Source organism: Streptomyces sp. NBC_01317 (genome assembly GCF_035961655.1).
In the GTDB taxonomy this organism is placed as follows: Bacteria; Actinomycetota; Actinomycetes; order Streptomycetales; family Streptomycetaceae; genus Streptomyces.
In genome coordinates this window covers 4223298-4280968 of sequence record NZ_CP108393.1, presented here as the reverse complement: position 1 = coordinate 4280968, position 57671 = coordinate 4223298, and the positions used below count along the sequence as shown (strand labels likewise).

54 protein-coding genes (2 of these 54 cut by a window edge) are annotated in these 57671 nt (G+C 69.5%); 31 read left to right on the top strand and 23 right to left on the bottom strand.

Going from position 1 to position 57671, the window contains the following annotated elements:
* From OG349_RS18335 to OG349_RS18320, 4 genes are all read left to right on the top strand, one after another.
* Positions 1-279 carry the 3' portion of a low molecular weight protein-tyrosine-phosphatase gene (locus OG349_RS18335; protein WP_327235642.1) on the top strand. It extends 222 nt beyond the left edge of the window, so the window shows 279 of its 501 coding nt (coding positions 223-501); its start codon lies off the left edge, out of view; the stop codon is at positions 277-279.
* Positions 276-1478, top strand: coding sequence for a cystathionine gamma-lyase (locus tag OG349_RS18330; protein WP_327235641.1), 1203 nt, complete (start codon positions 276-278; stop codon positions 1476-1478). The genes OG349_RS18335 and OG349_RS18330 overlap by 4 nt, the downstream gene beginning before the upstream one ends.
* Positions 1479-1812: 334 nt before the next feature.
* Complete coding sequence (locus OG349_RS18325; RefSeq protein ID WP_327235640.1) at positions 1813-2706, top strand: LysR family transcriptional regulator; 894 nt, start codon at positions 1813-1815, stop codon at positions 2704-2706.
* Positions 2707-2778: 72 nt separating this feature from the next.
* Positions 2779-3258 carry an NUDIX hydrolase gene (locus tag OG349_RS18320; RefSeq protein ID WP_327235639.1) on the top strand — a complete coding sequence of 160 codons (480 nt, stop codon included), beginning with the start codon at positions 2779-2781 and terminating at the stop codon, positions 3256-3258.
* A gap of 34 nt (positions 3259-3292) precedes the next feature.
* On the opposite strand, the gene OG349_RS18315 is transcribed toward OG349_RS18320, so the two are convergent.
* A complete protein-coding gene (locus OG349_RS18315; RefSeq protein ID WP_327235638.1) occupies positions 3293-5068 on the bottom strand; it encodes a globin domain-containing protein in 1776 nt (591 codons plus the stop codon).
* 850 nt (positions 5069-5918) lie between these two features.
* On the bottom strand, positions 5919-6560 hold the full coding sequence (locus OG349_RS18310) for an HAD family hydrolase (RefSeq protein ID WP_327235637.1): 642 nt from the start codon (positions 6558-6560) through the stop codon (positions 5919-5921).
* A 76-nt stretch (positions 6561-6636) separates the two neighbouring features.
* On the opposite strand from OG349_RS18310, the gene OG349_RS18305 reads away from it, so the two are divergent.
* From OG349_RS18305 to OG349_RS18290, 4 genes are all read left to right on the top strand, one after another.
* Positions 6637-7173 (top strand): DUF2269 family protein, encoded by a 537-nt coding sequence (locus OG349_RS18305; RefSeq protein ID WP_327235636.1) that lies wholly within the window; start codon positions 6637-6639, stop codon positions 7171-7173.
* 5 nt (positions 7174-7178) lie between these two features.
* Complete coding sequence (locus OG349_RS18300; protein ID WP_327235635.1) at positions 7179-8045, top strand: GNAT family N-acetyltransferase; 867 nt, start codon at positions 7179-7181, stop codon at positions 8043-8045.
* Positions 8046-8173: 128 nt separating this feature from the next.
* Complete coding sequence (locus OG349_RS18295) at positions 8174-8626, top strand: GNAT family N-acetyltransferase (RefSeq protein WP_327235634.1); 453 nt, start codon at positions 8174-8176, stop codon at positions 8624-8626.
* 117 nt (positions 8627-8743) lie between these two features.
* Positions 8744-9799, top strand: a complete 1056-nt coding sequence (locus OG349_RS18290; RefSeq protein WP_327235633.1) for a restriction endonuclease — start codon at positions 8744-8746, stop codon at positions 9797-9799.
* A gap of 172 nt (positions 9800-9971) precedes the next feature.
* Here the strand turns inward: OG349_RS18290 and OG349_RS18285 are convergent, their stop codons facing one another.
* Together OG349_RS18285 and OG349_RS18280 are read right to left on the bottom strand one after the other, a co-directional pair.
* Positions 9972-11369: a serine hydrolase domain-containing protein gene (locus OG349_RS18285; RefSeq protein ID WP_327235632.1), complete on the bottom strand. Its 1398-nt coding sequence runs from the start codon at positions 11367-11369 to the stop codon at positions 9972-9974.
* A 66-nt stretch (positions 11370-11435) separates the two neighbouring features.
* The gene (locus OG349_RS18280) at positions 11436-12056 is read right to left on the bottom strand and encodes a TetR/AcrR family transcriptional regulator (RefSeq protein WP_442806270.1); all 621 of its coding nucleotides are present in this window, start codon (positions 12054-12056) and stop codon (positions 11436-11438) included.
* Between the two features lie 93 nt (positions 12057-12149).
* On the opposite strand from OG349_RS18280, the gene OG349_RS18275 reads away from it, so the two are divergent.
* Both OG349_RS18275 and OG349_RS18270 read left to right on the top strand, forming a co-directional pair.
* Entirely contained in the window at positions 12150-13055 is a 906-nt protein-coding gene (locus OG349_RS18275; RefSeq protein WP_327235631.1) for an NAD(P)-dependent oxidoreductase, read from the top strand.
* 46 nt (positions 13056-13101) lie between these two features.
* Positions 13102-13479 (top strand): VOC family protein, encoded by a 378-nt coding sequence (locus OG349_RS18270; protein ID WP_327235630.1) that lies wholly within the window; start codon positions 13102-13104, stop codon positions 13477-13479.
* Here OG349_RS18270 and OG349_RS18265 read toward each other — a convergent pair.
* Positions 13476-14507, bottom strand: a complete 1032-nt coding sequence (locus OG349_RS18265; protein WP_327235629.1) for a helix-turn-helix transcriptional regulator — start codon at positions 14505-14507, stop codon at positions 13476-13478. The genes OG349_RS18270 and OG349_RS18265 overlap by 4 nt on opposite strands.
* Before the next feature lie 132 nt (positions 14508-14639).
* Between OG349_RS18265 and OG349_RS18260 the strand changes: the two genes are divergently transcribed.
* The gene (locus tag OG349_RS18260; RefSeq protein ID WP_327235628.1) at positions 14640-15065 is read left to right on the top strand and encodes a VOC family protein; all 426 of its coding nucleotides are present in this window, start codon (positions 14640-14642) and stop codon (positions 15063-15065) included.
* Positions 15066-15237: 172 nt separating this feature from the next.
* Entirely contained in the window at positions 15238-15801 is a 564-nt protein-coding gene (locus OG349_RS18255) for a dihydrofolate reductase family protein (protein WP_327235627.1), read from the top strand.
* A gap of 98 nt (positions 15802-15899) precedes the next feature.
* Here OG349_RS18255 and OG349_RS18250 read toward each other — a convergent pair whose 3' ends face one another.
* Positions 15900-16532 (bottom strand): DUF2461 family protein, encoded by a 633-nt coding sequence (locus tag OG349_RS18250; protein ID WP_327235626.1) that lies wholly within the window; start codon positions 16530-16532, stop codon positions 15900-15902.
* A 24-nt stretch (positions 16533-16556) separates the two neighbouring features.
* Positions 16557-18035 (bottom strand): replicative DNA helicase, encoded by a 1479-nt coding sequence (gene dnaB / locus OG349_RS18245; protein WP_327235625.1) that lies wholly within the window; start codon positions 18033-18035, stop codon positions 16557-16559.
* Positions 18036-18457: 422 nt separating this feature from the next.
* Between dnaB and OG349_RS18240 the strand changes: the two genes are divergently transcribed.
* On the top strand, positions 18458-19795 hold the full coding sequence (locus OG349_RS18240; protein ID WP_327235624.1) for an MATE family efflux transporter: 1338 nt from the start codon (positions 18458-18460) through the stop codon (positions 19793-19795).
* Positions 19796-19891: 96 nt separating this feature from the next.
* On the opposite strand, the gene rplI is transcribed toward OG349_RS18240, so the two are convergent.
* The 4 genes from rplI to rpsF form a co-directional block, all read right to left on the bottom strand.
* Positions 19892-20338 carry a 50S ribosomal protein L9 gene (gene rplI / locus OG349_RS18235; RefSeq protein ID WP_161310987.1) on the bottom strand — a complete coding sequence of 149 codons (447 nt, stop codon included), beginning with the start codon at positions 20336-20338 and terminating at the stop codon, positions 19892-19894.
* An 18-nt stretch (positions 20339-20356) separates the two neighbouring features.
* A complete protein-coding gene (gene rpsR, locus OG349_RS18230; protein WP_003967857.1) occupies positions 20357-20593 on the bottom strand; it encodes a 30S ribosomal protein S18 in 237 nt (78 codons plus the stop codon).
* Positions 20594-20637: 44 nt separating this feature from the next.
* Complete coding sequence (locus OG349_RS18225) at positions 20638-21249, bottom strand: single-stranded DNA-binding protein (RefSeq protein WP_327235623.1); 612 nt, start codon at positions 21247-21249, stop codon at positions 20638-20640.
* 77 nt (positions 21250-21326) lie between these two features.
* Positions 21327-21617 carry a 30S ribosomal protein S6 gene (gene rpsF / locus OG349_RS18220; RefSeq protein WP_073787253.1) on the bottom strand — a complete coding sequence of 97 codons (291 nt, stop codon included), beginning with the start codon at positions 21615-21617 and terminating at the stop codon, positions 21327-21329.
* Positions 21618-21887: 270 nt separating this feature from the next.
* Between rpsF and OG349_RS18215 the strand changes: the two genes are divergently transcribed.
* The 3 genes from OG349_RS18215 (at position 21888) to OG349_RS18205 (ending at position 24595) form a co-directional block, all read left to right on the top strand.
* A complete protein-coding gene (locus tag OG349_RS18215) occupies positions 21888-22202 on the top strand; it encodes a hypothetical protein (RefSeq protein WP_327235622.1) in 315 nt (104 codons plus the stop codon).
* A gap of 135 nt (positions 22203-22337) precedes the next feature.
* Positions 22338-23456 carry a lipid II:glycine glycyltransferase FemX gene (locus OG349_RS18210; RefSeq protein ID WP_161308632.1) on the top strand — a complete coding sequence of 373 codons (1119 nt, stop codon included), beginning with the start codon at positions 22338-22340 and terminating at the stop codon, positions 23454-23456.
* A gap of 107 nt (positions 23457-23563) precedes the next feature.
* Positions 23564-24595, top strand: coding sequence for an alanine racemase (locus OG349_RS18205; RefSeq protein WP_327235621.1), 1032 nt, complete (start codon positions 23564-23566; stop codon positions 24593-24595).
* A 117-nt stretch (positions 24596-24712) separates the two neighbouring features.
* On the opposite strand, the gene OG349_RS18200 is transcribed toward OG349_RS18205, so the two are convergent.
* Both OG349_RS18200 and OG349_RS18195 read right to left on the bottom strand, forming a co-directional pair.
* On the bottom strand, positions 24713-26230 hold the full coding sequence (locus tag OG349_RS18200; RefSeq protein WP_327235620.1) for a glycosyltransferase family 87 protein: 1518 nt from the start codon (positions 26228-26230) through the stop codon (positions 24713-24715).
* 146 nt (positions 26231-26376) lie between these two features.
* On the bottom strand, positions 26377-29043 hold the full coding sequence (locus tag OG349_RS18195; protein WP_327235619.1) for a transglycosylase domain-containing protein: 2667 nt from the start codon (positions 29041-29043) through the stop codon (positions 26377-26379).
* A gap of 370 nt (positions 29044-29413) precedes the next feature.
* Here OG349_RS18195 and OG349_RS18190 point away from each other — a divergent pair, with 370 nt between their 5' ends.
* From OG349_RS18190 to OG349_RS18180, 3 genes are all read left to right on the top strand, one after another.
* Positions 29414-30130 (top strand): PadR family transcriptional regulator, encoded by a 717-nt coding sequence (locus tag OG349_RS18190; RefSeq protein WP_327235618.1) that lies wholly within the window; start codon positions 29414-29416, stop codon positions 30128-30130.
* Between the two features lie 56 nt (positions 30131-30186).
* On the top strand, positions 30187-31269 hold the full coding sequence (locus OG349_RS18185) for an inositol-3-phosphate synthase (protein WP_327235617.1): 1083 nt from the start codon (positions 30187-30189) through the stop codon (positions 31267-31269).
* Positions 31270-31424: 155 nt separating this feature from the next.
* Complete coding sequence (locus tag OG349_RS18180; protein ID WP_327235616.1) at positions 31425-32738, top strand: MFS transporter; 1314 nt, start codon at positions 31425-31427, stop codon at positions 32736-32738.
* Between the two features lie 11 nt (positions 32739-32749).
* Here the strand turns inward: OG349_RS18180 and OG349_RS18175 are convergent, their stop codons facing one another.
* The gene (locus OG349_RS18175) at positions 32750-34192 is read right to left on the bottom strand and encodes a CCA tRNA nucleotidyltransferase (protein WP_327235615.1); all 1443 of its coding nucleotides are present in this window, start codon (positions 34190-34192) and stop codon (positions 32750-32752) included.
* A gap of 212 nt (positions 34193-34404) precedes the next feature.
* On the opposite strand from OG349_RS18175, the gene OG349_RS18170 reads away from it, so the two are divergent.
* From OG349_RS18170 to trxA, 7 genes are all read left to right on the top strand, one after another.
* On the top strand, positions 34405-36717 hold the full coding sequence (locus OG349_RS18170) for a DUF6049 family protein (RefSeq protein ID WP_327235614.1): 2313 nt from the start codon (positions 34405-34407) through the stop codon (positions 36715-36717).
* A 45-nt stretch (positions 36718-36762) separates the two neighbouring features.
* Positions 36763-38946 carry a murein biosynthesis integral membrane protein MurJ gene (murJ, locus tag OG349_RS18165; RefSeq protein ID WP_327235613.1) on the top strand — a complete coding sequence of 728 codons (2184 nt, stop codon included), beginning with the start codon at positions 36763-36765 and terminating at the stop codon, positions 38944-38946.
* A gap of 119 nt (positions 38947-39065) precedes the next feature.
* On the top strand, positions 39066-40784 hold the full coding sequence (locus tag OG349_RS18160; RefSeq protein ID WP_327235612.1) for a protein kinase family protein: 1719 nt from the start codon (positions 39066-39068) through the stop codon (positions 40782-40784).
* Between the two features lie 38 nt (positions 40785-40822).
* Positions 40823-41524 (top strand): RNA polymerase sigma factor SigM, encoded by a 702-nt coding sequence (sigM, locus tag OG349_RS18155; protein WP_327235611.1) that lies wholly within the window; start codon positions 40823-40825, stop codon positions 41522-41524.
* On the top strand, positions 41521-42540 hold the full coding sequence (locus tag OG349_RS18150) for a hypothetical protein (protein ID WP_327235610.1): 1020 nt from the start codon (positions 41521-41523) through the stop codon (positions 42538-42540). Before sigM ends, OG349_RS18150 begins: the two co-directional genes overlap by 4 nt.
* A gap of 124 nt (positions 42541-42664) precedes the next feature.
* Positions 42665-43645 (top strand): thioredoxin-disulfide reductase, encoded by a 981-nt coding sequence (gene trxB, locus OG349_RS18145; RefSeq protein WP_327235609.1) that lies wholly within the window; start codon positions 42665-42667, stop codon positions 43643-43645.
* A gap of 52 nt (positions 43646-43697) precedes the next feature.
* The gene (gene trxA / locus OG349_RS18140; RefSeq protein WP_327235608.1) at positions 43698-44045 is read left to right on the top strand and encodes a thioredoxin; all 348 of its coding nucleotides are present in this window, start codon (positions 43698-43700) and stop codon (positions 44043-44045) included.
* A gap of 82 nt (positions 44046-44127) precedes the next feature.
* Here the strand turns inward: trxA and OG349_RS18135 are convergent, their stop codons facing one another.
* From OG349_RS18135 to rpmH, 9 genes are all read right to left on the bottom strand, one after another.
* Positions 44128-44745, bottom strand: a complete 618-nt coding sequence (locus OG349_RS18135; protein WP_327235607.1) for a GNAT family N-acetyltransferase — start codon at positions 44743-44745, stop codon at positions 44128-44130.
* A gap of 167 nt (positions 44746-44912) precedes the next feature.
* Positions 44913-46013 carry a ParB/RepB/Spo0J family partition protein gene (locus tag OG349_RS18130; RefSeq protein WP_327235606.1) on the bottom strand — a complete coding sequence of 367 codons (1101 nt, stop codon included), beginning with the start codon at positions 46011-46013 and terminating at the stop codon, positions 44913-44915.
* Entirely contained in the window at positions 46010-47083 is a 1074-nt protein-coding gene (locus OG349_RS18125; protein WP_161311684.1) for a ParA family protein, read from the bottom strand. Before OG349_RS18125 ends, OG349_RS18130 begins: the two co-directional genes overlap by 4 nt.
* Positions 47084-47348: 265 nt before the next feature.
* Positions 47349-48065: a 16S rRNA (guanine(527)-N(7))-methyltransferase RsmG gene (gene rsmG, locus OG349_RS18120; protein WP_327235605.1), complete on the bottom strand. Its 717-nt coding sequence runs from the start codon at positions 48063-48065 to the stop codon at positions 47349-47351.
* Between the two features lie 105 nt (positions 48066-48170).
* On the bottom strand, positions 48171-48680 hold the full coding sequence (locus OG349_RS18115) for a Jag family protein (RefSeq protein ID WP_161311682.1): 510 nt from the start codon (positions 48678-48680) through the stop codon (positions 48171-48173).
* 15 nt (positions 48681-48695) lie between these two features.
* Complete coding sequence (gene yidC / locus OG349_RS18110) at positions 48696-49997, bottom strand: membrane protein insertase YidC (protein ID WP_327235604.1); 1302 nt, start codon at positions 49995-49997, stop codon at positions 48696-48698.
* 3 nt (positions 49998-50000) lie between these two features.
* Positions 50001-50360 (bottom strand): membrane protein insertion efficiency factor YidD, encoded by a 360-nt coding sequence (gene yidD / locus OG349_RS18105; RefSeq protein ID WP_161311680.1) that lies wholly within the window; start codon positions 50358-50360, stop codon positions 50001-50003.
* Complete coding sequence (rnpA, locus tag OG349_RS18100; RefSeq protein ID WP_327235603.1) at positions 50357-50728, bottom strand: ribonuclease P protein component; 372 nt, start codon at positions 50726-50728, stop codon at positions 50357-50359. Before rnpA ends, yidD begins: the two co-directional genes overlap by 4 nt.
* Before the next feature lie 18 nt (positions 50729-50746).
* On the bottom strand, positions 50747-50884 hold the full coding sequence (gene rpmH, locus OG349_RS18095; protein WP_030354375.1) for a 50S ribosomal protein L34: 138 nt from the start codon (positions 50882-50884) through the stop codon (positions 50747-50749).
* A 361-nt stretch (positions 50885-51245) separates the two neighbouring features.
* Here rpmH and dnaA point away from each other — a divergent pair, with 361 nt between their 5' ends.
* The 5 genes from dnaA to OG349_RS18070 all read left to right on the top strand — a co-directional run.
* Positions 51246-53009, top strand: a complete 1764-nt coding sequence (gene dnaA / locus OG349_RS18090; protein ID WP_327235602.1) for a chromosomal replication initiator protein DnaA — start codon at positions 51246-51248, stop codon at positions 53007-53009.
* Positions 53010-53846: 837 nt separating this feature from the next.
* Positions 53847-54977: a DNA polymerase III subunit beta gene (gene dnaN / locus OG349_RS18085; RefSeq protein ID WP_327238611.1), complete on the top strand. Its 1131-nt coding sequence runs from the start codon at positions 53847-53849 to the stop codon at positions 54975-54977.
* Positions 54978-55054: 77 nt separating this feature from the next.
* Complete coding sequence (gnd, locus tag OG349_RS18080; RefSeq protein WP_327235601.1) at positions 55055-55939, top strand: phosphogluconate dehydrogenase (NAD(+)-dependent, decarboxylating); 885 nt, start codon at positions 55055-55057, stop codon at positions 55937-55939.
* A 27-nt stretch (positions 55940-55966) separates the two neighbouring features.
* Positions 55967-57118, top strand: coding sequence for a DNA replication/repair protein RecF (recF, locus tag OG349_RS18075; RefSeq protein ID WP_327235600.1), 1152 nt, complete (start codon positions 55967-55969; stop codon positions 57116-57118).
* 59 nt (positions 57119-57177) lie between these two features.
* On the top strand, positions 57178-57671 hold the 5' portion of the coding sequence (locus tag OG349_RS18070; RefSeq protein WP_327238610.1) for a DUF721 domain-containing protein. It continues 49 nt past the right edge of the window; the window shows 494 of its 543 coding nt (coding positions 1-494); its start codon is at positions 57178-57180; the stop codon falls past the right edge of the window.

Sequence of the window (57671 nt, the reverse complement as noted above, 5' to 3'; positions counted from 1 at the left end):
CAGTTCCGGGCCTCCTGGTTCGCGCACCTCGACCTCGTGATCGCCCTCGACGCCGGACACCTGCGGGACCTGCGGCGCCTGGCACCGACCCCCGCGGACGCCGCGAAGGTACGGCTGCTGCGCGCGTACGACCCCGACGTACCGCCGTCCGGCGATCTCGACGTGGCCGACCCGTACTACGGGGATCTGGCAGGCTTCGAGGAATGCCTGGAGAGCGTGGAGGCCGCGAGCGAGGGCCTGCTCAGCACCGTACGTACAGCAGTGGAGGAGGCGGCATGACCGGCAAGGACAGCACCACAGGGGACAGAACGACCGGCGAAGGCGGGGCGGTGGGGGAGGACTCCCGGACCGTCGGGGAAGGCACCCGCGCCGTACGGGCCGGGCTGCCCGACCCCGTCAAGTACGAACCGACCCTTCCGGGACCGGTCTTCGCCGCCCACTTCCACCTCCCCGGCGAACCGGCCGGGCCCTACACCTACGGCCGCGACGAGAACCCGACCTGGACCCACCTCGAACGGGCCATCAGCGAACTCGAAGCCCCGGGACGGACCGTCGAAACCCTGGTCTTCGCCTCCGGAATGGCCGCGATCTCCTCGGTGATCTTCTCCCAGCTGCGGGCCGGCGAGGCCGTCGTCCTGCCCGACGACGGCTACCAGGCCCTGCCCCTGCTGCGCGAACGCCTGGAGGCGTACGGCATCGAGGTACGGACCGCCCCCACCGGGGGCGACGCCCAGCTCGACGTCCTCGCCGGGGCCCGCCTCCTGTGGATCGAGACGCCCTCCAACCCCGGACTCGACGTGTGCGACATCCGCCGGCTCGTCAAGGAGGCCCACGCCGCGGGCGCCCTCGTCGCCGTCGACAATACCCTCGCCACCCCGCTCGGCCAGCGCCCCCTCGAACTGGGCGCCGACTTCTCCGTCGCCAGCGACACCAAGGGCATGACCGGCCACGGCGACATCCTGCTCGGCCACGTGACCACCGCGAACCCCGAACTCGCGGCGGGCGTACGGCGCTGGCGCAAGGTCGTCGGAGCGATCCCCGGCCCCATGGAGGCCTGGCTCGCCCACCGCTCGCTCGCCACCCTCCAGCTCCGCGTCGACCGGCAGTGCGCCACCGCCCTCACCCTCGCCGAGACCCTGAGCACCCGCGACGACGTCACCGCGCTGCGCTACCCGGGCCTGCCCGGCGACCCCTCGCACCCCGTCGCCTCCGGCCAGATGCGGCGGTACGGCTCCGTCGTCTCGTTCGTCCTCCCCGACCGGGACCACGCCGAGCGCTTCCTCGACGCACTGCGGCTCGTCGACGACGCGACCAGCTTCGGCGGCGTACGGTCCACCGCGGAGCGGCGCGGACGCTGGGGCGGCGACGCCGTACCGGAAGGCTTCGTCCGCTTCTCCGTCGGCGCCGAGGACCCCGAGGACCTCGTCGCGGACGTCCTGCGCGCCCTGGACGAAGCGGGCCGCCGCACCGCCCCGTAACCCGGCCGCCCCACGCGTCGGACGGTCCGAGCCTCCCCCCTCATGGCTCGGACCGTCCCGGGTTCCACGCGGTTCCACGCGCGGAGAACCACGCGCACAAGGCTAGTTGACTCTGCGTCAGTGTCCAATCACAGTAGCGACAGCCTCCTATCGACATATTTATAGTGGGACACGGCGGGCACAGGACCGGAAACGAACGACCAGGGACGAACGGGGCCCAGGCAGTCCCTTTCGGGTCTTGCGGGTCTTGCGGGTCTTGCGGGTCTTGCGGGTCTTGCGGGTCTTGCGGGTCAGGCAAGACCCGAAAGAGACGGCCTAGACGGGAGTACAGGACATGGACCTGGCTCTGCTGCGCACGTTCGTCACCGTCCACCGCGCCGGTTCCTTCACCCGCGCCGCCGCGCTCCTCGGACTCTCCCAGCCCGCCGTCACCGGACAGATAAGAACCCTCGAACGCCAACTGGGCCGCCCCCTCTTCCTGCGCCAGGCCCGCGGCGTCACCCCCACCACCATCGGCGACGAACTCGCCCACCGGGCCGCACCCCACCTCGACGCCCTCATCGAGATCGCCGAGACCGGACTCGCCGAGGAATCAGGCGTACGGACACTCCACCTCGCCGGACCCCCCGAATTCACCGCCCAGCGCGCCCTCCCCGCCCTCACCCCGCTCATCACCCAGGGCCTCTCCCTGCGCACCTCGTTCTTCGCCAACGCCGAGGAAAACCTCGAAGGACTCGCCGCCGGACATCATGATCTGGCCATCACCACCGCCCGCCCGCGCGGCGGACTGCTCACCGCGACTCCGCTCTGCGACGAGGAACACGTCCTCGTCGCCTCCCCCCGCTGGGCCGCCCGGCTCGGCCACTCCGTCCTGCGCGAAGGCCACGTCGTCCTCGAACAGCTCCCCGTCGTCGAGGTCCACGAATCCCTGCCCCTCGTCTCCCGCTACTGGACGGCCGTCTTCGACTCCCGGCCCGCCGCCGCCGCGGCCGTCATCGCACCGGACCTGCGCGCCGTCCTCGAATGCGCCGCCGCCGGCGCCGGACTGGCCGTACTGCCCCGCTACCTCTGCCAGAACGCCCTCGAACGAGGCGAAGTCGTCGCCCTGCTCGACCCGCCCGTACCCCCGCTGCGTACGTACTTCCTGGCCGTACGCACCGGCACCCTCACCCTGCCCCGGGTCGCGCGGGCCCACGAGTGGCTGCTGCGCGCCGCGGTCGACTGGTGACGTCGCGGTGGACCGGTGACCTGCGGCGCGCCGGAGCGTTTCGGAACCGGAATCGCGGGCGAACCTCTTCCCATGACCCAACGGCCCGTGGTCAAGCGCACCTCACGCGCCATCCTGCTCGACGGCGACGACCTCATCCTCATCAAACGCACCAAGCCGGGGATGGACCCCTACTGGATCACCCCAGGCGGGGGCGTCGAAACGACCGACACCACCGTCGTCGAGGCCCTCCACCGCGAGGTGGACGAAGAACTCGGCGCCAAGATCATCGACATCGTGCCCTGCTTCGTCGACACGGTGGAACACATCGCCGACGGCGGGATCACCGGCGTCAAGGTGCAGCACTTCTTCGTCTGCCGCCTGGCGTCGATGGACCCCACCCGCCGCCACGGACCCGAGATCGACGAACCGTGCGGGGAGTACGAGATCGTCCGGGTGCCGTTCAGCCGCGTCGGCATCGCCGCCGTCCACCTCGTACCGCTGTCGCTGCGGCACTACCTGGACGGCAACATCGAGGGCGTGCGCGCGATGCACGCCCCCGACCTCGGCTGAACGCACGGCACCGAGGCCTTGTGGGCGGGCCTTGTCAGGTGGCGGCCGCCACCAGCTCCTCCAGTGAGTCGTGACGGATCCGCTCGAAGGGGATGCCGACCCCCCGCAGCGCGTCCACACCGCTGCGGATCATCCCCGGCGGCCCCGACAGATACCCGTCGTACTCGTGCCACGGCCCCGAGTCCCGTACCGCCTCAGGAAGCCGGCCCGTCAGCCCCAGGCTCGGCCCCTCGGAGATCACCGGCCGCACCGACAACCACGGATGCACCCGCTGGAGCCGCAGCATCGTGTCGATGTCGTACAGGTCCTGGTCGTGGCGCGCGCCGTAGAACACCTCGACCGGGCGCCGGTGCCCACGCTCGGCCACATCCTCGACCAGCGCCTTGATCGGCGCGATCCCAGTCCCTCCGCCCAGGCAGAGCAGACCGTTGTCCCTGCTGTGGTCGACCGTCATCGACCCGGCCGGGGGCCCGAGCCGCAGGACATCGCCCGGAACCGCCCGGTGCACCAGCGCGTTGGAGACCCAGCCGGCCGGCACCGCCTTGACGTGGAAGGCCAGCAGACCGTCCGGGCGCGGCGCGGAGGCGAACGAGTAGTGCCGCCACACGCGGGGCCACCACGGGGTCTCCAGGCTCGTGTACTGCCCGGCCAGGAAGGGGTACGGCTGGTCGGGCCGGACCGTGACCACGGCGATGTCCGAGGTCCGCAGCTCGTGCGAGACCACCTCGGCCTGCCACCAGGCCGGCGCGTGCCGCTCGTTCTCCGCCGCCGCGTCGATCATGATCTGCGAGATCGTCGTGTACGTCCTGACCCAGGCGCCCTCGGTCTCCTCGTCCCACGTGTTCGTGGCGTACCGCGTCAGCGCGCCGATGAGCGCCTCGCCGACAGCCGGGTAGTGCGTGGCCTGAGTGCCGTACTTGCGGTGACCACGGCCCAGCTGGCGCAGGTAGTCGGTGAGGACGGCCGGGGAGTCCATGTGCTCGGCCGCCGTCAGCAGCGCCTTGAGGAGCCGGTCGCGCTGGGCGTCCATGGCGACCGGGAACAGGCTGCGCAGGTCGGGGTGGCGGACGAAGAGCAGCGCGTAGAAGTACGAGGTCACCTGATCGGCGACCGGACCGATCTCGCCCAGGGTCCGGCGGATGAGGATCGCGTCGGGTGACGCGTTCGGGTCCTCCACGGAGACGGCGGCGGGAGCGGGGGCGGGGGACTCGGGAATCGGATCCGCGGCGGGCGGCAGGGTGCCGGGCGCCTCGGCGGCCGGAGGGGCGGCAGCGGGGGAGGGCTCGGCGGGAGGCAGCTCGGCGGGAGGCAGCTCGGCGGAAGGCGGCTCGGCGCCGGGGGCGGCGGAGGCGGGAGGAGCGGCTGCCGGGCCGGGGTTCGGAGCCGCTGCGGCCGGAGCGGGGGGCGCGGGCCGTGTGGCGGCCGGGAGACCCGCTGAGGCCGGTTGGGCGGCCGGTACGGGGACTTCGGGAGGCAGCGCACCCGATGCGGACGCCGGCGCCGGTGCTGGGGGCAGTGCCTGGTCCTGGGGCTCGGCGCGCGCGTGCTGCGGCAGATCGGGCTCCACAGGAAGCGGCCGCCCCCGTTCGCGCCGCGCACGGCGGTCCGGCCGCGTGAGACCCGGCTGTGCGCTGTCCGGCCACGTGGGACCCTGCCGGGTACGACCCGGCTGCGCCAGGTCCGGCAGTTCGGCGGAAGGGCGCTCCGGCGGCGCGGCGGCGCCGGGTGCGCCCTGCCGTACCGGCGCCTCCGCCGGGAGAGGGACCTCCTCCGGCAGTGCGGCCGACGGCAGGACCGGCCGGGGCACCACCGGCGGGGACGTTACGGAGCCGGCCTCGGCCGGTGCGGGCCCCGCCGGTACGAACCCGGGCGGCAGAGGCCCGGACGGCAGAGACCGGGGCGGTACGGGCCCGGCAGGCGCGGACTCCGCGGGAACCGGTCCGGGCGGCGGGCCGGCACCCCGTACAGCCGCGACAACCGCCTCTCCGGAAGCCGCCCCCGCACCACTCCGCAACCCCTTGTTACGCGGCCGGAAGGCATCAGGGACCCCGCCCGCCGACGGACCGGAAGCCCCCTGGGCCGCAGACCCCTGCCCCGCCGGGCCGTCACGCCGCTCACGCCGGAGCGACCCGGCACGGCCCGCCCCCGACCCCACGAGGCGGATGGCCGCCAAGGAACGGCCCGCACCCGGTATTCGGTCCCGGCTCGCGGGATCCGTGGCGCCGTCCGTCTCCGCGTCCGGTGTGCCCTCCCCGGTGGGCGCCCGCCGGGGAGCGAACCAACCGCTCCCTCCGCCGTCTCCGGAAGGGCCTTTGTCGGCCGACGTAGTGGTCGGAGCGTCCATGGTGTGCCTCGCCTCGAACATCTTTCGGTCGGTCTGCGCACTTCCGCTGGCCCGGAATGCGCGAGCAATTCCCCGCTTGACTCAGACTGTTGGCAGCCCACGTTAGCGCCCGGCCCACCCCTCACTCAGGCAAGAGGCGAAGGAATGTGACATTGCCCGCAGTCCCCGTCGCCGCAGCATGGCAGGCCGCGTCACCACCCGGGACAAAGAGCGCGAAGTCCGGGCGTCCACACCGGCTTTCCCGTTATGCTGCATCGCTCCCGTGCCCATTCGCCGCCGTCCGGCCGCGGACTTCGCGACGCCAGGGGTCAGCGTATTACCGTCCCGGACGCACCAGTTCATACGCCTCACGCAGGTCGCCCCCCGCGTAGGTGTGCGTCGCCAGCCCCTCCAGGTGGTGATCCGCGTTCACGGCCACCGCCAACGGCACCGCCGCGAAGATCTCCGCATCCGACATGGAATCACCGTAGGCGACACAGTCGTCCAGTCCCACCCCGAACTCTGCACACAGCCGGTCCGCGATCTTCACCTTCGCGGCCGGGTTGAGAATGCCCGCCCGATCGACCGGCTCCGTAAAAGGCAGCACCGGCCACCGCGAACCATGAGCCGCATGCGCACCCCACGCCAGCAGCCTCTCCACAAAAAAGTCGGGCGACAGGGAGATAACAGCGCAGTAATCCCCCTCTTTCCGGATGTCCGCCCACACCTCACGAATACCGCCCAACCAGGGCGCCCCCCGGAAAGCCGCATCCACCTGAGCCGTGGTCAACGCCCCCCACAACTCACGGGCCCGCACCGCGAACTCGTCCGGCGCCAGGCCCCGGGTCAAGAACTCGTCCTCCAGCGCGGCGATCTCCGCGCCCAGCCCCAACTGCCGGGAGATCTCCACGGCCGCGGCCGAGCCCCGGATCAGAGTTCCGTCGAGATCGAACAGATGCAATCTGCGTGCGGTCGCCATGTACGCCGAGGTTAGTACGGACGAATACTCCCGCCGTCAGACGCCCATCGCCCGGGCGCAGGGCACCGTGTTTCACGTGAAACCACTAGAGCGCCCCACCCGCCGCGCCCTCCTCGTCGCCCACGTCGCCACCTCCGTCAGCTGGCTCGGACTCGCCCTCGGACTGCTCACCCTCGGCATCACCGCCTCCACCACCGGCGACCCCGACACCACGCACGCCGCCTACCGGGCCATGAAAATCCTCACCGACCGGCTGATCATCCCGATCGCCGTGGCCGCCCTGCTCACCGGCGTGATCCTCTCCCTCGGCACCCCCTGGGGCCTGGCGAGACACCGCTGGATATGGATCAAGTTCTGGCTCACCCTCGCCACACTCGCCGCCACCACCCTCGCGCTGCGCCCCACCATCAACGACGCCGTAAGCGCCGGAGTCCCCGACCCCAGCCTGGTCACCGCCCCCTGCGTCGCAAGCTCCGCGTACTTCTTCATGACGGCCCTCTCCGTCCTCAAGCCCTGGGGACTCACCCGGCGCGGCCGACGCCTGCGGAACCTGCGAAACCTGGCGAGTTCACACAAAGCGGTGGACGGACGATCACCCGCTCCGACACGCTGACTCCCATGCCGACACCGCACTCCGCCCTGCCGATCCGTCGCCTGACCCTGGCCGACCTCACCGCCTGCGCCGACCTCGCCGAGGAGCGCGGCTGGGCGCGCGAGGAACACAAATGGGGTCTGCTCCTGACAGCCGGCACCGGCTACGGAATCGACGCACCGGAAGGCAAGGGCCTCGCCGCGATGTGCGTCACCACCTCGTACGGCCCCGCACTCACCACCTTCGGCATGATGATCGTCGCCGGACGGTTCGGCCGCCAGGGCCTCGGCCGCCGGCTCCTGACGCACGCCATGCGTGAGGCCGGGGACATCCCCTTCGCCCTCTACGCCACAGCGCAGGGCCGGCCCCTCTACGAACAGCTCGGCTTCCACGCGGTGGGCGACACCCACACCGTCCGCGGACCCTTCCGCTCCCCCGAACCCCCCACCGCGACCAGCGGGACCGCCACCACCCGGCCCGCGACCGCCGACGACCTGTCCGCCCTCGTACGACTCGACAACGAGGTCTTCGGAATCGACCGCACCCACCTCCTCGCGCGGCTCCCCTCCTTCACCGACCGGCTCAGGGTCGCCGAGAACGGCACCACCATCACCGGATACGCCGGAATCTGGCCCTCCACCTCCTGCGACGTCGTCGCCCCGCTGATCGCCCAGGACACCGACACGGCCTACGCCCTGATCCACGCCCTCGCCGCCGGAACCGACCGCCCCGTCCGCCTGGACATCGACGCACGCCACACGGACCTGCTCGACCGGCTCAAGCACAGCGGCCTCGACCTCATCTCCTCCACCACGACGATGACCCGCGGCATCCCGGACCTGCCCGGCGACCTGACCCGCCGCTTCGCCCCGCTCAACCTGGCCATGGGCTGACCGGCCAACCTGGCCATGGGCTGACCGACGACCCCACCCGGGTGACCGGCGCCCCTCACCCCAGGAAGCAGTAGCAGGGCCTCAACGTCCGCGAGGGCCCCGGATCGCCCCGGCGTAGGCTGCGGATCATGAGTGATCTGGAGATACGACCGGCCGGCCCCGACGACCTCCCCGCCATCGTGGCCCTGCTCGCCGACGACCCCCTGGGCGCTCAGCGCGAATCCCCCGACGACCTCACCCCGTACACCGCCGCCCTCGACCGGCTGACCCGGGACCCCCACCAGCAGGCCGTCGTCGCCGTACGCGACGGCCGCGTCGTCGGAACCCTCCAGCTCACGATCATCCCCGGCCTCTCCCGGCGCGGCGCCACCCGCTCGATCATCGAAGCGGTCCGCGTCCACGCCGACGAACGCGGCAGCGGCCTCGGCACCCGGTTCGTCGAGTGGGCGATCGAGGAGTCCCGCCGCCAGGGCTGCCACCTGGTCCAGCTGACCTCCGACACCACCCGCACCGACGCCCACCGCTTCTACGAGCGCCTCGGCTTCACCGCCTCCCATGTCGGATTCAAGCTGAGTATCTGAAAACCGCACCCTTTTCCGATTCGTCTCGTTGCCCCCGGCAAGGGGGGCGGTCACGTGTACGGAGCACGTCCCCCGACTCGAACGGGCCGGCCGGCCCAGGAGGAGACGGACCCCCACATGCTCGACGAGATAGCTCTGACCGAATCAAAAACCCTGCGCGCGAGCGTCGCGGAACGCGACGAAGTCCTCGACAAGGTCAAACAACTGGCCCTCTCCCCGGACGGCCTCCACGCCACGACGAAGGACGTCGCCTCGTACTTCGAGGTCGGCGAGACCGTGATCTGGGCTGTCATCCATGATCACCGAGAAGAGATCGAGTCCAACGGGTACCGCGTCCTCAAGGGCGAGCAACTGCATTGCTTCAAGCAAGTCTGTGGGATCAAGTCCCGCAGCCGCTCCCTCGGAGTCTTCTCCCGGCGGGCCGTCCTGAACACCGCGATGCTTCTCCGCGAGAGCGTTGTCGCACGTCAGGTGCGTACGTACCTCCTCGACACCGAGGGAAACGCCCGCCGTGAGCCTGTGGACAACCTTTTCCACAGGCTGACGGAGTGGGTGGACGAGCGCATCTCCGAGGCCCTCGTCCGCCATCTGGCTACGCGCGTCGACGCGGACGTGACCCGTATCGCCGAGGACGCGGTCCGCGCCACGATCGGCCGGACGGTCGTCCCGCTCCTCAACGTCGCCGTCCGGAACGACAGCGAACACCGAGGCCGCATCGAGGCGCTCGACGAAGAAGTCACCCGGCTCAAGCGGGTCCTGCGGGAGCGCGAGGCCGCCGGTTCGATGGGCGCGCTCGACGCCATGAACCCCCGGCAATTCGAACAGCACATCGCCTGGCTGTGCCGACGCGACGGCTGCGACCGGGTCACGGTGACCGGCGGCCACGGCGACACGGGCGCCGACATCGTGGCGTACACACCCGACGGCCGCCGCATCGTCGTGCAGTGCAAGTCCCGTACGCCGGCGGCGACCATCACGAGCGGCGATGTGCAGCAGTTCATCGGCATGGCCAAGCTGGAGTACAAGGCAGACATCGCGCTCCTGGTCGCCACCTGCCCGTTCACCCGGGACGCCCTGCTCCTGGCGACGCGGCACGACGTGACAGCGGTCCATCGCGGTCTGCTGGAGGCCTGGAACAGCGGAGCGACGCTCCAGGTGCTCCAGAAGAAGTAGAACCTGTCCGGCGGAGTGCGCCACGGCACGAGACGGGGCCCGAAGTCGCAAGGAACACATGCGGCTTCGGGCCCGTCGGGCAACTGCACGAATCAGACGGGCGGCATGTCCGGTTTCACGTGAAACATCCGCCGGGGTGAAACGGCTGCCGGGGTGAAACGGCTGCCTGGTTCTACGGCCTGAGGCCGCGCCAGCCCTCCGCGTCCACACCACCCGGCACGTCCCCCTCGGGGTCGTACGGCTCGCGGGTGAAGACGAACGAGCCGAGATCGAGGTGGCGTACCGACCCGTCGGCCCGCCGCACCACCCGCAGCGTCTCCCCCGCGTAGTACCCGTCGAGCCCCGTCCAACCGCCGTCCGTCCGGGCCTCGAAGCGGGAGCCACGGCCGGCCCCGCGCAGCGGATACAGCTCCACACCGCCGTCCGCCACGAGTTTCAGCGCCACTGCCTGGGTGCCCCAGTACCAGGGCCCGGTCAGCTCCAGCAGCGCCGGGTCGACCTCGGGCAGCGGCCTCCAAGGCTCCGGGATCCGGGGCTCGGCGTCCGCCACGATCCCGATGAGATCGGTGGCGAGCGGGCCCACCAGCGGCCCTCCGGTGGCGTTGGCGAGCGCGACCGCGGCCACCCCGTCCGCCACGCTCACCCACAGACCTGCCAGAAAGCCCGGCAGCGAACCGCCGTGCCCCACCAGGGCCCGGCCGTCCCTGCGGATGAGTTGCAGCCCGAGGCCGTAGGCGCCGGCCCCTTCCTCCGGCTCCGGCGGGGTGGACGGCGTCGCCATCTCCCGTACGGACGCCGCGGACAGGACCCGGTCGTCCCCCTCGGCGAGGAACACGGCGAACCGGCAGAGGTCGGCCGCGGTCGACCAGAGCTGCCCCGCCGGCGCCATCAGACCGAGGTCCACGGCCGGTTCGGGAAGCATCACGTCGGCCCAGGGATGCACGGCCCAGGCACCGGCGTGCGGGGCGACCGGCTGGGCGGTCGTACGGTCCAGGGACAGCGGCTCCAGCACCTCACGCCGCAGCACCTCCTCCCACGGCGCGCCCCGCAACGCCTCGACGAGCGAACCGAGCAGCGTGTAGCCGGGGTTGGAGTAGTGGTGGCGCCGTCCCGGAGTGTGCCGTACCGGCTCCTCACCGAGCACGTCGGCAAGCGTCGGACGGAGCGTGCCGGGCGTCCGCTCCCACCAGGCACCCGGCGTCTCGGCCGCGAGACCCGCGCTGTGCCCCAGGAGTTGGAAGATGGTGGAGTCACCCACTCCGGTGCCCGGAAGGTGCTTCTCCAGCGGATCGCCGAGGTCGAGCAGCCCCTCGTCCCGCAGCCGCATCACCAGAACGGCGGTGAAGGTCTTGGTGATCGACCCGATCCGGTACTGCGTGTCCGCGTCCGGCGCGTGGCCGTCCACACAGCTGCGGGAACCCGTCCACACCAGCCGCCCGTCCCGCACGACGGCCCCGACGACCGACGGCGCCCGCCCCTCGGCCTGGGCGACGGCGAGACGGCGGAGCAGGGCGCGCCGCGTGGCGGGCAGCAGGTCCTCGGGCGACTGAGGTGCGGCAGGAGAGGTCATGGACCACATCTACCGGCGCCCGGCCGGTCCGGTCGACCTATTTCCCCCGCGTCCCGGGAGATGTGATCACTTGTACGAGTTGATGAGCCGCGCCAGATGCCGGCCCGCGACGGTCAACGGGACGTCGCTCCTGGACACCTGGGCGGCCAGCTCCGCCCCCTCCAGCGTGCTGATCACCGTACGGCCCAGGTCCGCGGCGTCCTCCTCGGCGATGCCGCCCCGCCGCAGCGCGTCCGCGACCAGCCCGGACCACCGCTCGAAGGCCTGAGCGGCCGCCAGCTGGATGTCCGGGGCGCGGCCGGCCGTACCCAACGCGGTGGCCGTGACCGGACAGCCGTCCAGCCAGTCGGAGGCCCGCAGGCTCTCCGCGAGGCTCCGCGTACAGGCGACCACCGCCTCCGCCGGGTCCGGCTCACTGCCGAGCACCCGCCGCAGGACGTCGGCGAACTCCTGGTCGCCGTGGTGGACCGCCGCCACCGCCAGCTCCTGCTTCCCCCCGGGGAAGAAGTGGTAGACGGAGCCGAGCGTGGCCCCCGCGCCCTGCGCGATCTGCTTGATCCCGGCCCCGTCGTACCCCTGACGCTGCATCAGCCGCGACGCCGACCTGACCACCCGCTCACGGGTGCCGAGGCCCCCGCCCTCGGGGCCGGGCACGGTGTCGGTCCTGTGGTGCGGCTCGGTCTTCACGCCCGCAGCCTATCGGATAGAGCGTTCGTTCCAGTGCGTGCTACGTTCCTCCCTGGATAGAGCGTTCGTTCTAGAGAGGACCCGGCGATCACCATGACCGAACCGACCGACCCGTACGACACCCACACCAGCAGGCCCGCGGTCACCGTCATCGGCCTCGGCCCCATGGGCCGCGCCATGACCCGCACCCTCCTCGGCCACGGCCACCCCGTCACCGTGTGGAACAGAACCCCGAGCAAGGCCGACGACCTCGTCGCCCACGGAGCCGTACGCGCCACCACCGTCCACGACGCACTCGCCGCCGGCGAACTGGTGATCCTCAGCCTCACCGACTACGACGCCGTGTACGCCACCCTCACCCCGGCCACCGCGGCACTCCCCGGACACACCCTCGTCAACCTCAGCTCGGACACCCCCGACCGGGCCCGCGAAGCCGCCCGCTGGGCCGCCGCACACGGAGCCCGCCACCTCACCGGAGGCGTACAGGTCCCGCCCTCAGGCATCGGACAGCCAGGATCCTCCACCTTCTACAGCGGCCCCGAAGACGCCTACCAGGCACACCGGAACACCCTCGCGACCCTCACCGACACCGACTACCGCGGCGCGGACCCCGGACTCGCCGCCCTCTACTACCAGATGCAGATGGACATCTTCTGGACCTCGATGCTCGCCTACCTGCACGCCCTCGCCCTCGGCGACGCCCACGGCATCACCCCCGAGGAATTCCTCCCCTACGCCTCGTCCACCATGGCCTCACTCCCGGGCTTCGCCGCCTTCTACACCCCACGCATCAGCGCCGGCCACCACCCCGGCGACGTCGACACCCTCGCCATGGGCACCGCCAGCGTCCGACACATCCTCCGCACCACCCACGACGCCGGAGTCAACTCCGCCCTCCCCACGGCGGTCCTGGACCACTTCGCCCACGGCATCACCGCCGGGCACGCCCGCGACAGCTTCACCAGCCTCGTCGAACACCTCAAGCACCGGACACCGTAGGGAAAACGGCTGGACACCCACCACGACGATGATGAGAGTGACGCCCATGACCTCACTCGTACGCCACGTCACCGTCGACTCCGCCGACCCCTACTCCCTCGCCACCTTCTGGGCCCAGATCCTCGGCGGCTCCCTCAGCGAGGAGGACAAACCCGGAGACCCCGAAGCCCTCGTCGTCACCGAAGGCGCCGGACTGCTCTTCGTCCAGGTCCCCGACACCAAGACCACCAAGAACCGCGTCCACCTCGACATCCAGCCCCAGGACCGCACCCGCGACGAAGAGGTCGACCGCCTCCTCACCCTCGGCGCCACCCTCCACGCCGACCATCGCCGCCCCGACGGCACAGGCTGGGTGACCCTCGCCGACATCGAAGGCAACGAATTCTGCGTCGAACGCAGCGCCGCCGAACGCGCCGAGAGCTAGGGCCTGTCCGCGGGCGCGGTCGCGGCGCCCGCGTACCGGCGGGCCAGGCGCGCGAAGGCCTCGTTCAGCTCCGCGGGGCCGACCACCTCGATGTCGGCGTCGAACCTGCCGACGGCGGCGGCCAGGGCGGGCCAGGACCACGAACCCAGGACGAGCCGGCAGCGGTACGGCCCGCGCTCCTCGACCACTCCGTCGTGGACGTACGGCGCCACGACGGAGGCGGGCAACCCGAGGATCACCTCACCCCGGCAGGGCCACCCAGCGGAGCCGTCCGCCCCCTGGAACCTGCCCGCGACAAAAGCGGCCACGTCACCCCCGGGCAGTTCACGCGGGACAAAACCCGGGCCGGTGGGGGTGCGTGGAGTGATCCGGTCGGCGCGGAAGGTACGCCAGTCCTCACGGTCGAGGTCCCAGGCGACGAGATACCAGCGGGCGCCCCAGGTCACCAGGTGATGAGGTTCCACCCGGCGTGGTGGAGGTGCGTCGGCGCCGTCGCCCCCGGCGCCCCGCCCAGAAGCAGACGCGGACGCGGACACGGACACGGACGCGTAATCGAACCGCAGCGTTTCCCGGGCGTGGACGGCGGCACCGAGGGTCATCAGTACGGTGCTGTCGGCCCGCGGGGCCGGACGGGTCACGGGCCGTTCGACAGCGGTCACCTCCAGGGTCCTGATCCGGTGCCGCAGCCGGGCGGGCATGACCTGCTCGACGGTGGTCAACGCGCGGGCCGCGCCTTCCTCGATACCGGCACCACTGGTGCTCGCGATCTTGAGTGCGATGACCAGGGCGACCGCCTGCGCGTCATCGAACAGCAACGGAGGCAGCCGCGTACCGGCGCCGAGCCGGTACCCGCCGTCCGGGCCCTTGGCGGCCACGACGGGATAGCCCAGCTCGCGCAGACGGTCGACGTCCCGCCGCACCGTACGCGGGCTGATGTCCAGCCGCTCCGCCAACAAAGCCCCCGGCCAGTCCCGGCGCGCCTGGAGCAGCGAGAGCAACGACAGCAGCCGCGCGGAAGTCTTCTGCATGGCCTCCATGCTGCCCGGAGAAGCGGCCACATCCTGACCGCTTCCGCTGCGACTGTCGTCACCGAACCGGGACGCGCGACCGTCCGGCCACGCGACCGTCCAACCATCCGCACCAGAGGCAAGGAGCCCCTCATGTCCGTCAACGCGGTGACCCACCTGAACTTCCGAGGCGACGCCCACGCGGCACTGACCTTCTACCGGTCCGTCTTCGACGGACACCTGACCGTCGTCACCTACAAGGACGCCGGAAACATCCAGGAGCCGGCGGAGGCGGAGCAGATCATGTGGGGCCAGGTCACCGCCGACAACGGATTCCACGTGATGGCCTACGACGTCCCCTCCGGCCGGCCGTGGGACCAGGGCGAGAACGCCTTCTTCCTCTCCCTGCGCGGCGAAACGGCCGACGAGGTCACCACGTACTGGGAAAAGCTCACCGAGAACGCCACCGTCCTCCAGCCACTGAGCCCCGCCCCCTGGGCGCCCCTCTACGGCATGCTCAAGGACCGCTACGGCGTCACCTGGGTCATCGACGTCGCCGCCGAATACACCGCGGCCTGACCACCGCTCGGGCGGCGACCCCCGCCGCCCGAGCACCCCGCCCGTCCCGCCCGCCAACAGCCCTCACCGATGGACCCGGTGAGGGGACATGCGGGCTCAGATCACGCACCGATGAGTTTCCCGCGCCGCGCCGGTCTGTAAGCATGAGACCGACTCACGGAAGGCCGGCCCCATGCGGAAACTGATCTACGGCATGAACCTGTCCCTGGACGGCTACATCGCCGCGCCCGGCGACGACATCGGGTGGAGCGTGCCGAGCGACGAGCTGTTCCAGTTCTGGTCCGACCAGTTGCAGGCGACCGACCTGTCGCTGTACGGGCGCAAGCTGTGGCAGACGATGAGCTCCCACTGGCCGACGGGCGACCAGCGGCCCAACGCCACCCCGGCGGAGATCGAGTACGCGCGCCGCTGGCGGGACATGTCGAAGGTGGTGTTCTCCTCGACGGTCGACAAGGTCGACTGGAACACCCGCCTGGTCACCGGCGACGCCGTCGCCGAGATCACCCGGCTCAAGGCCGAGGACGGCGGCCCGATGGACATCGGCGGCGCGACGCTCGCCGGCGCGGCCATGCGGGCCGGGCTGATCGACGAGTACGTGCTGGCCACCGCGCCGGTCCTGGTGGGCGGCGGCACGCCGTTCTTCACCACGCTGGACAGCTGGGTGAACCTGAACCTGGTGGAGACACGGACGCTTCCCGGCGGCGTGATCCTGACCCGGTACGAGACGAGGCGCTGAGCGCCCGTCCGGGAGCGCCGCGCGGGAGTATCGCCCCGGACCCCGCGCCCGCAAGCACAAGTGTGGTTCCTCCCATGCCGCGCGGCGCCCTCGCGATGTCAGACGGCGGGCTTCACGTGGCGGACCAGCCACATCAGCAGGGGGTCCAGGTCGGCGGCGGCCGAGAGGACCCAGTCGACCGCCTCGGCCGTGTGCAGCCACTCCTCGCAGCCGAGGGGACGGGCGGCGATCAGCGAACGGTGGCGCAGCAGGTCCGTACGGGGGTGGTCCGCCGGGTAGCCGCGCGGGAGGCGTTTCATCATGTCCCCGGAGATGTCGTAGCCCTTCTTCCGCACGTTCTCGACGATGGCGGACAGTTCGCGGCCGCTCCCCTCGGAGGCCACGGCCTTGCGGAACATGTCCACCTGACCAGGGTCGGGGTACCACCACGCGCCCTGGATCCGCAGGCCGTCCAGGGTGAACCGGAGACCGATCTCGATCTTGCGGCCGAGCCGGATCACCGCGCCCTGGTGCTGCCACCACCAGGAGCCGGTGCGGTAGTGCCAGACAGAGAAGTCCTCGAACCGGGGGTCGGCGTCCGCGACCTCGTGGAGAAGGGCGATCATCGGCTGCCGGACCAGGCGTTCGCGGTCCGCGCGGCAGCGCTCGCGGGTCGCGTGGGTCGGTTCGCCCTGGAGCTGCCACAACACGTCCATGGCCTGCTCCGGCCAGCCGGTGAACTGTCCGCGCATGCGGGGACCCTACAACCACCCCGCTCAGGTCTGCGCCATGTCCACAAAACGCGAGTAGTGACCCTGGAACGCCACCGTGATCGTCGCCGTCGGACCGTTACGGTGCTTCGCCACGATCAGGTCCGCCTCGCCCGCGCGCGGCGACTCCTTCTCGTACGCGTCCTCCCGGTGCAACAGGATCACCATGTCCGCGTCCTGCTCGATCGACCCCGACTCACGCAGATCCGACACCATCGGCTTCTTGTCCGTACGCTGCTCAGGACCACGGTTCAGCTGCGACAACGCGATCACCGGCACCGCCAGCTCCTTCGCCAGCAGCTTGAGGTTTCGCGACATGTCGGAGACCTCCTGCTGACGGCTCTCCGCACGCTTCGAACCGCCCGACTGCATCAGCTGCAAATAGTCGATCACCACCAGCCGCAAGTCGTTGCGCTGCTTCAGACGACGGCACTTCGCCCGGATCTCCATCATCGACAGGTTCGGCGAATCGTCGATGTACAGCGGCGCCTGCGACACATCCGGCATCCGCCGCGCCAGCCGCGTCCAGTCCTCGTCCGTCATCGTCCCCGACCGCATGTGGTGCAACGCCACCCGCGCCTCCGCCGACAACAGACGCATCGCGATCTCGTTGCGCCCCATCTCCAGCGAGAAGATGACGCTCGGCAGATTGTTCTTGATGGACGCCGCCCGTGCGAAGTCCAGCGCCAGCGTCGACTTACCCATCGCGGGACGAGCCGCGATGACAATCATCTGACCGGGATGCAGACCGTTCGTCAGCGAATCGAAGTCCGTGAACCCCGTCGGCACACCCGTCATCTCACCGCTGCGCGAACCGATCGCCTCGATCTCGTCCAGCGCACCCTCCATGATGTCGCCGAGCGGAAGATAGTCCTCACTGGTCCGCTGCTCGGTGACCGCATAGATCTCCGCCTGGGCGGAGTTCACGATCTCGTCGACGTCCCCGTCCGCCGCGTATCCCATCTGCGTGATCTTCGTACCCGCCTCGACGAGACGCCGCAGCACCGCCCGCTCATGGACGATCTCCGCGTAGTACGAAGCGTTCGCCGCACTCGGCACCGACTGGACGAGCGTGTGCAGATACGACGCCCCGCCGACCCGCGTGATCTCCCCCCGCTTGGTCAGCTCCGCCGCCACCGTGATCGGGTCGGCCGGCTCCCCCTTCGCGTACAGGTCGAGAATCGCCTGAAAGACCGTCTCGTGCGCCGGACGGTAGAAATCGTGCCCCTTGATGATCTCCACGACATCCGCGATCGCGTCCTTGGACAGCAACATGCCACCCAGGACCGACTGCTCGGCGTCCAGGTCCTGCGGAGGCACCCGCTCGAAGCCGGTCGATCCGCCGTCCCACGCGCTGTCGTCCCGACCGCGCTCGTGCTGCTCCTCACGGCCCCGGCCCTCGCTACGGCGCTGCCGGGAGACAGGCAGACGGTCACTTGGACCGGTGTCGGTCCAGGGGTCGTCCAACGGCTCGGGAATGGTCACCGGCCACCTCCTCACGTCCGCTCAGCGGACCTCGCCGTGCCACTCTTTCTACGGCACGACACTGACAAAACGAGAGGCCTGACTCCGGTTCCGGCGCGTCGGACGCCGGTCCACGGTAGGCCCGTCCGCGACGTCAGCCAATCTTGTTATCCACAGGCCATGTGGACGAGAGACCAGATGCTGTGGAGAACTTGCCCGATCCTGTGTACGGACCGGGGGACAGCACTGTGGACAAAATCATAGAGACCCCGCCGCAACCATTCTGACCTGGGCTTTTTCCGTCCACCGGCTGTGGGGGAGAAAAACTTTCCCGACTGGACCAAGATCAGAACAAACGACGCACGACCGAGCCCCGGAACCCGCCCGAAGTAAGGAGCACAGCTCCTTTGCGTCTCTTACCTGTGGAAGATTAGATTGAGCGCATGACACAGGCCCCTCTGGCAGCCAAGGCGACCCGCCGCCGGCACGACCGCGAGATCCTCGCGCTCGCCGTCCCCGCGTTCGGCGCGCTCGTCGCCGAACCGCTCTTCGTGATGGTCGACAGCGCGATCGTCGGCCATCTGGGTACGCGTCAGCTCGCCGGACTGGCGATCGCGGCAGCCCTGTTGACCACCGCGGTGAGCGTCTTCGTCTTCCTCGCCTACGCCACCACCGCGGCCGTCGCCCGACGGGTGGGCGCGGGTGATTTCCGGGCCGCCATCCAGCAGGGCATGGACGGGATCTGGCTCGCGATCCTGCTCGGCGCCGGGGTCATCGCCGTCACCCTGCCCGCCGCCCCGTGGCTCGTCGACCTGTTCGGGGCCTCCCCCACCGCAGCGCCGTACGCCATCACGTATCTGCGCATCTCCAGCCTCGGCATACCGGCCATGCTGGTGGTGCTGGCCGCCACCGGGGTGCTGCGGGGGCTCCAGGACACCAGGACGCCCCTGTACGTCGCTGTCGGGGGCTTCGGCGCCAACGCGGCGCTCAACGCGCTGTTCGTCTACGGCTTCGGGTTCGGGATCGCCGGTTCCGCGTGGGGGACGGTGATCGCGCAGTGCGGCATGGCGGCCGTCTATCTGGTGGTGGTCGTACGGGGAGCGCGCCGGCACGGTGCGTCGCTGCGTCCCGATCCCGCGGGGATACGGGCGGGTGCGCGGGCCGGAGTGCCGTTGCTGGTCCGTACGTTGTCGCTCCGGGCGGTGCTGCTGATCGCCACGGCGGTGGCGGCGCGGCTGGGTGATGCCGATATCGCGGCTCACCAGATCATTCTGTCGCTCTGGAGTCTGACGGCTTTCGCGCTGGACGCGATAGCGATCGCCGGGCAGGCGATCATCGGCCGGTATCTGGGGGCGGGGGACATTCGGGGAGCGCGGGAGGCGTGCCGTCGGATGGTGCGGTGGGGGGTCGTGTCGGGGGTGGTGTTCGGAGTGGTGATCGTGTTGGCGCGTCCGTTGTTCGTGCCGTTGTTCACGGGGGATCAGGTGGTGCGGGACACGTTGGTGCCGGCGTTGTTGGTGGTGGCGGTGTCGCAGCCGGTTTCGGGGGTGGTGTTTGTGCTGGACGGGGTGTTGATGGGGGCGGGGGACGGCCGGTATCTGGCGGGGGCGATGGTGGTGACGTTGGCGGTGTTCGCGCCGGTGGCGTTGGCGGTGCCGTCGTGGGGTGGGGGGTTGACGGCGTTGTGGTGGGCGATGGGTCTGATGATGGCGGTCCGGTTGGTGACGTTGTGGTGGCGGACGCGTTCCGGGCGGTGGTTGGTAACGGGCGCGACGCGGTGAGATGTCCGGTTTCACGTGAAACATCGCGTGGAACGGCGGGAGGGCCGCATCCCCGGGTGGGATGCGGCCCTCTCTTGTGCTCTGTCGAGCGCTGCGTTACGCGGCGATGACCTCGATGCCGAGCTTCGCGGCGACCTCGGGGTGCAGCCGGACGGAGACCTGGTGCGAGCCCAGGGTCTTGATCGGCGATCCGAGTTCGATGCGGCGCTTGTCGACGTCCGGGCCGCCGGCCGACTTGATCGCCGAGGCGAGGTCGGCGGGGGTGACGGAGCCGAAGAGGCGGCCGGCGTCGCCGGAGCGAACGGCCAGACGCACCTTGACGCCTTCGAGGCGGGCCTTGATCTCGTTGGCCTGCTCGATGGTCGCGATTTCGTGGATCTTGCGCGCGCGCCGGATCTGCGCGACGTCCTTCTCGCCACCCTTGGTCCAGCGGATCGCGAAACCGCGCGGGACCAGGTAGTTGCGGGCGTAGCCGTCCTTGACCTCGACGACGTCGCCCGCGGCACCGAGGCCAGTGACCTCGTGAGTGAGGATGATCTTCATGATTCGGTCACCCTCCCCTTATCGCGCGGTGGACGTGTAGGGCAGCAGCGCCATCTCACGGCTGTTCTTGACGGCCGTGGCGACGTCGCGCTGGTGCTGTGTGCAGTTGCCGGTGACGCGGCGGGCACGGATCTTGCCGCGGTCGGAAATGAACTTCCGCAGCATGTTCGTGTCCTTGTAGTCCACGTACTGGGTCTTGTCCTTGCAGAATGCGCAGACCTTTTTCTTGGGCTTGCGCACAGGCGGCTTCGCCATGTGTATCTCCTGTTTGATCAAGAAGTGGGGTACGAGCCGGTCCCTTAGAAGGGGGGCTCGTCCGAGTAGCCGCCGCCGGAGCTTCCGCCCCAGCTGCCTCCGCCGTTGCCCCCGCCGCCGCTGGGCGGCTGGCTGCCGCCGGCCGGTGCGCTGGTGGCCCACGGGTCGTCGGCGGGAGCCCCGCCACCGCCCTGCGGGCTGCCGCCGCCGGAGCCGCCGCCCCAGCTGCCGCCGCCCTGCTGGCCGCCGCCACCGCCGCCGCCGTACCCGCCCTGGCCCTGACCACCGCGGCCGGTGGTCTTGGTGACCTTGGCCGTGGCGCTCTTGAGGCTGGGGCCGACTTCTTCGACGTCCAGCTCGTAGACCGTGCGCTTGACGCCCTCACGGTCTTCGTAGGACCGCTGCTTCAGCCGGCCCTGCACGACGACGCGCATGCCTCGCTGGAGCGACTCCGCGACGTTCTCCGCCGCCTGACGCCAGACCGAGCAGGTGAGGAACAGGCCTTCGCCGTCCTTCCACTCGTTGGTCTGCCGGTCGAAGATGCGGGGTGTGGACGCGACACGGAACTTCGCGACCGCCGCACCGGACGGGGTGAAGCGCAGCTCGGGGTCGTCGACGAGATTGCCGACGACCGTGATGACGGTCTCGCCTGCCATGGGTGAACCTCTCGGCGGGGATTGCTTCTGGCTGCTTGCTGCTGCTACTCGAACCCGATGACGTGTGAGCTAGGTGCTCAGTGGGTCTCGGGGCGGAGGACCTTGGTCCGGAGGACCGACTCGTTCAGGTTCATCTGTCGGTCGAGCTCCTTGACGATCGCGGGCTCTGCCTGCAGATCGATGACCGAGTAGATGCCCTCGGGCTTCTTCTTGATCTCGTAAGAGAGACGACGACGGCCCCAGGTGTCGACCTTTTCGACCTTTCCGTTGCCCTCGCGGACAACGGAGAGGAAGTTCTCGATCAGCGGGGAGACAGCGCGCTCCTCGAGATCGGGGTCGAGGATGACCATCACTTCGTAGTGACGCATGTGGAACCCACCTCCTTTGGACTCAGCGGCCACGGTCGTTCCGTGGCAGGAGGGTCGTGATGCGTAGCAACGGTATCGGCCGCCACTGACAATCCGGCTCGGTGAGCGGGGGATCGTGTTCTGGCCTGGGCAGACACCGGTGCAGACCGTACAGACTACCCGCAGAGCGGCTTCCGGTTGAAATCCGGTCCCGGGTGGGCACAATCTGTACACATCGGGTGTGTGCGGCGCTGGCGTGCGCCGCCTTCCGGCAAAGCCAGGAGGTGCCTCATGGCACAGGCAATGCGACCGAACTCGGCCCGTTCGCTCTTCTCGACGGACGGCAAGCCTCATCCGCTCCAGGACAGCCTGATCGCGGTGGCGTGGGTGCTGGGTGTGCTGGCGGTGACAACCGCGTTCTTCCACCATCTGCATCTGCTCACGTCGTGGGCGGGGCTGGTGGGGATTCTCGCGGGGGGTTGCGCACAGTTCCTCTCGGTCACCACACGTGAGCGTTTTCTGGCGGTCCTGGGGTTGGGGGCTTCGGCGGTCGGCTTCTACATCGGGATGGCGCACGGTGGTCTGTTCGGCGGGGTGATCGGCTGACGGGCCGCTCCACGGCACGGCCGGCCGTCGCTCCACCGCACGGCCAGTCGGGGCGCTTCACGGGCGCAGTAGGCTTCGGCGCGAGAGCCGGAGCCCCTGTATCCATGGGGACACACCTGCCGAGGAGCGCCCCGCATGAGCCTGACCCTGAGGACCATCAGTCGTGAGCAGCATCTGGCGTACATCCAGAGCCTGCCCGCGGCGAGTCATTGCCAGGTCCCGGCTTGGGCCGACGTGAAGACGGAGTGGCGTTCGGAGAACCTGGGCTGGTTTGACAAGGACGGTCAACTCGTCGGTGTCGGGCTGGTGTTGTATCGGCAGCTGCCGAAGATCAAGCGGTATCTGGCGTATCTGCCGGAGGGTCCTGTGCTGAACTGGCACGCGCCGAATCTGGACGAGTGGATGCAGCCGATGCTGGCGCATCTCAAGCACCAGGGCGCGTTCTCGGTGAAGATGGGGCCGCCGGTGGTGATCCGCCGGTGGGACGCGGGTGCGATCAAGTCGGGTATTCAGGACCCGGATGTGAAGCGGCTGCGTGATGTCGAGGCGACGCACATCGAGCCGCGCGCGTTCGAAGTGTCGGACCGGCTGCGGAAGATGGGCTGGCAGCAGGCGGAGGACGGCGGTGCCGGTTTCGGTGACGTACAGCCTCGGTATGTTTTCCAGGTGCCGCTGGCGAATCGTTCGCTGGACGATGTCCTCAAGGGCTTCAACCAGTTGTGGCGGCGGAATATCAAGAAGGCCGAGAAGGCCGGTGTCGATGTGGTCCAGGGCGGTTACGAGGACCTGGAGGAGTGGCAGAGGCTGTACGAGATCACCGCGGAGCGTGATCATTTCCGGCCGCGGCCGCTCTCGTACTTCCAGCGTATGTGGAGTGTCCTGAACACCGAGGACCCGAATCGTATGCGGCTGTACTTCGCGCGTCACGAGGGTGAGAACGTGGCGGCGGCGACGATGCTGATCGTCGGCGGGCATGTCTGGTACTCGTACGGGGCGTCGGCGAACCACAAGCGTGAGGTGAGGCCGTCGAACGCGATGCAGTGGCGGATGCTGCGCGACGCGTACGCGATGGGTGCGACGGTCTACGACCTGCGGGGTATTTCGGATTCGCTGGACGAGACGGATCATCTTTTCGGTCTGATCCAGTTCAAGGTGGGTACCGGTGGCGAGGCTGTCGAGTACATCGGGGAGTGGGACTTCCCGTTGAACAAGTTGTTGCACAAGGCGCTCGACATCTACATGTCGCGTCGCTGACCGTGCCGGCGGACGGGCGGAGTTTTCCGTGAAGCCGCCGGGACGGCCGAGTTTCTTCCTATCCTTTCGTTCCTACACCGCTGCCACGAGAAAGGTTCCGGCCCGGCATGGCGCTCTCTCTCTACGTCGACACCGCGCGCTGGCGGGCGCATCAGAAGTCGGTCATCGATCAGTTCCCGGGGCTTGTCCCGGTGTGCAAGGGCAATGGCTACGGCTTCAGTCATGAGCGTCTCGCGGACGAGACGACCCGCTTCGGTTCCGACATGCTCGCTGTCGGGACCATTTACGAGGCCGCCCGGATCAAGGACTGGTTCAGTGGCGACCTGCTCGTTCTGACGCCGTTCCGGCGGGGGGAGGAGCCGGTTCCGCTGCCTGACCGTGTGGTGCGTTCGGTCTCTTCCGTGGACGGGGTGTTCGCCCTCGTGGGTGCCCGTGTGGTCATCGAGTGCATGAGTTCGATGAAGCGTCATGGGGTGAAGGAGGAGGAGCTGGGCCAGCTGCACGCGGCCATCGAGGACGTGCGGCTGGAGGGTTTCGCCCTGCATCTCCCGCTGGACCGTACGGACGGTTCCGACGCGGTCGAGGAGGTCATCGGCTGGATGGACCGGTTGCGTGCGGCGCGGTTGCCGCTGCACACGATGTTCGTCAGTCATCTGCGGGCGCAGGAGCTGACGCGGTTGCAGCAGCAGTTCCCGCAGACGCGTTTCCGGGCCCGGATCGGGACGCGGCTGTGGCTGGGTGATCACGAGGCGACGGAGTACCGGGGCGCGGTGCTGGATGTGACGCGTGTCTCGAAGGGTGACCGGTTCGGTTACCGGCAGCAGAAGGCGGCGTCGGACGGCTGGCTGGTGGTGGTGGCCGGCGGGACGTCGCACGGGGTGGGTCTGGAGGCTCCGAAGGCGTTGCACGGGGTGATGCCGCGGGCCAAGGGGGTGGCGCGGGCGGGTCTGGCGACGGTGAACCGGAATCTGTCGCCGTTCGTGTGGGACGGGAAGCAGCGGTGGTTCGCGGAGCCGCCGCACATGCAGGTGTCGATCCTGTTCGTGCCGTCGGACGCGCAGGAGCCGAGGGTGGGTGCGGAGCTGGTGGCGCATCTGCGGCATACGACGACGCAGTTCGACCGGATCGTGGATCGCTGATCCGTACGGCCCCCTTGGATCGCTGATCCGTACGGCCCCCTGGGTGTCCTTGGGGGCCGTAGCCGGGCCTTGGGTGCCGTACCCGGGGCCCGGGAGCGTACGTACCCTCGTAACCCCTCAGACGCTCCCTGACGGCCGTCCCGCGGTCTCCGTGTCCGGCGGCGGGGCTCCCCAGTCGACGCGCGGGCCGTCCGTCGCCGGGATGTCGTCGTACGGGGACCGGGCGGGAAGTCCGAAGGCGTGTACGTCCTGTGCCCCGTCCAGGACGCCGCCGGAGGGGTCGTCGGAGCCGTCGGCCCGTACGCCGTCCCGTTCGGGCATCAGGATGTCTCGTACGACCATCGCGCACAGGTAGAGGGTCCCGGCGACGTGCAGGGCGATGGCGAGCTGGTAGCCCTCGGTGGGGAGTCCCTTGTGGCTGTCGCCGCTCATCGTGTACGCGAGGTACATCCAGATGCCCAGGAAGTACATGACCTCGCAGGCCTGCCAGATCAGGAAGTCGCGCCAGCGGGGGCGGGCCAGTGCGGCGAGCGGGACGAGCCACAGGACGTACTGCGGTGAGTAGACCTTGTTGGTGAGGATGAAGACGGCGACGACGAGGAAGGCGAGCTGTGCGAAGCGCGGCCGTCGCGGGGCCATCATCGTGAGTGCGCCGATCGCCGCGCAGCCGAGGGCGACGAGGAGGGTCGCGGCGGTGTTGACGGTCTCGATGTTGATGGGGCGGCCGGTGCGCTGGGTGATGACCAGCCAGAACGATCCGAAGTCGATGCCCCGTTCCTGGCTGAACGTGTAGAACTTCTGCCATCCCTGGGGGGCGAGCAGCATCACGGGGAGGTTGACCGCGAGCCAGGAGCCGGCGGCGCCGAGGAGGGCGGTGGTGAACTCCCGGAATTTCCCGGCCCGCCAGCAGAGGAACAGCAGGGGCCCCAGGAGCAGGACGGGGTAGAGCTTGGCGGCGGTCGCGAGGCCGATGAGGATGCCGAAGGCCAGGGGCCTGGAGCGGGACCACATGAGCATGGCGGCGGCGGTGAGCGCGACGGCGAGCAGGTCCCAGTTGATGGTCGCGGTGAGCGCGAAGGCGGGCGCGAGGGCGACGAGCAGGGCGTCCCAGGGGCGGCGGCGGTGGACGCGCGCGGTGCAGACGGCGATGACGGCCGCGCAGATCATGAGCATGCCCGCGTTGACCATCCAGTACATCTGCTCGCGGTACTGCATGGAGCCGCCGGGGGTGAGCCAGGAGGCGACCTCCATGAAGAGTCCCGTCAGGACGGGGTACTCCAGGTACTGCATGTCGCCGTTGAGGCGGTCGAAGTACGGGACGAGGTTGTCGGAGAAGCCGCGTCCTACGTAGAGGTGCGGGATGTCCGAGTAGCAGGCGTGGGTGTACTGCGAGGTGGCGCCGCGGAACCAGGCCCAGTCGTAGCAGGGCATCTTCTGGGCCATGCCGAGGGCGAACATGCCGATCGCGACGAGGGCGATGACGCGGACGGGGGTGAGGCGGCTGCTGCCGTGCCAGGCCCAGCGCCCGGCGGGGCCGCCGATCAGTTCGCTGCCTGCGGCGGCGATCTCGTCCCGCCGGGTGGGGGCGACGACCGGTCGGTCCTGGTGCACGGTGGTCTCTTCTGCGCTGGGCATGGCGCCCATCCTGCCGTACGGCCCTGTGACGCGGCGAGGGCCGCCGTACCCGCGCGTACCGGGTGGGTACGCGGGGTGCGGCGGCCCTCGTGGGCGTTGCCGGGCTGTGGGGGCGGTGGGCCCCGGGCCGTCGGCCTGGGGGGCGGTCAGCCCTGCTGGCCGCCGAAGATGCCGCCGTCGCCGCCGCCGTTGCCACCGCCGCCGGGGTCACCGGGGGGTGAGGTGGTCGTGGAGGGGGTTCCGGTGTTTCCGCCGTTCTGGCCGCCGTTGTTGCCGCCTCCGTTGTTGCCGCCCCCGTTGTCGCCGCCGCCGTTCTGCCCGCCGTTGTTGTCACCGCAGCCGAAAAGCCTGGTGCAGGTCTCGGAGGGGGTGGGTTCTTCGGAGGGGGTTTCGCTGGGGGTCTCCGAGGGGGTTTCGCTGGGGCTCTCGGAGGGGCTCTCGCTGGGCGAGGCGGTTTCGCTGGGGGTGGGGCTGGGGCTGGCGCCGCCGCCGTACCAGGCGTCACCGAGGGGTTCGGGCTTGGGGAAGGGCAGGGCCTTCTTGCCCTTCATGGCTTCCATCATGTAGTCGCGCCAGATGGTGGAGGGGAAGGAGGCTCCGTGGATCTTCTCCTCCCCGCCGGTACCGAACATCTCCTCGAACTTGCGGCTCTTGTTCGTCGCGTCGTCGTCGAGGCGGTACATGTCGACCGCGGTGGAGATCTGCTTGGTGTAGCCCACAAACCAGGCCGACTTGTTGCCGTCGGTGGTGCCGGTCTTGCCGGCGACCTGGTGGCCCGGGAGCTGGGCGTTGGTTCCTGTGCCGTCCTCCACGACGGTCTTGAGGATGTCCGTGACGGTGTCCGCGACCGGTGCCGAGAAGGCGGACTTGGCGCTGCCTTCGTGGGTGTAGACGGCCCGGCCCTTCTGGACGACCTTCTCCACGGAGTACGGCTCCCGCTGCTTGCCGCTGGACGCGAAGGTGGAGTAGGCGCCCGCCATGCGGATGGCGCTCGGCGTGGAGATGCCGATGGAGAACGACGGGACGTTGTTGGGGTTCATGGAGGCGTTGTTCAGCAGGCCCGCGTCGATGGCGGCCTGCCTCACCTGCGGGATGCCGACATCCATGCCCAGCTGCACGTAGGGGGAGTTGGCGGACTTCTGCATGGCCTCACGCAGGTCGATGGGGCCGTACGACTCGTCGCCGTCGTTGGTCTGACGCCACTCGTTGCCGTCTTTGTCGGTCCAGATGGAACCGTCGAATCTCTTGATCTTGAGCTTGTTGTCACCGTTGTAGATCGTCTTGTCCGGCGCGACGATCGTGCGCTTCCCCGACCCCTTGGGGTCCTGCACCCCGTCCTCCATCGCCGCGGCCAGCACGAACGGCTTGAAGGTCGATCCGACCTGGGCGCCCGTCTCGTTGGCGTTGTTGGTGAAGTGCTTGGTGGCGTCCTGGCCGCCGTAGATGGCGAGGATCGCGCCGGTCTCGTTGTCGATGGAGGCGCCGCCGAACTGGACGTGCGTGTCGGTTTCCGGACGCTTCTTGGGATCGATCTTCGCCTTGTAGACCTTGCTGACGGCCTTGTCGAGAGCCGCGACCTTGTCCTTCTCGAAGGTCGTGTGGATCTCGTAGCCACCCGCGGACAGCGTCTTCGCGTCGATGCCGAGGTCGGTGTTGTTCAGGACGTACGACTTGGCGAGGTCGACCAGGTATCCGGTCTGGCCGCCCAGCTTGTCATTCTTCTTCAGCGGGTCGGGCATCGGGAACTTGGAGAACTTGGCGCGCTCCGCCGGGGTGAGCTTCTCCTCGACCACCAGCTCGTCGAGGATGCCCGTCCAGCGATCCGAGGCCCGCTTGAGGTTGGCCTCGGGGGTGGCGGCGGAGTCGTACTCCGTGGCGCCCGCCGGGTCGTAGTACGTCGCGCCCTTGAGGAGCGTGGCGAGGAAGGCGCACTGGCTGGAGTTGAGCTTCTGCGCGTCCACTCCGTAGTACGTACGGGCGGCGGCCTGGAGGCCGAAGGCGCCACGTCCGTAGTAGGAGGAGTTCAGGTACCCCGCCATGATCTTCTTCTTGCCCCACTCGTTGCCCACCTTGATGGAGATGAACAACTCTTTGAACTTGCGGCTCAGCGTCTGGTTCTGGTCGTTGAGCACCGCGTTCTTGACGAACTGCTGGGTGATGGTGGAGCCACCCTGCGTCTCCCCGCCCTTGGCCATGTTCACGAAGGCGCGGGCGATGCCCTTGGGGTCGACGCCGGAGTCCTCCCAGAACGTCTTGTTCTCGGCGGCGACCACCGCCTCCTGCATCTCCATCGGGATCTCGGAGTAGTCGAGGATCTGCCGGTTGACCTCACCACCGGTGGCCGCCATCTGACTGCCGTCGGCCCAGTAGTAGACGTTGTTCTGGGCCACCGCGGTGTCGACGATGCTCGGCGTCTTCACCATGGCGTACGCGATCGACGCGGCCCCCATGAGAGAGGCGCAGAACGCCAGGAAGAGACCCGTGGTCAGCTTCCAGGAGGGGGTCCAGCGCCGCCAGCCGTACTTGTCGTGGCGCGGATAGTCGATGATGCGCTTCTTGCGCGGCGGACCGCCCCGGCCGCGGCCGGGTGGTCCTTCCGGATGTCCGGCGCGCCGGCCGCCGCGCTGCGAGGCGCGTCTGGCCTCGGCGCGGCCCCCGGCGGGGCGCTCCTCCTCGTACGCGTCGGAGGGGACGGCCGAATCGGCTCCACGGGAATGATCCGCGCGACGGCCGGACGGCTGCTGGGCCGCACGCCTGGCCGCGGCACGTCCGCCACCCTGCGACTGTGGCGATTTGCGACGGTGCTCGCTCATCGAACGACTACTCCTCGGGCAGGCGCATACGCCTGGAAGCGGCAGTTGAGTTCCGGTACCCCCGACCTCAATACGGATGGGCCCGGTGTCGGGCTCATCCGCCATGCATCCGGTGGGCCGAGTGGCTTGTCGTTCACTCGCTCCCCAGGGTCCCCGGTGGTCTGCATGCCGCACAGACTACGCACGGTCAAACCCCTCCGAGAGCTGAAGTTCATGCCAAACCAGGCAAGTTGCTTGATGAGAATTAAGGATGTGACGCCGTTCACCATGTCCCCTCTTGTCGCAGGAGCATCTCCCCTCTATCGTCGTGATGTATCGAGTCGATACATCAGTACGGCATAAGGGTCCTGAACGACGGAGGAGGCGAAGGGTGAGCAGACGCTCGGGCATCCTTGAGTTCGCCGTCCTCGGTCTTCTCCGTGAGTCCCCCATGCACGGCTATGAGCTGCGGAAACGGCTCAACACCTCGCTGGGGATCTTCCGGGCGTTCAGTTACGGGACGCTCTATCCGTGTCTCAAGACGCTGGTCGCGAGCGGCTGGTTGATCGAGGAGCCGGGGAGCGCTCCGGAGGACGCTCTCGCCGCGTCCCTCGCGGGCCGCCGGGCGAAAATCGTCTACCGCCTCACGGCGGCGGGCAAGGAGCACTTCGAGGAGCTCCTGTCGCACACCGGTCCCGACGCCTGGGAGGACGAGCACTTCGCGGCTCGGTTCGCCTTCTTCGGCCAGACGGAGCGTGAGGTGCGGATGCGCGTGCTGGAAGGCCGCCGCAGCCGGCTGGAGGAGCGTCTGGAGAAGATGAGCGCCTCCCTGTCCCGTACGCGCGAGCGCCTCGACGACTACACGCTCGAGCTTCAGCGGCACGGCATGGAGTCCGTGGAGCGCGAGGTGCGCTGGCTGAACGAGCTCATCGAGAGCGAGCGGGCGGGGACGGACCGGCGACGGTCGGGCCCCGGGGACCCCGCTGAGCAGGAAGAGACATCCGTGGAGGTGGACGGCCTGCCCCGGCACCGGGACACCGCGTCTCCCGGGGGTACGCCCCCGGGTCGCGGCGGCCCGCCGGATCCGTCCGCCGACACGGCCACATGAGATCCCGCATCTTCGCGGGCCTCATCAGAACACTGAGATCACAGGGAGCAAGCGGAATGGGTTCGGTTCGCGTAGCCATCGTCGGCGTGGGCAACTGCGCCGCCTCGCTGGTGCAGGGCGTCGAGTTCTACAAGGACGCCGACCCGGCGGGCAAGGTCCCGGGTCTGATGCACGTCCAGTTCGGCGAGTACCACGTGCGGGACGTCGAGTTCGTCGCCGCCTTCGATGTCGACGCGAAGAAGGTCGGCCTCGACCTCGCGGACGCCATCGGCGCCAGCGAGAACAACACCATCAAGATCTGTGACGTGCCCTCCAGCGGCGTCACCGTGCAGCGTGGCCACACGCTGGACGGCCTGGGCAAGTACTACCGCGAGACGATCGAGGAGTCCGGCGACGAGCCGGCCGACATCGTCCAGACCCTCAGGGACCGGCAGGTGGACGTTCTCGTCTGCTACCTGCCCGTCGGTTCCGAGGCCGCCGCGAAGTACTACGCGCAGTGCGCCATCGACGCCAAGGTCGCCTTCGTCAACGCCCTCCCGGTCTTCATCGCCGGTACGAAGGAGTGGGCGGACAAGTTCACCGAGGCCGGTGTCCCGATCGTCGGCGACGACATCAAGTCCCAGGTCGGCGCGACCATCACGCACCGCGTGATGGCGAAGCTCTTCGAGGACCGGGGTGTGGTCCTGGACCGCACGATGCAGCTGAACGTCGGCGGCAACATGGACTTCAAGAACATGCTGGAGCGTGAGCGCCTGGAGTCGAAGAAGATCTCCAAGACGCAGGCGGTCACCTCCCAGATCCGCGACCGCGACCTGGGCGCCGACAACGTCCACATCGGCCCGTCGGACTACGTGGCGTGGCTCGACGACCGCAAGTGGGCGTACGTCCGCCTCGAAGGCCGTGCCTTCGGCGACGTTCCGCTGAACCTGGAGTACAAGCTGGAGGTCTGGGACTCCCCGAACTCCGCGGGTGTCATCATCGACGCCGTGCGCGCCGCGAAGATCGCCAAGGACCGCGGGATCGGCGGCCCGATCCTCTCGGCGTCGTCGTACTTCATGAAGTCCCCGCCGGTGCAGTACTTCGACGACGAGGCCCGTGAGAACGTCGAGAAGTTCATCCGCGGCGAGGTCGACAACTAGGACTCCGCGTTTCGCGGGAGCCGTTCCAGCGCGATGAAGTCAGCACCATGATTTCAGCGCGACGAGGAGGGTCACCAGGCCGCCGGCCCGGTGACCCTCCTCTTCTGTGCCGCCTGTCCCTTCTGTGTCACCGGCGGGTGTGTGACGCTGGCTCCATGTCCGTCGTGGGTGATCTGCGCGTACTCCTGCGCCTCGGTGATTTCCGCCGCCTGCTGACCGTCCGTCTGCTCTCGCAGGCCGCCGACGGTGTCTTCCAGGTCGCGCTCGCCACCTATGTGGTCTTCTCCCCCGAGAAGCAGACCTCGCCGGCCGCGATCGCCTCCACCATGGCGGTGTTGCTGCTGCCGTACTCCCTGATCGGCCCGTTCGCGGGCGTGCTGCTGGACCGCTGGTTGCGCCGGCAGGTGTTCCTGTACGGGAACCTGCTGCGGGCCCTGCTCGCCGGCTGTACGGCTCTGCTGATCCTGGCGCAGGTGCCCGACTGGCTGTTCTACGTCTCCGCGCTGTCGGTGACGGCGGTCAACCGGTTCGTTCTCGCGGGGCTCTCGGCCGCCCTGCCCCGGGTGGTGGACGCGGAGCGCCTGGTGATCGCCAACTCCCTTTCCCCGACGGCCGGGACGCTGGCGGCGACCGCCGGGGGCGGTCTGGCCTTCCTCGTACGGCTGACGGTCCTGGACTCCGCCACCGCCGTGGTGCTGCTGGGCGCTGTCCTCTATCTCTGTGCGGCACTGGCCTCGCTCCTGATGGCGCGTGAACTGCTGGGCCCCGAACGGGCGCCGGACCGGCCGCGGTTCGGTGCGGCGGTGGCGTCCACCGTGCGGGGGCTCGGGGACGGGCTGCGGCATCTCGCGCGGCGGCCGGCGGCGGCGCGGGCGCTGGCGGCGATGGGGGTGATGCGCTTCTGCTACGGGGCGCTGACGGTGATGCTGCTGATGCTCTGCCGGTACGCGTGGACGGACCGGGAGTCGGACGGGCTGGCGCTGCTCGGCCTGGCCCTCGGTGTGTCCGGAGCCGGGTTCTTCGCCGCCGCGGTGTTCACTCCGTGGGCGGCGGGGCGGCTCGGTACCGCCGCCTGGACGGTGTGGTGCGCGGGTTCCGCGGCGGTGCTGCTGCCTCTTCTGGGGCTGCCCTTCGCGCCCGCGCCGCTGCTCGTGGCCGCGTTCGTCCTCGGTCTGGTGACGCAGGGGGCGAAGATCGCGACGGACACGGTGGTGCAGACGGCGGTGGACGACACGTTCCGGGGCCGGGTCTTCTCGCTGTACGACGTGCTGTTCAACGTCGCCTTCGTGGGGGCGGCGGGGGTGGCCGCACTGGTGCTGCCGCAGGACGGCCGGTCGGCGCCGCTGGTGGTGGGGGTGGCGCTTCTCTACGCGGCTGTCGCCGTGGCGATGACACGCAAGGGCGATGTTTCACGTGAAACATCGCCCGGGGAACGCCTCGACGGGGGTCATGTTTCACGTGAAACATGACCCCGCCGCTGTCAGTCCTGGGTGGCCCACCATTCCTTGAGGGCGGTGACGGCCGCGTCGCGTTCCATCGGCCCGTTCTCCAGCCGCAGCTCCAGCAGGAACGTGTACGCGGCGCCGATCACCGGCCCGGGGCCGACACCGAGGATCTCCATGATCTGGTTGCCGTCGAGGTCGGGCCGGATGGACTCCAGCTCTTCCTGTTCCTGGAGCTGGGCGATCCGGTCCTCCAGGCCGTCGTAGGCCTGGGAGAGCGCGTTCGCCTTGCGCTTGTTGCGGGTAGTGCAGTCCGAGCGGGTCAGCTTGTGGAGCCGGCCGAGGAGCGGGCCGGCGTCGCGGACGTAGCGCCGGACCGCCGAGTCGGTCCACTCGCCGGTGCCGTACCCGTGGAACCGCAGGTGGAGTTCCACCAGCCGGGACACATCCCGGATCAGGTCGTTGGAGTATTTCAGCGCGGTCATGCGCTTCTTGGTGAGCTTGGCGCCCACGACCTCGTGGTGGTGGAAGGAGACCCGGCCGTCCTTCTCGAAGCGCCGGGTCCGGGGCTTGCCGATGTCGTGGAGCAGGGCGGCCAGCCGCAGGACGAGGTCGGGGCCGTCCTCCTCCAGGTCGATGGCCTGCTCCAGCACGGTAAGTGAGTGCTCGTACACATCTTTGTGCCGGTGGTGCTCGTCGCTCTCCAGCCGCAGGGCCGGCAGCTCGGGCAGGATCCGCTCGGCGAGCCCGGTGTCGACGAGCAGCGCCAGGCCCTTGCGGGGGTGGGTGGAGAGGAGCAGCTTGTTGAGTTCGTCGCGGATCCGCTCGGCGGAGACGATCTCGATCCGTTCCGACATCGCCTTCATGGCGGCGATGACCTCCGGGGCGACCTCGAAGTCGAGCTGGGCGGCGAAGCGCGCGGCCCGGAGCATGCGCAGCGGGTCGTCGGAGAAGGAATCCTCAGGGGTGCCGGGGGTGCGCAGCACCTGGGCGGAGAGGTCCTCCAGGCCGCCGTGCGGGTCGATGAAGTCCTTCTGGGGCAGGGCGACGGCCATCGCGTTGACCGTGAAGTCGCGGCGGACGAGGTCTTCCTCGATGGTCCGGCCGTAGGACACCTCAGGTTTGCGTGACGTCCGGTCGTAGGCCTCGGAGCGGTACGTGGTGACCTCGATCTGGTAGCCGTCCTTCTGGCTGCCGACCGTGCCGAAGGCGATGCCGACCTCCCAGACCGAGTCCGCCCACGGCCTGACGATTCTCAGGACGTCCTCGGGGCGGGCGTCGGTGGTGAAGTCCAGGTCGTTGCCGAGCCGGCCGAGGAGGGCGTCCCGGACGGAACCGCCGACCAGGGCGAGCGTGAATCCGGCATCCTGGAATCGGCGTGCGAGGTCGTCCGCGACGGGGGACACCCGGAGCAGTTCGCTGACCGCGCGGCGCTGCACCTGGTTCAGTGCGCTGGGATTGTCTTCATTGGCGTTCGGCACAACAGAAAAGATTACGTGTCCCGGCCGGTGCGGGCTCCCCCGTTTCCGGCGGCCCGGCCTCCGATGCACGGGTTTCGGGCGGGGCATGAGATTCTTCCGATCATGTGGGGCGGTGCCCAGCACTTCGCCACAGCGCACATCGTTACCATGCGTGGACGCAGCAGTCGACAACCACCAACGGCAGCAGACGATGACGAGGGACGGGCGAGCGCGTGGCCGAGGCGGCAGACTTCCAGGGGAGGGCTCACTCTCCTGCCCGCCGGTGGCTGTGGCGCGCAGCCTCCCTGATGGCGGGTGCGCCGCTCCTGGGCGCGCTGGTGGCCGGTGCGGGGGCTCCCGCGGCTCAGGCCGCGGTGGAGGCCACCGGGACGCGTACGGTCGCCGTGGCGCTCGACACGCTGACGCCGAGTGCTCCGGTGAAGGGCGACACGCTGGTCATCTCGGGCACGGTGACCAACAAGAGCAAGAGCGCGGTCACCGAGGCGCGGGTGGATCTGCGGGTGGGACCGCCGCTGTCCGGGCGGACCGCCATCGACGACGCGGCTGAGCGCTCCCCCGACACGGCGGCCGAGGTGCCGCCGCTCGGCGGGGCGTACAAGGTCGATCTGGCGAAGCTCGCCCCGGGCGTGCCGTACACCTTCTCCCTGTCCGTTCCGGTCGGCAAGCTCGGCCTGGGCGAGGACGGGGTCTACCAGCTCGGTGTCTCGGTGAGCGGGGACACGGTGGACGCCCCGTACGAGCACGTGGTGGGCATCCAGCGGACGTTCCTTCCCTGGCAGCCGGAGGCGACGGGCAAGAGGACCCAGATCACCTACCTCTGGCCGCTGATCTCGACCACGCGCCTGTCGGCGCAGACCGGTTCCGACGACCAGCAGACGCCGGTCTTCGAGAACGACGACCTGGCCGAGGAGCTGGCGCCGGGTGGCCGGCTGGATCAGCTGGTGTCGCTCGGCAATCAGCTTCCTGTCACCTGGGTCATCGATCCCGACCTGCTGGCCAGTGCCGACGCGATGGCCGGAAACTACCGGGTCAGGAGCGGGAAGAGCACGGTCCCCGGGAAGAGCCAGACCGTGGCCAGGCAGTGGCTGAACTCCCTGGAGAAGGCCGTGCGGGACCGCAAGGTCGTGGCGCTGCCGTTCGCCGATCCCGATCTGGCGTCGCTGGCCCACCGCGGCAAGAACGTCTCCGGGTCGCTCAGCCAGCTCCAGCACGCCACGGACGCCGCGGTCGGCACCGTGGACACCGTCCTGCACGTGAAGCCGTCGGTCGATTTCGCCTGGCCGGTGAACGGGGCGATCGATCCTTCGATCGTCGACGTGGCGACCTCGGCGGGCGCGCACAAGGTGATCACCCGCAGCGACAGCCTCCAGGACAACCTGTCCTACACGCCCACCGCGGCCCGGCCCATCGGCGGCGGCACCACGGCGGTCGTGGCCGACACCCGGCTCTCCACCGCCTTCCAGGGAGATATGACGTCGGCGGACGACTCGATCCTCGCGGTGCAGAAGTTCCTCGCCCAGTCCCTCGCCGTGACCTTGCAGCAGCCCGGGAACCAGCGCAGCATCGTGGTCGCCCCCCAGCGGATGCCCACGGTGGCCCAGGCGCAGTCGATGGCGCGGGCGCTGCACGGTCTGGACCCCGAGCGGTGGACGCAGACCTCGGACCTGCTGGCGGCGGCCGCGGCCAAGCCGGACGCCGACGCCAATACGAAGGTGCCGGGCGCCTCCCGCTACCCGAAGAAGCTCCGGAACCAGGAACTGTCGACCCAGGCGTTCCAGGAGATCAGGACCACCCAGGACGCGCTCGACAAGTTCAAGGCCGTCCTGAGCCTGCCCGACCGGGTCGACGCGCCCTTCAGCAACGCGATCAACCGCGCGCTGTCGGCGTCGTGGCGCGGGGACCGTACCGACGCCGAGCAGTACCGGCGGAGCGTGGACACGTACCTGAAGACTTTGACGGACGAGGTGCAGCTGGTCCCGAAGTCCGACCTCACCCTGTCGGGGCGCAGCGCGACCATCCCGGTGACCGTGCAGAACAACCTGCTCCAGGGGGTGGATCATCTGATGCTGCGCCTGGAGTCCGGTCAGCCGACGCGTCTGAAGATCGACGGGAGCCGGGATGTCGCGGAGCAGCCCATCAAGATCGACGGCGGGCACAGCCAGTCGGTGAAGTTCTCCGCCGCGGGCAATGCCAACGGCCGGGTCGAGGTGACCGCCCAGCTGTACACGGAGGACGGCAAGCCGTACGGCAAGAGCATGACGTTCAAGGTGAAGGTTTCCGAGGTCACCCCGACGGTCCTGCTCGTGATGGCCGCCGGTGTGCTGCTGCTGGCGCTCGCCGGGGTCAAGATGTACAGCCAGCGCAAGCGGGCGGCGGCGCGCAAGGCGGCGGCCGTGACCGGGGACGGCGAGTCCGTTCCCGGGGACGACGGGGACGCGGAACCCGGGCAGCGGAGTGACCCGACACCGGACACCGGACCGGAAAGCGCAAGCCCGTCGGACACGGGTGAGAAAGTGGACCGTTGAGCGATGTCGTGGCCGGTCGGCCGGGGACGATGAGGTGGGGTAACCATGAACGCGCCGTACGACGGTGACCGCGGGCAGGGCGCGGCCGGCGATCCGGCAGGCCAGGTTCCGCCCTCTGGCAGGCCCGCCCAGGACCCGTACGCCCAGGACCCCTATGCGCAGAGTCCCCCTGTCCCGGACCCCTATGTGCAGGACGCGTACCAGCAGGATCCGTACTGGACGCACGACGTGACCGCGCGGGATCCGGTGGGCGAGGCGTTGTACGACCGCGCGTCGCACCCGCCGCCGCCTCCCGGCTCGTACCAGGACACGACGCAGCTGTACCAGCCGCCGGCGCAGCAGTACCCGCCGGATCCCCGGGTCTGGGCGCAGACCCCGCCGCCGGAGCCGGCCGGGGTGTCGCGTCATCTGCCGTACGGGGACGACCCGCGGACCACCCAGTTCACGGGGGTCGACGAGCTGGTCTCGCAGGCCGGTGCGGAGGCGCCGCCGCCGGACGCGTTCGCGCACCTGTACCGGGACCAGCAGGGCCTGGCCAGGACTCCGGTCGCGACGGAGCCCGAGCCGGTTCCGGTGCCGCCGCCGCCCGCGAAGGCGGGCGGGCGGGCCTCGGGTCTGCTGAAGTCGAGTGCGCTGATGGCGGCGGGCACGCTGGTGTCACGGCTCACCGGTTTTGTACGGAGCCTGGTGATCACCGCCGCGCTCGGCGCCGCGCTGCTCGGTGACTCGTACACGGTGGCGGCGACCCTGCCGACGATGATCTACATCCTGACCGTCGGCGGCGGTCTGAACTCCGTGTTCGTCCCGCAGCTCGTGCGGTCGATGAAGAACGACGACGACGGCGGGGTGGCCTACGCCAACCGCCTGCTGACGCTGGTCGTGGTGGCGCTGGGTGTCATCGTGGCCGTGGCGGTCTTCGCGGCGCCGCTGCTGATCCAGCTGATGTCGGACACGATCGCGGGCAACCCGGCCGCGAACAACGTGGCCGTCACCTTCGCCCGCTACTGCCTGCCCACGATCTTCTTCATGGGTGTGCACGTGGTCATGGGCCAGATCCTCAACGCGCGCGGGAAGTTCGGCGCGATGATGTGGACTCCCGTCCTCAACAACATCGTCGTGATCACCACGTTCGGCCTGTTCATCTGGGTGTACGGCACCGCCGACACGTCGGACATGACGGTGCGGACCATCCCGCCCGACGGGGTGCGGCTGCTGGGCATCGGCACCCTCCTCGGTCTCACCGTGCAGGCCCTGGCGATGGTTCCGTACCTGCGCGAGGCGGGGTTCCGTTTCCGTCCCCGGTTCGACTGGAAGGGCCATGGTCTCGGCAAGACCGTCAAGCTGGCCAAGTGGACAGTCCTGTTCGTCCTCGCCAACCAGGCGGGCGTCCTGGTCGTCACCCAGCTGGCGACCGCGGCGGGTCACGCCTCCGGCAGGGACGGCACGGGCATCCTGGCCTACAGCAACGCCCAGTTGATCTGGGGCATGCCGCAGGCCATCATCACCGTCTCCGTCATGGCCGCCCTGCTGCCGCGGATCTCCCGCGCCGCGCAGGACGACGACCCGGGCGCGGTGCGCGACGACATCTCCCAGGGGCTGCGCAACTCGGCGGTCGCGATCGTGCCGATCGCCTTCGCGTTCCTGGCGCTGGGTGTCCCGATGTCCACGCTGCTGTTCTCGTCGAGCGGCCTGGAGTCGGCGCGGTCCATGGGCTTCATCCTCATGGCGTTCGGCCTCGGGCTGATCCCGTACTCGGTGCAGTACGTCGTACTGCGCGGCTTCTACGCGTACGAGGACACCCGCACCCCCTTCTACAACACAGTGATCGTCGCGGCCGTCAACGCCGGCGCCTCCGCCCTCTGCTACGTGGTGCTGCCCGCCCGCTGGGCCGTCGTCGGCATGGCCGCCTCGTACGGGCTGGCCTACGCGGTCGGTGTCGGTATCGCCTGGCGCAGGCTCAAGAAGCGCCTCGGCGGGGATCTCGACGGCGGCCGGGTCATGCGGACGTACGCCCGGCTGTGCCTGGCCTCCGTGCCGGCGGCCCTGGTCGCGGGCGCGGCGGCCTACTTCCTCCTCCAGTCGCTCGGCAGCAGCGCCGGGGCGTCGCTGGTGGCGCTCGTGGGCGGTGGGGTCGTCCTGTTGGCGGTCTTCTTCGTCGCGGCGAAGAAGATGCGGATCGAAGAACTCAACTCCATGGTGGGCATGGTGCGCGGACGCCTGGGACGCTAGAGCGGGGCGGCCGGGCACAACCATCACCGGCCGCCGCGTGTCGTGCATAGCGTCCGACTGTGGGCACAATTGGCTTGGCTGTTGGACAGCACGCAACGGATGGGGAGGCAGGAGCGACGGTGGCGGAACGTAGCACGGCTGCCGTCGACGTGGCCGACAACGGCGGCGACGAGCCGCCGACCGCCAAGGCGGACAAGGCCACGGCCGACGGGTTGTCGAAGACCCCGCACACGGCGGACGAGTCCGCCACAGGCACGGACGGCGAACGGCCGGGCACCGGCCCGGCGGTCGCCGCACCGGAACTGCACAGCGGTCACAAGCTCGCGAGACGCTACCGTCTGGAGGAGTGCGTCACCCGTCTGGACGGTTTCAGCAGCTGGCGTGCCGTGGACGAGAAACTGCGCCGCGCCGTCGGTGTGCATCTCCTTCCCGCGGACCACCCACGGGCCCGTTCCGTGCTCGCCGCGGCCCGGTCCGCCGCACTGCTCGGCGACCCCCGCTTCGTCCAGGTCCTGGACGCCGTCGAGGAGGACGACCTCGTCTATGTCGTCCACGAGTGGCTGCCCGACTCCGTCGAGCTCACCGCGCTGCTCGCCGCGGGCCCCCTGGAGCCCCACGACGCCTACCAGCTCGTCAGCCAGCTCTCCCAGGCCATGGCGGCGGCCCACCGGGAAGGCCTCGCCCATCTGCGGCTGACTCCCGGGGCGGTCCTGCGCACCTCCAGCGGCCAGTACCGCATCCGGGGACTCGCGGTGAACGCAGCGCTGCGCGGCATCCGCGCCGAGCGGCCCCAGCGCACCGACACCGAGGCGATCGGCGCGCTGCTCTACGCCGCGCTGACCCAGCGCTGGCCGTACGACACCGACGCGTACGGGCTCTCCGGGCTGCCGAAGGGTGTCGGGCTGATCGCCCCGGACCAGGTGCGCGCGGGCATCCACCGCGGTCTGTCCGAGCTCGCGATGCGGGCCCTGGTCAACGACGGGGCCACGGCCTCCCGTCAGGAGCCTCCCTGCACCACCCCGGACGAACTGGCCGCGGCCGTCGGGGAGATGCCGCGCATCCGGCCGCCCGAGCCGTCGTTCGTGGCACCGCCGGACTACCAGCGCACCACGTACCAGCAGGGCACGTACGGCCAGCAGGGGGCGTACGGCCAGCAGCCGGGCGGCCCCGGGACCGTTCCCAGCCGGGCGGTGCCGGTCCCGCCGCCCCCGCTCCAGGGCCGTACCGGCAAGGCGCTGAAATGGACCGTCGCCGCGCTCCTCATCGCGGCGCTGGGCCTGGGCAGCTGGCAGGTCGCCGACCGGGTCCTCGGGAGCGAGAACACCCAGGACGATCCCGGGACCACCCGCACCACCAACGACACCGGGGACAAGGCACCGCGCCCCGCGAAGCCGATCGAAGTCGTGGGCGCCCACGACTTCGACCCGTTCGGCTCGGACAGGTCCGAGAAGCCCGCCGGGATAAGGAACAGCTACGACGGTGACCCCAGCACGTACTGGAACACCGACGGCTATCTGAGCGCGCGGCTGGGGAACCTCAAGGCCGGGGTCGGCATCGTCCTGGACCTCGGCAGCTCCAAGCAGGTCCGGACGGTGAAGGTCTCCTTCGACGGCGGGGACACGTCGGTGGAGCTGCGCGCCGCGTCCGCCGGGACGACGGAGCAGCCCACCGAGCTGACGGGCTTCGGCAAGGTCGCGGAGGGATCCGGTACGGATGTCACCCTCAAGCCCGGCAAGCCGTTCCGGACGCGGTACGTTCTGGTCTGGCTGACCAAGCTCCCGCCGTCCGACGGTTCCTTCTTCCGGGGCAAGGTCTCCGAAATCAAGATCACCGGCTGACCGGGCCGGCCGGCCGGACCAGGGGAGGGGGCTCACCGTTGGACGACGCCGCGCTCGGCGACACGAACGACCAGGATCTCCTGGCCGCGCACGTCGCAGGCGACCCCGACGCCTTCGGCGAGCTGGTACGGCGCCATCGCGACCGGCTCTGGGCGGTCGCCCTGCGGACGCTGGGGGACCGCGAGGAGGCGGCCGACGCCGTCCAGGACGCCCTGGTCTCCGCCTTCCGGGCCGCCCACACGTTCCGCGGCCAGTCCGCCGTGACGACCTGGCTGCACCGCATCACCGTGAACGCCTGCCTCGACCGGGCCCGCAAGGCCGCCTCCCGCAAGACCTCTCCCATGGAGGACACCGAGCGGCTGGAGCAGCTCCTCGAACCCCACGAGTCAGCGGAGGCACCCGCCGAGCGCCAGGACCTCCACCGTGAGCTGCTGGCGGCCCTGGCCGGGCTCCCCGTGGACCAGCGCGCCGCACTGGTGCTGGTGGACATGCAGGGATACCCCGTGGCGGAGGCCGCACGGGTACTGGGGGTGCCCACCGGGACGGTGAAGAGCCGGTGCGCCCGGGGCCGGGCCAGACTGCTTCCCCTCCTCACCCATCTGCGGGCGGACCCCGGGGATAGCGGTCCGCCCGCCGGGGGAAGGAACCGGACGCCGGGGACATCCGTCCCATCGGCATCGGAGCCGAAGGATTCAGCACCGAGTGATCCTGTAGTGAAGGGCGGAGGTGGGCGCGCGTGACATCGACGACCGACACAACTCAGCACCCGGACGTCTCGGAGATCTCCGACCTGACGGAGGGGCTGCTCGCACCGTCCCGGGCCGCCGATGTGCAGGAGCACCTCGACGGCTGTGCGCTGTGCGCCGATGTCCGTGCCTCGCTGGAAGAGATCAGGGGCCTGCTCGGCACTCTGCCCGGGCCGCCGAGGATGCCGGCGGACATCGCCGGGCGGATCGACGCGGCGCTGGCGGCGGAGGCGCTCCTGGCCGCCACCGCACCCCACGACGACGCCTACGCCTACGCAGACACAGACACAGACACAGACACAGCAGATGTTTCACGTGAAACAACGTCCCCGGAACCCGCCTCCGACGTGTCCGCCGCCGTGCCGGCCGATGTACCCACCGTCGACGCGGCCGCTCCGGACGCCGTACGGGCCGACCGGCCCGCCGGCCGTCCCCGGGCGGCCACCGGCCCCGGCCGGAGCGCCCAGAGCCGCCGCCGTCGCCGCACCACCGTCCTGGGTGCCCTCTTCGGCACAGCCGCCGTCGGAGTGAGCGTCTTCCTGCTCCACTCGATCGCGACGTCGTCCCTGGGCGACAACTCCGCCGACTCCAGCTCGGCGGCCAAGTCCGCCGCGGTCGGCCCCCAGGTGATCTCGGAGGGCGATCTCCAGGAGCGGGTGGACGCCCTTCTCGCCGCCGGCCCTTCCGCGTCCTCGGGCGCCTCCTCAGGGCAGAAGAGTCTCCGGCCGCAGCAGGACAACCCCGGCGCGGACGAGCGGACGACCAACACTCCCCTGTTGCAGCCCGCACCCCCGGTACCGGCCTGCATCCAGCTGGGCACCGGCCGCGCCGACCCCGTCCTCGCCGCCGAGCAGGGCGTCTACCAGGGCGCCAGCGCCTACCTCGTCGTACTGCCGCACCCGGGCGACAGCACCAGGGTCCAGGCATACGTGATCGACGCGGCCTGCGTCGACACCGCCCCCGCGGGCAAGGGCACCGTGCTGCTGACGCACTCCTACCCGCGCCACTGACCGCCCCTCCGCGCCGCCACGGGTCCACGGGAATGTAAGACCCGTAGGATCCGTTGCGTGGGTGTAGGTCGTGGATCTGGCCCCAGTAGGCAGTAAGCAGTCTGCAGAGACGAGGAAGAATCCCGTGAGCGACGTCCGTAATGTGATCATCATCGGTTCCGGGCCCGCCGGCTACACCGCAGCGCTGTACACAGCGCGTGCGGCACTGCGGCCGCTGGTCTTCGAGGGAGCGGTGACCGCAGGCGGTGCGCTGATGAACACCACCGATGTGGAGAACTTCCCCGGCTTCCGTGACGGCATCATGGGTCCGGATCTGATGGACAACATGAGGGCACAGGCGGAGCGCTTCGGCGCCGAGCTGGTTCCCGACGATGTGATCGCCGTCGACCTCACCGGTGACATCAAGACCGTGACCGACACCGCGGGCACGGTCCACCGTGCCAAGGCAGTGATCGTCACGACCGGGTCCCAGCACCGCAAGCTCGGCCTGCCCAACGAGGACACGCTGTCCGGGCGTGGCGTCTCCTGGTGTGCCACCTGTGACGGGTTCTTCTTCAAGGACCAGGACATCGCCGTGATCGGCGGCGGTGACACCGCGATGGAGGAAGCGACCTTCCTGTCGCGGTTCGCCAAGTCCGTCACCATCGTCCACCGCCGTGACACCCTGCGGGCCTCCAAGGCGATGCAGGACCGCGCGTTCGCCGACCCCAAGATCAAGTTCGCTTGGGACAGCGAGGTCGCGGAGATCCACGGGGACCAGAAGCTCTCGGGCCTGACCCTGCGGAACACCACGACGGGCGAGACCTCCGCGCTCGCGGTGACCGGCCTGTTCATCGCGGTCGGACATGACCCGCGGACCGAGCTCTTCAAAGGCCAGCTCGACCTCGACGACGAGGGCTACCTCACCGTGGACGCCCCGTCGACGCGGACGAACCTGTCCGGTGTGTTCGGCGCCGGCGACGTCGTCGACCACACCTACCGCCAGGCGATCACCGCCGCGGGCACCGGCTGTTCCGCCGCCCTCGACGCCGAGCGCTTCCTCGCGGCGCTGAGCGACACCGACAACGCGCACACCGCCGAGCCCGAGAAGACCGCGACCGTCTGACCCGCACGATCCACTTCACCCCTGCCCCACCCACAACCCCAAGGAGGCCGCCGTGGCCGGCGCCCTGAAGCATGTGACCGACGATTCATTCGAAGAGGACGTTCTCAAGAGCGACAAGCCCGTTCTGGTGGACTTCTGGGCCGAATGGTGTGGACCCTGCCGCCAGATCGCTCCGTCGCTGGAAGCCATCGCGGCCGAGCACGGGGACAAGATCGAGATCGTCAAGCTGAACATCGACGAGAACCCGGCCACCGCAGCCAAGTACGGCGTCATGTCCATCCCGACGCTGAACGTCTACGAGAACGGCGAGGTCGCCAAGACCATCGTCGGCGCGAAGCCCAAGGCCGCCCTGGTGCGCGACTTGGAGAGCTTCATCGGTGAGCAGGTCACCAAGGCCTGACGCCTCGCGATGTTTCACGTGAAACGGGCCCACCCCGCCGGGGTGGGCCCGTTCCGCGTGTACGCGCCGACCGGAGCCCGGCTCACAACGGCCGGAGCGCGGGCTCCTTGTGCACCTTGCCGAGCAGTCGGTCCAGCGCCAGCTCCACGTCTTCCTTCCACGAGAGCATGGTGCGCAGCTCCAGCCTCAGGCGCGGGTACGTCGGATGCGGGCGGACGGTCTTGAAGCCGACCGCCAGCAGGTGATCGGCGGGCAGCACACAGGCCGGCTCCTTCCAGCGCGCGTTGCCGAACGCCTCGACGGCCTTGAACTCCCGCCGCAGCAGATCCTTCGCCACGGTCTGCACCATCGCGCGGCCCAGTCCCTGCCCCTGGTACTCCGGGACGATCCAGGCGGTCATCAGCTGGACGGCGTCAGGGGAGACGGGGCTCGTCGGAAAGGCCGTGGCCCGTGGCACGTACGCGGGGGGCGCGTAGAGCACATAGCCCACGGGCACGTCGTCGACATACGCGAGCCGGCCGCACGATCCCCACTCCAGCAGGACGGCGGAGATCCACGCCTCTTTCTCCGTCTCGGGTGTGCCCGCCTTTACCGCGGCTTCTCCGCTGACCGGATCAAGCTCCCAGAAGACACACGCTCGGCAGCGTGGGGGGAGGTCCGGAAGGTTGTCCAGCGTGAGCGGTACAAGCCGACGCCCCATAGAGGCTGTTCCTCACTTCCCTCGCACGTCGCGGATCACAATGGATGCGCCATACCAGAACGAATCGTATCCACCTCAGGGTTCCTCGCACACCGAGAGACAGCAAAGGGCGAGCTGTGTTCCGGTAACCGGAGAACACAACCCGCCCTGTGGCCTGTTCAAGAGCGTCAGCCCTCGTCGTCCTCCCCGGCGTCCTCGGTGAGGACCTGGTCCAGGATCCGGCCCTCACCCGGGGCCAGTGTGCCGAGGATCCGGTCCAGGTCGTCCATCGAGGCGAACTCGACGACAATCTTCCCCTTCTTCTGCCCCAGGTCGACCTTCACCCGGGTCTCGAAGCGGTCCGACAGGCGCGAGGCGAGGTCGCCCAGCGCCGGGGAGAGCCGGGCACCGGCCCGGGGCCCCTTGGCCTTGGGGCCGGCCTGCGGCCCCGATTCCATCAGCTTCACGATCTCTTCGATCGACCGCACCGAGAGCCCTTCCGCCACGATGCGGTGGGCCAGCCGGTCCTGCTCCGCGGAGTCCTCTACGGCCAGGAGCGCCCGGGCGTGACCCGCCGACAGCACCCCGGCGGCGACCCGGCGTTGGACGGAGGGAGAGAGCCGCAGCAGCCGCAGCGTGTTGGAGACCTGCGGACGCGAGCGCCCGATCCGGTCCGCCAGCTGGTCGTGCGTGCAGTTGAAGTCCTTGAGCAACTGGTCGTAGGCCGCAGCCTCTTCCAGCGGGTTCAGCTGGGCGCGGTGCAGGTTCTCCAGCAGCGCGTCGAGCAGCAGCTTCTCGTCGTCCGTGGCGCGGACGATCGAGGGGATGCGCTCCAGGCCGGCCTCCCGGCAGGCCCGCCAGCGCCGCTCGCCCATGATCAGCTCGTAGCGCTCCGGCCCCACCTGCCGTACGACGACGGGCTGGAGGAGCCCCACCTCCTTGATGGAGGTGACCAGTTCGGCGAGGGCGTCCTCGTCGAACACCTCGCGCGGCTGCCGCGGGTTGGGCGTGATGGAGTCGATCGGCAGCTCGGCGAAGTGCGCACCGGCCGCCGGGGCGGGCTCGGGCGCCTCGTCGTTCTCCGGGGTGATCCTCTCCGCGTCCGGCACCGAAGCCGCCGACGGGAGGGCGGTGACCTTCGCGGCCGCCACCCCCCGCTCGGCGGTCAGCATCGGCGTCGCTCCCGAAGATGCCGTGGCCACTCCGGTCGAGGGCACCTGCTTCTCCTGGGGAGCGGCAGGGATCAGCGCACCAAGCCCACGCCCCAACCCTCTACGTCGCTCACTCACTGGATCCCCTCCGACATCTGCTGGTTGTTCTGGCTGCCCACATGGACCTGCTGGGCGTCATAGTGCACCCCGACCCCCCGAAGAGCGATCTCACGGGCGGCTTCGAGGTAGGACAGGGACCCGCTGGATCCCGGATCGTACGTCAGCACCGTCTGGCCGTAGCTCGGCGCCTCCGAGATACGTACGGACCGAGGGATGCTCGTCCGCAGCACCTCCTTGCCGAAGTGACTGCGTACTTCCTCCGCCACCTGCGAGGCAAGACGGGTCCTGCCGTCGTACATGGTGAGCAGGATCGTCGACACGTGCAGCGTGGGGTTGAGATGCCCACGGACCAGATCGACGTTGCGCAGGAGCTGACCCAGCCCCTCCAGCGCGTAGTACTCGCACTGGATGGGGATCAGCACCTCCGCGCCGGCGACCATCGCGTTGACGGTCAGCAGGCCGAGCGAGGGCGGGCAGTCGATGAGGATGTAGTCCAACGGCTGCTCGTACGCGTCGATCGCCCGCTGGAGCCGGCTCTCCCGCGCCACCAGCGACACCAGTTCGATCTCCGCACCGGCGAGATCGATGGTGGCCGGGGCACAGAAGAGACCTTCGACGTCGGGTACAGGCTGGACCACTTCGGACAGTGGCCTGCTCTCCACCAGGACGTCATAGATCGAGGGGACTTCGGCGTGATGGTCGATCCCGAGCGCCGTGGAGGCATTGCCCTGTGGATCGAGGTCGATCACCAGAACGCGCGCACCGTGCAGCGCGAGCGAGGCGGCCAGGTTGACCGTGGTGGTGGTCTTCCCCACACCGCCCTTCTGATTGGCGACGACCATGACACGCGTCTGCTCCGGGCGGGGCAAGCCCTCGCCCGCGCGGCCGAGAGCCTCCACCGCCAGTTGAGCGGCACGGCCAATGGGGGTGTCGTCCATCGGGGGCGGTGTTTCACGTGAAACATCCTCCCCCGCCGACTCAGTACGGGGACCGGGGACCGGATCGGTCATCGGTCCCGCGATGTTGGCGTCGGACCGCAAGGATTCACTCTCCTCGACTTCAGACTCGCAATGAATAGAGCCTGCCATGCTTTCGGGGTCGTGAACCAGTGAGGCCCGTGGTTCTGTGGATGAATCCACCTCTGTGGACAACCCCATGCCTCGAACGAGGGACTTTCGACCACGCGGCGTCGCTGCCGCGCGGCCACGGCCGATGATTCCCTGAAGCAATGAACGGTGTTTCACGTGAAACACGATGCATCCGCCGCAGGTTCAGACCGTCACGACACTCCGCAATGCGTAGGTATGGCAGCTTGTATGGAGCATCACTGATAGGCACTACGGACTGTACGGCTCAGCGGCGCCGTCTCGTACGGCTGGTCCGCGCGGCCTTGGCCCGCTTCGCTGCGAACCGTACGCCACCGGGGCTCTCCCCGACCTCCACCCGCACCACCGTGGCCAGCGGATCGACCACACCCTCCCCGACCCGCAGCACCGAGGCCTCCAGCACGCCGAGCTTGCTGAGCGCGGCCCTGGCCCCTTTGACCTCTTCCTCGGCGGTGTCGCCCTTCAGGAGCAGCATCTCCCCGTAGGGACGCAGCAGCGGCACTCCCCAGCCCGCCAGGCGGTCCAGCGGGGCCACCGCGCGCGCCGTCACCACATGGACCGGCGGCAGGGTGCCCAGGACCTCCTCGGCCCGCCCACGGACCACCGTGACGTGGTCCAGTCCCAGCAGCTCGACCACTTCCTGGAGAAAGTTGGTACGCCGCAGCAGCGGCTCCAGCAGCGTGATCTTGAGATCCGGCCGCACCAGGGCCAGCGGTATGCCCGGCAGCCCCGCGCCCGAGCCGACATCGCAGACCGTCACCCCCTCGGGGACGACCTCGGACAGCACCGCGCAGTTCAGCAGATGCCGCTCCCAGAGGCGCGGAACCTCCCGCGGACCGATCAGGCCGCGCTTGACCCCCGCGTCCGCCAGCAGCTCCGCGTAGCGGACCGCCGAGGAGAAGGACTCGCCGAAAAGAGTCCGCGCCTCGTCCGGCGGAGGGGAAAGCTCTGCTGCCTCTGTCACGGGGACCGTCCTTCCGTACCGAACCACCCCGAGGGCGGCTGACTAACAGGCTGACAAAATTCGGCCCCGCCTGCGAACAGGGCGGGGCCGAAAAGAGAGGTGCGATCAGGCAGGGAGGACCACGACGAAGCGCTGCGGCTCCTCGCCCTCGGACTCACTGCGCAGACCCGCGGCGGCGACCGCGTCGTGCACGACCTTGCGCTCGAAAGGCGTCATGGGATCGAGCTTCACCGGCGCACCGGTGGACTTGACCTCGTCCGCTGCCTTGGCACCCAGCTCGGCGAGCTCGGTGCGCTTCTTCGCCCGGAAGCCGGCGATGTCGAGCATCAGCCGGCTGCGGTCCCCGGTCTCCCGGTGCACCGCGAGCCGCGTCAGCTCCTGGAGCGCCTCCAGGACCTCGCCGTCACGCCCGACGAGCTTCTGGAGATCCCGGCCGCTGTCGCTGATGATCGAAACAGCGGCCCGGTCGGCCTCGACGTCCATGTCGATGTCACCGTCGAGGTCGGCGATGTCGAGCAGGCCTTCGAGGTAGTCGGCGGCGATCTCCCCTTCCTGCTCAAGGCGGGTCAGGGTGTCGCCCCCCTCGGCGGCGGCGGAGATGGTGCCTTCCGTCACGGATGGACTCCTTCGTTACTTCTTGGACGGGTGCTTGGGCCGCTGCTGGCCCTTGCGCTGTCCCGCCTTGGCTTGGCGTGGGGAGGAACCGGCGGCGGGCTTGCCCGACGGCTTGGACGTGGAGTCCCGCGGCTCGTCCTGCTTCTCCAGCGAGGTCTTCGCCACGGGAGCGGCGTCGTCCGCGGCCTTGTTCTCCGGCGCGCGCTCGGCCGGCTTCTGGTCCGCCGTCGCCTGGGCGGCCGCCGCCTGGCGCTGCGCCTTGGTCAGACGCTTCGGCTGCTGCCGCCTCGCCGCGGCGGCACCCGCCTCGGCCTCGGCCGCCACCGTGTCGCTCTTGACCACCGTGCCGTCGGCCTGGGGCACCAGACCCGCCTTCGCCAGGTTCAGGAAGAACTTACGCTCGTTGTCGTTGCGGTCGGGCCCCTTGGCCACGATCGCTCCGACGATGGTCCGCTTTCGCTTGGACTTGACCTGCTCGTGCGTCGTGATGTTCTTCAGCAGACGCCCGAGGTACGCGTCCTGCGCCTTGCTGCCCGGTGTCGGGTTCTGGTTGATCACGTACATCTGCTGGCCCATGGTCCACACGTTGGTGGTCAGCCAGTAGACGAGAACACCGACGGGGAAGTTGATGCCCGTGACGGCGAAGATGACCGGGAAGATGTACATCAACATCTTCTGCTGCTGCATGTACGGCGTCTTGACCGTCAGGTCGACGTTCTTCGTCATCAGCTGGCGCTGCGTGTAGAACTGCGACGCCGACATCAGAAGGATCATGATCGCTGTGACGATGCGCACGTTGGTCAGCGACGCGCCCAGCGCCTCGACCTTCGAGCTGCTCTCCAGGAACTTCGACGCCAGCGGGGCGCCGAAGATGTGTGCCTTACGGGCGCTGTCCAGCAGGCCCTGGTCGATCACGCCCATCGTCTTGCCGTTGGCGATGCTCGACAGCACGTGGTAAAGCGCGAAGAAGAACGGGGACTGCGCCAAGATCGGAAGACACGAGGAGAGCGGGTTGGTGCCCGTCTCCTTGTACAGCTTCATCATCTCTTCGGACTGGCGCTGCTTGTCGTTCTTGTAGCGCTCCTGGATCGCCTTCATCTTGGGCTGAAGGACCTGCATGTTCCGGGTCGACTTGATCTGCTTCACAAAAAGCGGGATCAGACAGATCCGGATCAGCACCACCAGGGACACGATGGACAGGCCCCAGGCCCAGCCCGTGTCGGGCCCGAAGATCGCCCCGTACAGACTGTGGAATTGGACGATGACCCACGAGACTGGCGTGGTGATGAAACTGAAGAATCCGGCAATCGTGTCCACTAATCAGGCTCCTTGAGCTTTGGGCGAGGTCTCTGCGGCCGGACTGGGAGGTTCGGGGGCCGACGCCCCGGAAGGCACGCCGGCGACGGAGTGCCCGCTCTTGCTGCCCCGCCACGCGTTGCGCAGCAGTTCGTGCCAACGCGGGCGCTTGCGCGGTGGGACATGGTCCACACCACCTGGCGACCACGGATTGCACCGCAGAATGCGCCAGGCGGTCAGCGCCGTGCCTTTCACCGCGCCATGCCGGTCGATGGCCGTGTACCCGTAGTGCGAACACGACGGGTAGTACCGGCAGACAGGGCCCAGAAGCGGGCTGATCGTCCACTGGTACAGCTTGATCAGAGCCAGCAGCGGGTACTTCATCGCGTGCCCCCTCCCAGCAGCCGCTGAAGAGCGGCGTCCAGGTCTCGGGCCAGTCGTTCATATTCGGCGTCACCCGCTTCGGGTAGCGCCCGTACGACAACCAGGCTACCGGGGGGCAGCTCAAGCAGTCGGTCGCGTATGAGATGGCGAAGTCTTCGCTTCAGCCGGGTCCGCACCACCGCCCCGCCCACAGCCTTGCTTACGACGAAACCCGCACGTACCGGGGAAGCGCTCTCCCCAGGCGCGTGCGGGTCCGTTGCACCGCTGTGCAGATGGACGACAAGAAGCGGGCGTCCGGCCCGGCGTCCTCGGCGTACCGCGGTCGCGAAGTCCTCGCGCCGCCTCAGCCGATTCTCGGAAGGCAGCACGTCATGACCTGTAGGTGATCAGGCGGACAGACGGGCGCGACCCTTGCCACGGCGGGTCGCGAGGATCGCACGACCGGCACGGGTGCGCATGCGCAGACGGAAGCCGTGGGTCTTCGCACGACGACGGTTGTTCGGCTGGAAGGTGCGCTTGCTCACTCGAGGGCTCCAGAAAGTGATAAGTGATGGCGGGGCGTCGCCTGGCTGTCACCGTGCGCCCACGAGAAGCTCGCGTCCACGCCCGAGTGCACCGCTTCACAACCACAGATCGTGATCTTTGCCCATCGGAGGCAGGCGGCAGCAGCCATCGACAACTCGACCTGGTCACGGTACGCGCGGCTACGCCATCCGGTCAAACCAGTGAGCTGCCACCTCCCATTGTGCACAGGCTGTGGACAACGACTTGAACGTCGGACCCCGGCCTGACTACCGTGACGGAACTCCGGCTTCTTTTTCCGCCGGTCTTCCCACCCCGTCCCGAGAACCACATATTCGTGGGACCTGTGAGAGAGCGTGCCTTGTGGCTGATGTACCTGCCGATCTTGCCGCAGTGTGGCCACGAGTGCTGGAGCAACTCCTCAGGGAGGGCCAGCAGGGTGTGGAGCCCAAGGACAAGCAGTGGATCGAGCGCTGCCAGCCTCTCGCGCTGGTGGCCGACACGGCGCTGCTCGCCGTCCCGAACGAATGGGGCAAGCGGGTCCTGGAGGGCCGTCTCGCCCCCTTGATCAGCGAGACCCTGAGCCATGAGTGCGGCCGGCCCATCCGGATCGCGATCACCGTGGACGACTCGGCCGGCGAGCCCCCGCCCGCCCCCGCCGTACCGCAGCAGCACCGCTACCAGTCCTCGCTCCACGACGAGCAGCGGCAGACAGATACATACGACAACTACGGGCACCGCCCGCAGGACGACGGGATGCCGTCGGTACGTCCCGCCTACCCGGACTACCAGCAGCGCCAGCGCCCCGACCCCGGTGTGTGGCCGCAGTCCCAGGACGACCTCGCGTGGCAGCCCCGGCTCGGCGGCTACCAGGACCGTGATCCGTACGCGACCACCCGCCCCCAGCAGCCGCAGCACGACTACCGGCAGCCGCAGGGTCCCGACCGCTCGCAGTACGAGCAGCCGCACGAGCGCCACGACCTCCAGGACCCCCAGTCGCCGCAGCACGGCGGCGGGCCCAGCGGGGGCCGGCACCGGGGGGCGCCGGGGCCGCTGGGCGCGCAGCCCGCGCCGGCGCCGCGGCCCGGGGAGCCGCACGCCCGGCTCAATCCCAAGTACCTCTTCGACACCTTTGTCATCGGCGCCTCCAACCGGTTCGCGCACGCGGCGGCGGTCGCGGTGGCCGAGGCGCCGGCGAAGGCGTACAACCCGCTCTTCATCTACGGGGAGTCCGGGCTCGGCAAGACCCACCTGCTCCACGCGATCGGGCACTACGCGCGCAGCCTCTATCCGGGGACGCGGGTGCGGTACGTGAGCTCCGAGGAGTTCACGAACGAGTTCATCAACTCGATCCGGGACGGCAAGGGCGACACCTTCCGCAAGCGGTACCGCGATGTCGACATCCTCCTGGTCGACGACATCCAGTTCCTGGCGAGCAAGGAGTCGACGCAGGAGGAGTTCTTCCACACGTTCAACACGCTCCACAACGCGAACAAGCAGATCGTGCTGTCCTCGGACCGGCCGCCCAAGCAGCTGATCACTCTGGAGGACCGGCTGCGCAACCGCTTCGAGTGGGGGCTGACCACCGATGTGCAGCCGCCCGAGCTGGAGACGCGTATCGCGATCCTCCGCAAGAAGGCGGTGCAGGAGCAGCTGAACGCGCCCCCGGAGGTGCTGGAGTTCATCGCGTCGCGGATCTCGCGGAACATCCGTGAGCTGGAGGGCGCGCTGATCCGGGTGACCGCGTTCGCGTCCCTCAACCGGCAGCCGGTGGACCTCGGCCTCACCGAGATCGTCCTCAAGGACCTGATCCCCGGTGGGGAGGACGCGGCCCCGGAGATCACCGCGAGCGCCATCATGGCCGCGACCGCGGACTACTTCGGGCTGACCGTGGAGGATCTCTGCGGGTCGTCCCGCAGCCGGGTCCTGGTGACGGCCCGCCAGATCGCGATGTATCTGTGCCGTGAGCTGACGGACCTCTCGCTGCCGAAGATCGGGGCGCAGTTCGGCGGCCGGGACCATACGACCGTGATGCACGCGGACCGGAAGATCAGGGCGCTGATGGCCGAGCGACGGTCCATCTACAACCAGGTCACGGAACTCACGAACCGCATCAAGAACGGCTGACAGGGGCGGCCGGCCCCCTCCGAGGGCGTTGTAGGGCGTCCGGGAAGCACCTTCCCGGGCGCCCTTCGCCGTTCCGGCGCGCCCGCCGCCCGTACCGGCTGTTCGAACACCGGGCGCTCCCGCCGAGTTCTCCACAGACCTGGGGGTGATCTTCCGTCCACAGCCTGGGGACCCAGGAAGTTGTCCAGAACGCTTCCACAGGCGAGGCGGGTGCGGGATTATCGTTGCTGGTCAGGCGCCTGTGGATTTGTGCGCGACAGTTGTCCACAGCCTGTGGAGGAATTTTCTGTCCACAGGGTCGCCCGTACGTTGTCCACCGGCGGCCCACAGGGCAGGCCCTCTTACCCACAACTTCCCCACAGCACTGTCCACTGTTCGGCAACAAAACATCCGCCGTCGCTGAGTCGAGTGAAAGGCGTCACACCAAGACCCCCGGTTGGGCTGTGGGGAACGTGGGTAAAGCTGGGGACGGACCTGGGGGTAAGTGGCCCTCCCCTGTGCATCGGGTGTGCAGAACTTTTGCCCATCCACAGAGGGACCGAGTTGTCCACGGATGCCGCCCACAGGGCCGGTGGACAAAAAAGCGGGTCTGACCTGCGCAAACGACGTTATCCACGGTTTCCACAGGCCCTACTACTACTCCCACTCATAGTTAGCTAGGGATCCGTTTCGAAGTGGGCCCTGTGCACAAGTCGGCGAGGAAGCTCTCCGCCGCGCTCCCCGCGACTTGACCCGCAGCAGCACGGACTGTCGGTGCCGTACGTCAGACTGGTCCCCGGCATCAGGGCCGACGACGAAGGCCGGCAGGACGAGCGAGCAAAGCAGGAGGCGGTTCCGGTGAAGATCCGGGTGGAGCGCGACGTACTCGCCGAGGCGGTGGCCTGGGTGGCCCGGAGCCTCCCGGCTCGGCCCCCGGCGCCGGTGCTCGCAGGCCTTCTGCTGAAGGCCGAGGAAGGCGCCCTCAGCTTCTCCAGCTTCGACTACGAGGTCTCGGCGCGGGTCTCGGTGGACGCCGAGGTGGAGGAGGACGGCACCGTCCTCGTCTCCGGCCGGCTCCTCGCCGACATCTGCCGCGCCCTCCCCAACCGCCCGGTGGAGATCTCCACGGACGGGGTGCGGGCCACCGTGGTCTGCGGCTCGTCCCGGTTCACCCTCCACACCCTGCCGGTGGACGAGTACCCGGCGCTGCCGCAGATGCCGACGGCGACGGGCACCGTCCCCGGCGAGATCTTCGCCTCGGCCGCCTCCCAGGTGGCCATCGCCGCGGGCCGCGACGACACGCTGCCGGTGCTGACCGGCGTACGGATCGAGATCGAGGGCGACACGGTCACCCTGGCCTCGACCGATCGCTACCGCTTCGCGGTCCGCGAGTTCCTGTGGAAGCCGGAGGCCGCGGACATCTCCGCGGTCGCACTGGTGCCCGCCAAGACGCTCCTGGACACCGCCAAGGCGCTCACCAGCGGTGACACGGTCACCCTGGCGCTCTCCGGGGCGGGCGCGGGCGAAGGGCTGATCGGTTTCGAGGGCGCGGGGCGGCGGACGACGACCCGGTTGCTCGAAGGCGACCTGCCGAAGTACCGGACGCTGTTCCCGACGGAGTTCAACTCGATCGCGGTGATCGAGACGGCCCCGTTCGTGGAGGCCGTCAAGCGCGTGGCCCTGGTCGCCGAGCGGAACACGCCGGTGCGGCTGAGCTTCGAGCAGGGCGTGCTGATCCTGGAGGCGGGTTCCAGCGACGACGCACAGGCTGTGGAAAGGGTGGACGCGCTGCTGGACGGCGACGACATCTCGATCGCCTTCAACCCGACGTTCCTGCTGGACGGTCTGAGCGCGATCGATTCACCGGTGGCCCAACTGTCCTTCACGACTTCCACGAAGCCGGCGCTGCTGAGCGGCAAGGCGGATGTCAAGGCCGAGGCGGACGAAGCGTACAAATACCTCATCATGCCGGTTCGCCTGAGCGGCTGACCCCACAGGTGAGTGGAGGCGCCCGGGCGTAGGCTCGGGCGCGGGTACGAATCGCCTCGACGTTTAAGGAACCACTGATGGAGCTCGGTCTCATCGGTCTCGGCAAGATGGGCGGCAACATGCGCGAGCGCATTCGCCGCGCAGGCCACACCGTCGTCGGATATGACCGCAACCCGGACGTCGCCGATGTGCACAGCATCGAAGAACTGGTGAACACGCTCAAGGGCCCCCGGGTCGTGTGGGTGATGGTCCCGTCCGGTGCCGCGACGCAGTCCACGATCGACGAGCTGGCCGGTCTGCTGTCCCCGGGGGACGTCGTGGTGGACGGTGGGAACTCCCGCTGGACGGACGACGAGAAGCACGCCGTGGAGCTGGGCATCAAGGGGATCGGCTTTGTCGACTGCGGTGTCTCGGGCGGTGTCTGGGGCCTGGAGAACGGCTACGCGCTGATGTACGGCGGTACGCCGGAGGACGTGGCGAAGGCGCAGCCGATCTTCGACGCGCTCAAGCCGGAGGGTGATTTCGGCTCGGTGCACGCGGGCAAGGTCGGGGCGGGCCACTTCGCGAAGATGGTTCACAACGGCATCGAGTACGCGATGATGCAGGCCTACGCCGAGGGCTGGGAGCTGCTGGAGAAGGTCGGCTCGGTCACGGACGTCCGTGAGGTCTTCCGCTCCTGGCAGGAGGGCACGGTCATCCGTTCCTGGCTGCTGGACCTGGCGGTCAAGGCGCTGGACGACGACGAGCACCTGGAGCAGCTGAAGGGGTTCGCGGAGGACTCGGGCGAGGGCCGGTGGACGGTCGAGGCGGCCATCGATCACGCGGTGCCGCTGCCCGCGATCACCGCGTCGCTGTTCGCGCGGTTCGCGTCCCGTCAGGACGACTCGCCGCAGATGAAGATGGTCGCGGCGCTGCGTAACCAGTTCGGCGGTCACTCCGTCGAGTCGAAGCAGGCGAAGTAGCTCCACCGGGGAGGCCGGCGCACATCCATGCACGTCACGCATTTGTCGCTGGCAGACTTCCGGTCGTACGCCCGGGTCGAGGTTCCGCTCGACCCGGGCGTCACCGTGTTCGTGGGGGCGAACGGGCAGGGGAAGACCAATCTGGTCGAGGCGGTCGGGTATCTGGCCTCGCTCGGCAGTCACCGGGTGTCCTCCGACGCGCCGTTGGTACGGATGGGCGCGGACCGGGCGGTGATCCGGGCGGCGGTGACGCAGGGCGAGCGGTCGCAGCTGGTGGAGTTGGAGCTGAATCCGGGCCGGGCGAACCGCGCGCGTATCAATCGGTCGGCGCAGGTCAGGCCGCGGGATGTGCTGGGGATCGTACGGACGGTCCTGTTCGCGCCGGAGGATCTGGCGCTGGTGAAGGGCGATCCGGGTGAGCGCCGGCGGTTCCTCGACGAGCTGGTGACGGCGCGGTCGCCGCGGATGGCGGGGGTGCGGTCGGACTACGACCGGGTGCTGAGGCAGCGGAACACGCTGTTGAAGTCGGCGGCGATGGCGCGCAGGCACGGTGGGCGTGGCATGGACCTGTCGACGCTGGACGTGTGGGACCAGCATCTGGCGCGGGTCGGGGCGGAGTTGCTGGCGCGGCGGGTGGATCTGGTCGAGACGCTGCGTCCGCTGACGGACAAGGCGTACGAGCAGCTGGCGCCCGGGGGCGGTCCGGTGGGGCTGGAGTACCGCTCGTCGGCCGTGGAGGCTGTGGATGCCGACGGTGACGGCGGGGGGCTGGGTCATGGGCGTGAGGAGCTGTACGAGCGGCTGCTGGCGGCCTTGGCGGGGGTCCGGAAGCAGGAGATCGAGCGCGGGGTGACGCTGGTCGGCCCGCACCGTGACGATCTGGTGCTCAAGCTGGGGCAGTTGCCCGCGAAGGGCTACGCGAGTCATGGGGAGTCGTGGTCGTTCGCGCTGGCGTTGCGGCTGGCTTCGTACGACTTGCTGCGGGCCGAGGGCAACGAGCCGGTGCTGGTGCTGGACGACGTGTTCGCGGAGTTGGACGCGCGGCGGCGGGAGCGGTTGGCGGAGCTGGTGGCGCCGGGTGAGCAGGTGCTGGTGACGGCGGCGGTGGACGACGACGTTCCGGGGGTGCTGGCGGGGACGCGGTTCCTGGTGGCCGACGGCGCTGTGGAGCGGGCGTGAGCGGCGCGCGGCGGGGTGGCGGGGCGGGGGGTCCTGGCGGGTCCGAGGGGCCTCCTGAGCTGCCGGAGGCGGACGGGAGCGCGGCTGGGAGTACGCCGCCGGAGTCGTCCGGGGTGGATCTGGCGCGGGTGGCGTTGCGCGCGGCGAAGGAGCAGGCACGCGCGCGTGGGGATGCCGCGCAGCAGAAGAAGCAGGCCAGGCGGGGCGGGGGGCTGCGGTCGGGTGCCCGGGCGGACGGCCGTGATCCGTTGCCGCTGGGTGCGGCGATCAGCCGGCTGATCACGGAGCGGGGCTGGGAGGCGCCGGCGGCCGTGGGCGGGGTGATGGGCCGGTGGCCGCAGATCGTCGGGGACGACGTGGCGAAGCACTGCGTGCCGCAGAAGTACGAGGAGGACGAGCGGGTCCTGACGGTGCAGTGCGACTCGACGGCGTGGGCGACGCAGTTGCGGTTGCTGGCGCCGCGTCTGGTGGCGCGGTTGAACGAGGACCTGGGGCACGGCACCGTACGGGTGATCAAGGTGTTGGGGCCGACGGGTCCGCCGCAGCGGTACGG

What these genes read in the sequence shown, in the direction of transcription:
- OG349_RS18330 (WP_327235641.1), top strand. Translation starts at nt 276, where the DNA reads ATGACCGGCAAGGACAGCACCACAGGGGACAGAACGACCGGCGAAGGC.
- OG349_RS18325 (WP_327235640.1), top strand. Translation starts at nt 1,813, where the DNA reads ATGGACCTGGCTCTGCTGCGCACGTTCGTCACCGTCCACCGCGCCGGT.
- OG349_RS18320 (WP_327235639.1), top strand. Translation starts at nt 2,779, where the DNA reads ATGACCCAACGGCCCGTGGTCAAGCGCACCTCACGCGCCATCCTGCTC.
- OG349_RS18310 (WP_327235637.1), bottom strand. Translation starts at nt 6,560, where the DNA reads ATGGCGACCGCACGCAGATTGCATCTGTTCGATCTCGACGGAACTCTG.
- OG349_RS18300 (WP_327235635.1), top strand. Translation starts at nt 7,179, where the DNA reads ATGCCGACACCGCACTCCGCCCTGCCGATCCGTCGCCTGACCCTGGCC.
- OG349_RS18295 (WP_327235634.1), top strand. Translation starts at nt 8,174, where the DNA reads ATGAGTGATCTGGAGATACGACCGGCCGGCCCCGACGACCTCCCCGCC.
- OG349_RS18290 (WP_327235633.1), top strand. Translation starts at nt 8,744, where the DNA reads ATGCTCGACGAGATAGCTCTGACCGAATCAAAAACCCTGCGCGCGAGC.
- OG349_RS18285 (WP_327235632.1), bottom strand. Translation starts at nt 11,369, where the DNA reads ATGACCTCTCCTGCCGCACCTCAGTCGCCCGAGGACCTGCTGCCCGCC.
- OG349_RS18275 (WP_327235631.1), top strand. Translation starts at nt 12,150, where the DNA reads ATGACCGAACCGACCGACCCGTACGACACCCACACCAGCAGGCCCGCG.
- OG349_RS18270 (WP_327235630.1), top strand. Translation starts at nt 13,102, where the DNA reads ATGACCTCACTCGTACGCCACGTCACCGTCGACTCCGCCGACCCCTAC.
- OG349_RS18265 (WP_327235629.1), bottom strand. Translation starts at nt 14,507, where the DNA reads ATGCAGAAGACTTCCGCGCGGCTGCTGTCGTTGCTCTCGCTGCTCCAG.
- OG349_RS18260 (WP_327235628.1), top strand. Translation starts at nt 14,640, where the DNA reads ATGTCCGTCAACGCGGTGACCCACCTGAACTTCCGAGGCGACGCCCAC.
- OG349_RS18255 (WP_327235627.1), top strand. Translation starts at nt 15,238, where the DNA reads ATGCGGAAACTGATCTACGGCATGAACCTGTCCCTGGACGGCTACATC.
- OG349_RS18250 (WP_327235626.1), bottom strand. Translation starts at nt 16,532, where the DNA reads ATGCGCGGACAGTTCACCGGCTGGCCGGAGCAGGCCATGGACGTGTTG.
- OG349_RS18240 (WP_327235624.1), top strand. Translation starts at nt 18,458, where the DNA reads ATGACACAGGCCCCTCTGGCAGCCAAGGCGACCCGCCGCCGGCACGAC.
- rplI (WP_161310987.1), bottom strand. Translation starts at nt 20,338, where the DNA reads ATGAAGATCATCCTCACTCACGAGGTCACTGGCCTCGGTGCCGCGGGC.
- rpsR (WP_003967857.1), bottom strand. Translation starts at nt 20,593, where the DNA reads ATGGCGAAGCCGCCTGTGCGCAAGCCCAAGAAAAAGGTCTGCGCATTC.
- OG349_RS18225 (WP_327235623.1), bottom strand. Translation starts at nt 21,249, where the DNA reads ATGGCAGGCGAGACCGTCATCACGGTCGTCGGCAATCTCGTCGACGAC.
- rpsF (WP_073787253.1), bottom strand. Translation starts at nt 21,617, where the DNA reads ATGCGTCACTACGAAGTGATGGTCATCCTCGACCCCGATCTCGAGGAG.
- OG349_RS18215 (WP_327235622.1), top strand. Translation starts at nt 21,888, where the DNA reads ATGGCACAGGCAATGCGACCGAACTCGGCCCGTTCGCTCTTCTCGACG.
- OG349_RS18210 (WP_161308632.1), top strand. Translation starts at nt 22,338, where the DNA reads ATGAGCCTGACCCTGAGGACCATCAGTCGTGAGCAGCATCTGGCGTAC.
- OG349_RS18205 (WP_327235621.1), top strand. Translation starts at nt 23,564, where the DNA reads ATGGCGCTCTCTCTCTACGTCGACACCGCGCGCTGGCGGGCGCATCAG.
- OG349_RS18200 (WP_327235620.1), bottom strand. Translation starts at nt 26,230, where the DNA reads ATGCCCAGCGCAGAAGAGACCACCGTGCACCAGGACCGACCGGTCGTC.
- OG349_RS18195 (WP_327235619.1), bottom strand. Translation starts at nt 29,043, where the DNA reads ATGAGCGAGCACCGTCGCAAATCGCCACAGTCGCAGGGTGGCGGACGT.
- OG349_RS18185 (WP_327235617.1), top strand. Translation starts at nt 30,187, where the DNA reads ATGGGTTCGGTTCGCGTAGCCATCGTCGGCGTGGGCAACTGCGCCGCC.
- OG349_RS18180 (WP_327235616.1), top strand. Translation starts at nt 31,425, where the DNA reads ATGTCCGTCGTGGGTGATCTGCGCGTACTCCTGCGCCTCGGTGATTTC.
- murJ (WP_327235613.1), top strand. Translation starts at nt 36,763, where the DNA reads ATGAACGCGCCGTACGACGGTGACCGCGGGCAGGGCGCGGCCGGCGAT.
- OG349_RS18135 (WP_327235607.1), bottom strand. Translation starts at nt 44,745, where the DNA reads ATGGGGCGTCGGCTTGTACCGCTCACGCTGGACAACCTTCCGGACCTC.
- OG349_RS18125 (WP_161311684.1), bottom strand. Translation starts at nt 47,083, where the DNA reads ATGGCAGGCTCTATTCATTGCGAGTCTGAAGTCGAGGAGAGTGAATCC.
- yidD (WP_161311680.1), bottom strand. Translation starts at nt 50,360, where the DNA reads ATGAAGTACCCGCTGCTGGCTCTGATCAAGCTGTACCAGTGGACGATC.
- gnd (WP_327235601.1), top strand. Translation starts at nt 55,055, where the DNA reads ATGGAGCTCGGTCTCATCGGTCTCGGCAAGATGGGCGGCAACATGCGC.
- recF (WP_327235600.1), top strand. Translation starts at nt 55,967, where the DNA reads ATGCACGTCACGCATTTGTCGCTGGCAGACTTCCGGTCGTACGCCCGG.